Raw genomic sequence first — 54930 nt, forward strand, 5'->3', positions numbered from 1 at the left:
CGCGCCCTGCGGGCCGGCGGAGAGACACGCACCCTGGATCAGCTTCGTGCCGATGTCGCCCTCGATCTCTTGCTGGGCGGCCAGGGCGGGAAGAGCGAACGATCCGAAGTGTTCCTCTACATGGACCTGCACACCTACCTCGGACTGAACGACGACCCCGCCGAGATGGCCGGACACGGCCACATCCCGGCGTCACTGGCCCGGGAGATCGCTGGCGGACCGAACACCGTACTGCGGCGGATCATCACCGACCCACTCTCCGGACAAGTCCTCGACCTCGGACGCGACCGCTACCGGCCCACCGCCGGACTCGACGAATTCGTCCGGGTCCGGGACCGGGAATGCCGAAGACCCGGCTGCCACCGCGTCGCCCAAGCCTGCGACCTCGACCACTCACTGCCCTGGCAATTCGGCGGCCACACCGCGGATACCGAGCTGATCGATCTGTGCCGCCGCGACCATCGGTTGAAGGACGAGCCCGGGTGGAACTACCGCCTAGCGTCCGACGGAACCCTCACGATCACCACACCTACTGGGCAGAGCTACGACAGTTCGCCTCCACCACTGCACGAGCCCCGCGACGAGGAACCACCACCGTTCTGACCCGTCGCCGGAAAACGGCAACGGCTCGATCCCGGTCCTCTCCACAATTGCCGTACGACGCCCGTCCCTGCCCGAGCCCCAGTGGCCCTCGTCGTCGAAAAACGACCACAGTGCCGCGAACCCGGCCCCATCCCTCCAAGCCGTCGCCGAAAAACGACCAAAATGCCCACACCGCCACACTGCAGCCCCAGCCACCGCCGCCAAACCCCGTCAGTCGCCGTTGCCGAAAACCGGCAACCTCCACATCAAGGCCCACCAACACGGCAACACCCGAGAACCAAACCTCAGGCCCGCGGCGCCCCCCGCATAACCCCGTCGACCACCTTCCGCGCCAGCACGATGAACAGCACGATCACCGGCACCACCCCGATAGTCGCCGCGGTCAGCATCAGCGAGTAATCCGTGAAGTACCCACTGGCCAGCCGCGACAGCGCCACCTGGACGGTCGGGTGGGCGTTGGGGTCGAGCACGATCAGAGGCCAGAAGAAGTCGTTCCACGCGGTCATGAACGTCAGCATCCCGAGCACGGCGGCCTGCGGGCGGATGGCGGGCATCGCGACGTTCCAGAACAACCGCGCCGTCGAGCAGCCGTCGACGCGTCCGGCGTCCAGCAGTTCGCCCGGGATCGCCTCCTCGCACGCCTGCCGCATCCAGAACACGCTGAACGCACCGACCAGTCCCGGCACGATCACCGCCTCCAGCCGCCCGTACCAGCCGAGTTCGCCGACCACCAGGTACAGCGGGATGACACCGAGCTGAGCGGGCACCATGGCGGTGCCGATGACGACCAGGAACAGCGAGTCGCGGCCGGGGAACCGCAGCCGCGCGAAGGCGAATCCGGCCATGCTGGAGAGCAGCACGTTCGAGACGGTCACCGTGCCGGCGACGATCAGCGAGTTCTGCATCGCCAGCCAAAAATCGACGGTCCCGAAGACCCGCTCGACGTTCTCGATCAGGTTGCCGCCGGGCACCAGCGGCGGTGTCGTCTCCCCGAGGGCTGAATTGTCCTTCGAGGACACCACGAACGACCAGTAAAGCGGGAAGATCGACGCGACGACGACCGCGAGCAGCAGCCCGTAGACGACGAACCCGGTCCGTTCTCTCGCCGCCACGGTCACTCACCGCCCCGCATCCGGCGCACGAGCGAGAAATTGACCAGCGCGAACACCGCCGAGAGCAGGAACAGCAACCACGCGATGGCCGCCGCGTACCCGGCGTCGAACTCGCCGAATCCCTTTTCGTACAAGTACATGGCCAGCGTCTGGAACTGGCGGTCGGCGCCACCGGTGCCGTTGACGCCGGTTTCGTCGAGCAGCTGCGGCTCGGCGAACAACTGCAGCCCGCCGATGGTCGAGACGACGACGGTGAAGGCGATGGTCGGGCGGATCGCGGGCACCGTGATCGACCAGAAACTCCGCCAGCGCGAGGCGCCGTCGAGCATCGCGGCGTCGTAACGCTCCTGCGGCACGGACTGCATGGCCGCGAGGTAGAGCAGCGCGTTGTAGCCGGTCCAGCGCCACATCACCATCGCGCTCACCGCGACGTGCGACGCGAACCGGTCCGACCGCCAGTCCACCGGATCGATCCCCACCAGGCCCAGCACCCAGTTCACGACGCCGTAGTCCTCGGCGAACAGCTGGCTGAACACCAGCGCCACCGCGACCACCGAGACGACGTTGGGCAGCAGCACGCTGGCCCGCCACAGCGTCCGCGCCCGCAAGGGACGGTCGAGCAGCGCGGCGAGCCCGAGCGCGGCGAGCAGTTGCGGGACGGTCGAAAGGACGAAGATGCTGACCGTGTTGAAGAGCGCGTTGTAGAAATGCGGATCCTGGAGCAGGACGGCGAAGTTGCCGAGCCCGGCGAACCCGGTGTCACCGTTGACCAGATGCCAGTGATGCAGCGCCACCCATGCGGTGTAGAGCAGCGGGAAAAGACCGAACACGCCGAAGAGGACGTAGAACGGCGCTGTCATCAGGTATCCGGCGAGGCGCTCGCCCGTACGTTTCAAACGATGATCACCTTGACGCCCGTCCGGCCGATCTCGTCGAGCTCCCGTGGTTCGGCGCCGCGGTCGGTGATCAGGGTGTCGACATCGCAGAGGTCCCCGAACCGGGCGAAGTGGTCGTTGCCGATCTTGGTGTGATCGGCGAGCAACACCGTCCGCCGCGCGGACGCGATGGCCGCGCGCTTCACCATCGCCTCGGCGGTGTCCGGGGTGGTGAGCCCCCGCTCGACGGAAAGGCCGCTGGTACTGAGGAAAGCGACGTCGACGTAGGTGTCCTTGAGCGCGTCGAGCGCCCAGCCGTCGACCGACGCCATGGTGTGGCCGCGCAGCCTTCCGCCGACCAGCATCAGCGTGACGCCGGGCCGGTTCGCGAGCGCGCACGCGTTCGGCAGCGAAGGGGTGACCACGGTCAGTTCACGATCCGAGGGGACGAGGTTCGCCAGCCTGCCCACCGTGGTGCCCGCGTCCAGCAGGATCGCGCCCCCGTCGGGGATCTGCTCCAGGGCCGCGGCGGCGATACGGTCCTTCTCCGCGGACATCACCGCGTCGCGGGCGTCGAGCCCCGGCTCGATACCCTGCCGTTCGACGGGGATCGCGCCGCCGTGCACCCGTCGCACCACGCCGCTGCGTTCCAGCGCCGTCAGATCACGGCGGACGGTCTCGCTGGTGATCTCGAAGGCCGCCGCGAGCGTCGCCACGTCGACACGGCCGTTCCGCCTGGCCTGCTTGAGGATGGCGCGCTGCCGCTCTTCGGCGTACAACGGTCACCTCCTGCTATGGCGGACGAGCGGTCATGGCGACAATAGTTGGTTTGCCGCCGGTACGACAACGGAACCCCCTCCGTCCATTGAGGACAGAGCGTTGCCCGAAACTACGACAGGACTGCCCGTTTGGCCCGCAGGAAAGCCCGTTCGGTGTCGTTGGTGGCCAAGGCGATCGCCTCGTCGTAGGCGGCGACGGCTTCCGCGGTCCGGCCCAGCCGGGACAGCAGATTCGCCCGCGTGGCGGGCAGATGGTGATACCCGGGCAGGTCCAGTTCCTCGATATCGGCCAGCGCCGCGGCCGTGCCGTGCACCTCGGCGACGGCGACCGCGCGGTTGAGCGCCACGACCGGCGACGGGGCGAGCCGCCACAGCTGATCGTAGAGCGCCAGCACCTGCGTCCAATCGGTCGCTTCGCCGTCCGTGTGCACGGCGTTGATCGCGGCCTGCACCTGATACGGACCAGGCCGGCCGAGACGCAGGCATCGCCGCACCAGTTCGTGCCCTTCGGCGATCAGTTCCCGGTTCCACAACGACCGGTCCTGCTCCGCCAGCACCACCAGCTCACCGGAAGGCCCCACCCGCGCCGGCCGCCGCGCTTCGGTGAGCAGGAGCAACGCCAGCAGCCCGGTCACCTCCGGCTCACCGGGCATCAGCTCGGCGAGCGCCCTCGCGAGCCGGATCGCCTCCAGGCAGAGATCCGTCCGCAGCAGCTCACCCGAGGTGGAGGTGTACCCCTCGTTGAACACGAGATAGAGCACGGTGAGGACGGAGTCCAGCCGCTCGGGAAGTTCACCCTCCCCCGGCACCCGATACGGGATGCCCGCGTCGCGGATCTTCTTCTTCGCGCGGACGATCCGCTGGGAGACGGTCGTTTCCGGGACGAGGTACGCCCGCGCGATCTCCCCCACCTCCAGCCCGCCGAGCAGGCGCAGGGTGAGCGCCGCCCGCGCGGGCGGAGAGAGCGCCGGATGGCAGCAGGTGAAGATCATGCGGAGCTGGTCGTCGCGAACCGGCCCCACGTCGTGCGGCTCGTCCGGCGCGTGCAGGAGCAACGCCTGGGCGTGCCGTGCCTCGCGGGTGGATTCCCGGCGCAGGCGGTCGATCGCGCGGTTGCGGGCGGTGGTCACGATCCATCCGCCCGGATTGGGCGGAGTCTTGTCCCACTTCTCGACCGCGGTCGCGAACGCGTCCTGAACCGCCTCCTCGGCGAGTGTGATGTCGCCGAGGAGGCGCGTCAGGGTGGCCACGCACCGGCCGTACTCCGCCCGGTAGATCCCGTCGAAGTCCGTCACTGCCGGAGCGACGGGTCGCCGAACGGCCGCACCTCGATCGGCTGCCCGCAGGCCAGCGCGCACTTCCTTGCCCACGCGAGCGCCTGGTCGAGGTCCTCGACCTGGATCACCCAGAATCCGCCGAGCTGTTCCTTCGTCTCGGCGAACGGGCCGTCGGTGATCGTGGTCGTGCCGCCGGCGGGCCGGACGACCGTGGAGACGTCCGAATGCTCGAGTCCGCCGACGAAGACCCACGACCCGGCGGCCTTCATCTCGTCGGTGACCTTGCCCGTCCGGGCCAGCATGGCCCGGACCTCGTCCTCGGGCGCGTCCCGCTCGCTTTCGTCGAGCTGGACGGCGAGCAGGTACTGCCTCATCGCGGACTCCCTCGATCGCTGAGGGCGGAAATCATTCCACGGTGACGGACTTCGCCAGGTTCCGGGGCTTGTCGATGTCGTGGCCGAGGAGCAGCGCCGCGTGGTAGGCCAGCAGCTGCAGCGGGATCGTGAGCAGGATCGGGTCGAGCTCCGGCTCCGAACGCGGCACCACGAACCGCGGCACGTCGAGGTCGCCGAAGTCCACGTCGTCGTGCGTGATCGCCAGGACCTGGCCCTTGCGCGCCTTGATCTGCTGCATCGCGGCCAAGTTGCGGTCGGCGAGGTCGTCGGACGGCACGATCGCGACCGTCGGCAGCTCCTCGTCGATCAGCGCGAGCGGGCCGTGCTTGAGTTCCGAGGTCTGGTAGGCCTCCGCATGCCGGTACGAGATCTCCTTGAACTTCTGCGCGCCCTCCCGCGCCACCGGGAAGCCCCGGACCCGGCCGATGAAGAACAGGCTGCGCGCGTCGGCGCAGATCTTGGCGTGCTCGGCGATCTGCGCTTCGTTCTCGACGATGGCCGCGACCTGCTTCGGCAGCGCCCGCAGGGCCGCGACGATGCGCTGCCCGTCCGCGTTGGACAGGTCGCGGACGCGGCCGAGGGCCAGCGCGATCATCGCGAAGCCGACGGCCATGTTGGTGAGCGCCTTGGTCGAAGCGACCGCGATCTCCGGGCCGGCGTGCAGGTACAGGCCGCCGTCGCAGGCCCGCGCGATCGTCGAACCGACGACGTTCACCAGGCCGACCACCCGGCCGCCCTTGCGCTTGACCTCTTCGACGGCGAACGCGGTGTCCGCGGTCTCGCCGGACTGGCTGACCGCGATGTAGAGGGTGTCCGCTTCGATGATGGGGTTGCGGTAGCGGAACTCGGACGCCGCTTCCGCGTCGGCCGGTACCCGCGCAAGGTCCTCGATCATGGTGGCGCCGATCTGGCCCGCGTAGTACGCCGAGCCGCAGCCGAGGATCTTCACCCGCGCGAAACCGCGCAGATCACGGGGAGTCAGGTTCAGACCGTCCAAACGGGACACACCGAACCGGTCGTCGAGACGGCCCCGGATCATGCGCTCCAGGCATTCCGGCTGCTCCTGGATCTCCTTGTACATGTAGTGCTGGTGGCCGCCGAGGTCGAGGTCGTCGGCCTGGATGTCGATCGCGGTCGCGGCCTTGCCGGTGTCGCTCTCGTCGACGGTGAAGGTGCGGTAGCCGGTGGCCGAGACGCTGGCGAACTCGCCGTCGTCGAGGTGCACCACCTGCGAGGTGTGCCGGACCAGCGCGGACAGGTCGCTGGCGACGAACATCTCCCGGTCGCCGACGCCGATGATCAGCGGCGAGCCGTTCCGCGCGACCACGACGCGGTCGGGGTGCTCGGTGTCGGTCACGGCGATCGCGTAGGTGCCGGTGACGCGCGAGACGGCCTCGACGACCGCGTCTTCCAGCGTCTTCGCGCCCGAGCGTGCGATCAGGTGGGCGAGCACCTCGGTGTCGGTCTCCGACGACAGCGTCACCCCCGCCTGGGTGAGCTGCTCCCGCAGCGCGTCGGCGTTGTCGATGATCCCGTTGTGCACCACGGAGATCCGGCCGTCTTCGGAGACGTGCGGATGGGCGTTCGCCTCGGTCGCCGGACCGTGCGTCGCCCACCTCGTGTGCCCGATGCCGACCTTGCCCGCGAGCCGCTTGGGCAGCGCGGCCGTCAGGTTCCGCACTCGCCCCACGATCCGGTGCACCTGGGCGCCCTTACCGCCGAGGACCGAGATCCCGGCCGAGTCGTAGCCGCGGTACTCCAGCCGCGTCAGCCCCTCGATCAGGATCGGAGCGGCGTTCTGGCCGCCGATGTAGCCGACGATTCCGCACATGACGAGTCAACCTCACAAAAGAAAACGGACGGGCGTGGTCCGTCAGCCGTAGACGATGCGGCGCAGTTGCCGCTCGGACAGGTCGGGAGGCGCGACGAGACGGCGGCTCAGTTCGCCGGCGATCAGGGGGAAGATCTCGGGGTTCTTCCGGCCCTCCGCCTGCAACTGGGCATGCCGCGACCGGACGTACTGCTCGGCGGGCTGCCGGTAGAACGCCAGGACGTCCTCGACGACACGGGCGGCGATGGCCGTCGACAAACCTGTCGACAAGGCCACCTGCTCGACGATGTCCGCGTCCTCCACGGAGCTCATCATGCACATCCGGCTTCCGAAACGCCAGTTCTTGCCCGAAATCGGGCAAGAACTGGCTCACGGGTCGATCAGAAGCCTCGAATCGTCTTCACCAGGCCGGTGACCAGCCCCGCCCGTTCCACCATCGACTCGACCAGCAGGTATTCGTGATCGGCGTGGGCGCCCCCGCCGACGGCGCCGAGCCCGTCGAGGGTCGGGACGCCGATCGCGGCCGTGAGGTTGCCGTCACTCCCGCCGCCGACGGCCACCCCGGCGACGCCGGGCAGTAGCCGCTCGGCGACGGCGAAGAGGTCCGCGGCGGCCGACTCGGGCATCGGTGGCCGGTGGATCCCGCCCCGCACCACGACTTTCCCGATCGAGCGCGGCGATCGCCAGCACCTGATGCGCGGCCTCGGTCAGCGCGTTTACGCCCGACTCGGGTTCGAGACCGGCGTGCGACGCCCGGCCGGTGATGACGACCTCGAAGGTTCCGCAGCCCTTGTGGCCGATCTTGAGACCGCCGCCGTCGGCCGCGCCTTCGAAGACGAGGACCGCGCCGCACGCGCGGGCGCGGTCCTCGATGAGCGCGCGGGCCTCCCACCTGGCCCGGTCACGCGGCCGCCGCCGACCGCGAACGGGCGGCGCGCCAGGGTGCCGACGGGGAACACGGTGTCGTGGTGGCCCAGGATCAGCACACGGGGTTCACCACCGCCAAACCAGCGGACATGCGGTCACACGGAGACTGACCTCGATCATCGCGTCGACAGTCATACGGACACCTTCTCAGGCGGCTCCTCGCTCAACCGTTCCGTCTTGGTCCAGCTGTTGCGGCGCGCGACCACCCGGAACAGCGCCCGCCAGGTCGCGACGACACCGAGCACCAGGAAGCCCGGATAGAGCAGGCCCGCGAGCAGACAGCGGTGCAGCGGTTCCTCACCGAGCCGCAGCCGGTGCACGATCGCCCACACCACCCCCGGCACCAGCAACACGGCCACACCGATCAAGGCGGCACCGGGCAACGCCGAGGGCGGTGCGATCAGGCCGCCCAGCGTGACCCCCGACCAGGAAGCGACGAGCGTGCCCACGAACAACAAGGAAACGGCCAACGACAACGGCACGGTCAACCACGGGGTCACGAGATAGGCGAGGAAATCCAGGAGACCGATACTGCCCACATGCCGTGAAGCCAGCAATTCCCGCAAATGTCTCGCACATTGCAAATTGCCTTGTGCCCATCGCGTGCGTTGCCGGAGCAACCGGCGCAGATCGACCAGACCCTGTTGCGTGACCCACGCCGATTTCACGTAACGCATCCGGATACCGGCGACGTGCAGCCGCAGCCCGAGTTCGAGATCCTCGACCAGGCAGTCGGACCACGGGGCCGGGTCGAAGCGGCGCAGCACGCCGAGTCTCGTGAATTGCCCGTTTCCGCCCATTCCGACACTGCCCGCGAGATCGCGCAGGCTTTGGGACGCGTCGGCGACCGCACCGAACTCCAGATCCTGCAGCAGGGCGAGCACACTGCGCCGATTGTGGATCCGCACCCGGCATTGCACGGCGCCGACGCCGCGGTCGCCGAACACGTCGGCCACCTCACGCAGCATTCCCGGGCTGCCCCGCCCGTCGCCGTCGATGATGCCGACGATCGTGCGCACCACACTCCCCTCGGCTTCGCACAGCCGGAGGATGTAGCGGTAGCCGGCGTTCAACGCCTCGCCTTTACCCTTCCGCGCATGCGGGAGCTCACGGCGCAGGACGTGCAGACGCGGGTCGCTCACCTCGCGGAGGACGGCGGGCGTTCCGTCGTCCGAGCCGTCGTCGATCACCAGGACCCGTACCGGATTCCGTTCCGTGCCAAGCGAAAGCGCGTTCCGGACGGTGTTGCCGACCACGCGTTCCTCGTTGAGCGCCGGGATGACGATCCAGAACTCCAGCCCCTCACCGCGCGCCGCGACCGACCGGCGCGGACGCCCGGTGCGCCAGGCGAACGCCGCGAGCAGGAGATTGTGCGCCGGCCACCACAGGAGCAACAGCATCATGGTCGCGGCGAAGGCCGGGTTCGCCATCAGTCCTTCAGGCGAAGATGCAGCGAACGCGCCATGAGGAGCACCGCGACCACCCCGATCACGAGCGCGAGCACGGTGCTCACCGTCGCACCCGCCATGGTCGCGCCGATTCCGAGCGCGGAAACCTTGACCGGGCCCATCGGCACCATCGACATGTCTTTTCCTCCGGGCGGCGGGCACCACAAACATCTACTCACAGTTTTCAAACGGCGAGTCGAGGGTCACCCTGGTAAGCGATATTCAGCCTTTCGAGTGGGTACGTTACCCCGTCTGTGTTAACGTTCGGGAGCGACGGATCCCCCATAAAGGTGACCATCAGTTAGTGATCCTCGCCTCACCCACCACTCTCTCGTGACTTCACCGACGAATTCACGCCGTACCAAAGCGCGACCCCGGAAGAAGGACCAGGTGCGTAACGCACAGAACGAGACCGACGTCATGCCCGAAATCTGGCTCGTCGTGGGAACCCGGCCGGAGGCCGTGAAGCTGGCTCCGGTGGCCAGGGCATTGGCTTCCGGCGGGCGGATGCGGCCCGTACTCATCGCCACCGGGCAGCATCCGGAAATGGTCGGCCAGGCCTTGGCGACCTTCAGATTGACGGCCGATGAAAATCTGACCTTGAATCGGCGAACGGGTTCCCAGCCGGAACTCCTTTCCGGGCTTCTCACCGGTTTGGAAGAAGTGGCCGATCGGCGGCCGCCCGCCGCCGTGATCGTCCAGGGCGACACGACGACCACCTTGGCCGGGGCGCTCATCGCGTTCTGGCGCCGCGTCCCCGTGGTGCATCTGGAAGCCGGCCTCCGCTCGTTCGACCTCGGTGCCCCGTTCCCCGAGGAGCTCAACCGGAAACTGGTGACCCAGGCGGCCGCGCTCCACCTCGCCCCGACTCCCGACGCGGCCGCGAACCTGCTGGCCGAAGGGGTACCCGAGGAGAACGTGCTCGTCGCCGGGAACACCGTCGTCGACGCGATCCTCACGGTGACGGACGGTTCCACCACCGTGCACGATCCGGAATTGGCGACACTGCTGGAAAACGCGACCCGCGGCGCGGTCAAACTGATGCTGGTCACCCTCCACCGCCGCGAATCCTGGGGCGAGCCGATGCGCCGGGTCCTGCGCGCGGTGGCCCACTTGACGGCCGTGGATCCGGAACTGCGGGTGGTGCTTCCCGCGCATCCGAACCCGGAGGTGCGCGATCTCGTCCGTGCGGAACTGGCGGACACGCCGGGCGCGCTGATCACCGGTTCGCTGCCGTATCCCGAACTGGCGGCGACCTTGGCCGCCAGCACCCTCGTGCTCTCGGATTCCGGCGGCATCCAGGAAGAGGCCCCGACCTTCGGCGTCCCGGTGCTGGTGCTGCGCGACGTCACAGAGCGCATGGAGGCCGTGAATGCGGGCTGCGCCCTGCTCGTCGGCACGGATTACGACAAGATCGTCTCGACCGCGAAGCATCTGCTGAACGACCCGGCGGCGCGCACGCGGATGATGAGCAGTGGCAACCCGTTCGGTGACGGCGCCGCCGCCGAACGGACGGAGCAGGCGCTCGCGCATCGCCTCGGTCTGGCCGCCGATCCGCCCGCCCCCTTCCGGCCCGCCGCCAAGAACGAACCGGCCGAGGTCTGACCCGATGACGAAGGACAACGGCGGGCAGCGCTTTCGCCTGCCCGCTTGGTTCCGGCTGGCCGTCGTCGCGGTCGTCGTGGTCACGGTCACCGTGGTCGTCCTGGTGCACGTCACGAAGGCGGACCCGGTCACGGCGTCGCCTGCCGCGCCTCCGGTGTCCCTCGCCGATCGCCTTCCCGGGGCGGGAAAGGCGGGGCTGCCCGGCCCCGGCGGGGATCCGGCCAGGAAGACCCTCGTGCTCTACGACGACGGGCGTAAGAAGGACGGGAGCGTGTCCCCGCCCGATGAGGTCCGGACGGCCGAGGCGTACGCGATGTTCACGGCGAACCTGGTTTCCCGTGGCACCGCTTGGGAATTGCGGCCCGCCGCCGACTACCGGCCGCGGCAGGCGGACACCTTCCAGGCGGTCGTGTACGTCGGTTCGGTCTCCGACGCGGCGCTGCCGAAGGCGCTCCTGAACGACGTCGCGGCCGCGCGTGTCCCCGTGGTCTGGATCGGTGCCAACATCTGGCAGCTGCGCGCCGACGCGGGCTGGCGTGCGGAGGGCTACCGCGACGACAACCCCACCACCGTCACCTACAAAGGCACTCCGCTGCGCCGCGATCCCCGTTCCGGCACCGGGGTCGTCGCGATCGACGTCCGTGATCGGACACGGGTCCAGATCCTGGCCGAGGCGAGCACTCCAGTCGGTAAGCCGTCGCCCTGGGCTGTCCAATCTGGACAGTTGACATACGTGGCCGAAGTGCCGTACGCCTACGCCGGAGCGCAGGACCGTTACCTCGCCGCGGCCGACATCCTGCTCGGCGCGCTGTCGCCCCAAGCGCCGGACCGGCACCGCGCGCTGATCCGGCTCGAAGACGTCGGCCCCCGGACGAAACCGGAAGAGCTGCGCCGGGTCACGGATTTCCTCGTCCAGGAGAAGATCCCGTTCTCGCTCGCGGTGTATCCGTACTACTCGGATCCCCAGGGCCGGGCCAACGACGGTGTCCCGACGTCCGCGCGGCTGGTGGACTCGCCGGAGCTCGTCGCCGTGCTCAAGGAGGCCGTCCAGTCGGGCGCGACGCTCGTCATGCACGGCTATAGCCACCAGAGTGACAGCGGCCCGAACCCGTACGACGGGGTCAGCGCGAGCGATTTCGAGTTCTACAAGTCCAGTGTGGACGGTGCCGGGGCGGTACGGCTGGACGGCCCGATGCCCGAGGATTCCGCTCAGTGGTTCGACGACCGCGTCGCGACCGGGCTCGGCGAGTTCCGGCGCGTGGGCCTCCCGGAGCCGACGCTGTTCGAGTTCCCGCACTACGGCGGTTCGGCCGTGGACTATCAACGGGTCACCGAGATCTTCCAGGCACGTTACGATCGCGGCAGTTACTACACGGGCTTCTGCCCCGGCGGGCGATGCGGTTCGACGGCCACCGCCACCACGGAACAGGTGTACGGCCAGTTCTTCCCGTACCCGGTGCGCGACGTCTACGGCGCGAACGTGGTCCCCGAGAACATCGGCAACGTGGCGCCCGTCGCGTTCAACCAGCACGACTCCCGTACCGCCGTCGACATGCTCGCCGACGCGCAGAGCGCGCTCGTCGTCCGCGACAACGTCGCGAGCTTCTTCTACCACCCGTTCCTGGGCGAGGGTGGCCTGCGGGATCTGGTGAACTCGTTGCGGGCGCTGGGGTACCGCTTCGCGAAACCCACGGAGATCCTCGACGGCTGAGCATAGGATCGGCTCATGCTCGAGAACCTGCTGACGCCGGAGACCAGGACCGATCCGTACCCGTTCTACCGTCAGGTCTTCGACCGCGGGCCGGTCTTCGCGGCCGCCGGCGGGTTCTTCGTGGTCAGCGGGTTCGAAGAGGCGGCCGCCCTGCTCAAGAACCCCGCGTTCGGCCATGGGGAGCCGGAGGTTCTGCCCGATCCGCACGAGAACGAGCCGGTGGACGAGCAGGGCCGGGTGGTCCGGTCGTTCCTCGCGCTCGACCCGCCCGATCACACGCGGCTGCGGCGGCTGGTCTCCAAGGCGTTCACGCCGAGGATGATCGAGCAGCTCGCCCCGAGGATCGAAGAACTGGCGAAGGAACTCGTGGCGAAAGCGCTCGAAATGGGCGAATTCGACCTGATGACCGAGGTCGCGAAGCCGCTGCCGGTCGTCGTCATCAGCGAGATGCTCGGCGTGCCCCTCGCCGACCGCGAGCGTTTCGAGGGGTGGTCGCACGCCATGGGACGCGCACTCGACCCGTCCTTCCTGATCGCGAAAGAGACCGTCGCGGCGGCCGTCGCGGCCCGGCGCGAGTTCGTCGCCTACTTCCGTGAGCTGGCGAAGGAACGACGGAAGCGGCCGACCGGCGACCTGTTCTCCGATCTGGTGTCGGTCTCCGACGAGGGCGACAGGCTCAGCGAAGGCGAACTGGTGATCACCGCGATGCTCCTGCTGGTCGCCGGGCACGAGACGACGACCAACCTGATCGGCAACGGGATCCTCGCGCTGCTGAACCATCCGGAGCAGCACCGGAAACTGACCGAGGACCGCTCGAAGATCCCGAACGCGGTCGAGGAGATGCTCCGGTACGACTCCCCCGTCCAGCTGACGACCCGGCTCGCCCTGCGAGACACGATGATCGGTGACGAGTCCGTCGGCGAAGGCGCCCAGGCGGTCGTCCTGCTGGGAGCGGCCAACCGCGACCCGCGCACGCACGGGAACCCGGACCGCTTCGACGTGGATCGCCCCTCGCCGAGGCATCTCGCGCTGGGACAGGGCATCCACTTCTGTCTCGGCGCCCCGCTCGCGCGGATGGAGGGCCGGATCCTGTTCGAGGCGCTACTCGGCGCCGGCCGCGCCTTCGGCCGGACCGCCGATCCGGTCTGGGTGAAGCAGGTGACGCTGCGCGGCCTCGAAAGCCTGCGGCTCGGATTCGCCTGACGGGTCAGGACCGGGGTGTAGCGAGCGTGGTGGGCCGGGACCGGCCCCGCAAGGTGACGTCCTCCGTCGCCTTCCACTGCGCGGCCTCGGCTTCCGCGGCCGACTCGATCGCCGTCCACGAAGCGAGCAGCCGGGCTTCGACGTTCTTCGCCAGCTCGGTGAGCCGGGCCGCTTCGTTCACCGGATCGCCGATCACCGTGTACTCGAACCGCCGCGGGTCGCCGACGTTCCCGGCGACCACCTCACCCGTCGCCACGCCGATCCCGGCCGGGCATTCCGGCACCTCCGCGGCCAGCCTGCGCGCGATCGCCCGGCCGGCGGAAAGCGCGAGGGTCGCGTGGTCCTCCAGCCGCACCGGCGCGCCGAAGATGGCGAGCGCGGCATCGCCGACGAACTTGTTGACCAGCCCGTGGTTGCGGTCGACCTCGTCGACCACCACCGCGAAGAACCGGTTCAGCAGGCCGACGACCTCCTCGGGCGGACGGCTCGCGGCCAGCGCGGTCGAGCCGATGAGGTCGACGAACAGCACCGACACCGTCCGCACCGTGCCACCGAGTTCGGCCGAGGTGCGCATCGCCTCGCTCGCGACGTCCTCGCCGACATGCCTGCCGAACAGGTCCCGCAAACGTTCGCGTTCGGCGAGACCGGCGGCCATCCCGTTGAAACCCGCTTGCAGCAGACCGAGTTCGGTGCCGTCGTAGACCGGGATCTCCACGGTGAAGTCACCGGCACGGACCCGGCCCAGCGCGTGCTGCACCGACCGGATCGGGTTCACCACGGCGCGCGCGGTGAACACCGTCACCAGCAGCCCGAAGACCAGCACCACCAGCCCGAGGGCGATCACCGAGATGGCGAGCTTCGTCGTCGACACGTCGCCGCGCGCCCACGCCAGCACCGCCGTGACCACCAGTCCCGCCACCGGCACCCCTGTGCCGAGGCACCAGAACAGCAGCATCCGCAGGTTCACGCCGCCGCTGAGCGGCCGCGACGGCAAGGTGCCGGACAACGCCAGCGCCGCGTACGGCCGCAGGATGAGTTCCCCCGCCAGGTAGGCGATCGCGCAGACGACCACCCCCGCGAACGCGACGACGAGCAGTTCGGTGAGCACGACCCGCGGCTGCACCAGCGCGGCCAGCACGCCGAACACCACGGTCGCGATTCCCCACAACACCGCCTGGACCAGCGTCAGGCGCAACGGCACCCGGAGGCTCGACACACGCTCTTCGTCGGTCGGCGTCCGGCCCTCGGCCGCCCACCGCAACGTCCGCAGCGCGCCGCGGGTGCCCCACAGCGCACCCACCACCACGGCGGAGACCACGTAGACCGGTACCGCGATCGCGGTCACCCGGATGAGATCACCGGACATACCGGGAGCGGGCATGAGCAGGGCCGCCAGCCCGACCACGACCAGCGCACCGATGACGTTGGTCGCGATCAGCGTCCCGGTGAGCAGCCCCTGGACGCGACGGCGCAACACGGCCGGGTCCTGGTCGAGCGGGCCGAGCAGCCAGGAGCCGAACGGCCCCTGCCCGCGGCCCCGAACAGAGGAGTCGTTGTCTGATCGCACCCGTGTCCCGCCGTTCACCCCGGTTGAGTGAACGACTGTACACCGAAAGGGCCGTGGCCGTCAGCGGACGGTGCCGGAGCCGATCAGCGTGGTGGCGTCGAGTTCGGTCACCCCTTCGGCGCGCAAGGACTCGAGATAGCGCTCGCGCACCCGCTTGACGACGTCGGGCTCCAGGCCGTCGAGTAGTCCCCGGAACCCGGAGCCGATGACGACCAGCCAGGCGATCTCCGGCGTCATGGTCAGCCGCAGTTCGTTGACCACGACGTCCACATCGGACAGATTCCGCTCGGAAAGCCAATCGGCATAAGGGCCGGCCTGATCGATGCGATCGATCAGGCTCGGGTCGCGCTCCGACGGCGGCCCGGATTCGGTCACCGCCGCGACCGCGCGGCCGAGATGACGGCCCGCGGCCACCATGGACCCGCCGCGCCAGATCGTGAACACGGCCCGGCCGCCGGAGCGGGCCCTGGCGATCAGCCGCTCGGTCCCGTCCGTCATGTCGGGGAAGAAGAAGATGCCGAGGGCGGACTGCACGACGTCGTAGCCGTCGGTGTCCCACGCCGTCGCGTCGGCTTCGTGCGCGCGCAACTGCGGCAAGCCGGCCGAAAGACGGCGCAACTCGCCGATCATCGGACCGGAGAGGTCGATGGCGTCCACCACCCCCTCGGCACCGACCGCGTGCGCCGCCGGAATCGCCGAAGCCCCGGTGCCGCAGCAGGCGTCGAGGACACGGTCTCCCTCGGCGAGCCCGGCGGCGGCCACCGTGGCCGCACCGATCGGCTCCCACAGGTACCGCCCGAGCGCGGCGAAATCGGCGGCGGCCGCGTCGAAGGCGCGCTGGGTTCCCACTTTGCGAGAAGACATGCCGCGACGATATCCATTTCACGGATCGAGCTCGCGCCGAGACCGATCCGGCGCGCCCGCGGCTCCGAATACCGGATATGGATCAAGGAGACCTCGTCCCGGACTTCACCCTGCCCGACGACACCGGCCGGGACCGCACGCTGTCGGAGTTCCTGGCCACCGGCCCGGTCGTGCTGTTCTTCTACCCCGCCGCGATGACCGGGGGCTGCACCGCCGAGAGCTGCCACTTCCGCGATCTGGCCGGGGAGTTCCGCGAGGTCGGCGCCCACCGCGTCGGGATCAGCCCGGACGGGATCACCAAGCAGCGGGAATTCTCCACCTTGCACGGCTTCGACTACCCCCTCCTGTCCGATGTGGAGGGAGAAGTGGCCAGACTCTTCGGTGTCTGGCGCCGGTTCAGCCCGCTGCACGCCAAGCGGCGCACCTTCGTGATCGACACCGATCGCCGGATCCTCGCGGTGATCAAGAGCGAGCTGAAATTCGACGTCCACGCTGACAAGGCGCTCACGACCCTGCGGGAGCGGACTCCCCGCGCCTGACTCCGGTCACGAGCCGGGAAAGCGCGGCCGTGCCGTCGAAAAGCGCCCGCGAGCGGGCCGTGATCCCGGCGTCCCTGGCGGAAAGGGCGGAAGCGACATCCTCCAGCCGCCGGGATCGCCGCAGTTCCGGCATCAGCGCGCGCAGGGGCGCGACGCGGTAGCCGGCCAGCCGCAGCTGATGCACGATCCGCGCGTCCCGCACCTGGGACGGCGTGTAGCGCCGCGTTCCCCGTTGGTCGCGGCCGGGCACGACGAGCCGTTCCGTATCCCAGTGCCGCAGGGTCGACGGGCGCACGCCGAGCGCCGACGCGATTTCGGAGACGCTCATCGAGTCCGAGCCTCGCACGTCTTCGATCGGTTCCCCGGAGATCACCCGGACGGCTTCCCTGGCGTCCCGGAGATCCGCGCGTTCGGCGTCGAGCCCGGCGTGGGCCGCGTCGAGGCGCGCGAGGACCTCGGGGAACGGAGCCCGGTGCACGGCGCGGACGATCTTCTTGGCCTCGACCGGCCCCACCGCGGCGGCGAGCGCGCGGTAGGCCAGCGCGGACCGGAGGTGGATCTCGCCGTAGCTCCGGTAGCCCGAAGCCGTCCTCGACGCCGCCGGGAGCACGCCGTCGCGTTCGAGGTTGCGCACCTGCTGGACGGAGTACCCCGCCAGGCGGGCGACCTCCGCCGTACGCATCGATTTGAGACTTGACACCTTCGCTCCGTCGAAAACGCGCTCGAACCCTCCATAAGCACTTTAATGCCACGCTTGAGCACATGACCATCGAAGAGATCATCGGCCTCGTCTCGGGCCTCGACGGCGTCCTGACCCTCACCCCGGGGCCGGGTGACGACTGGCCGGAGCTCAGCTGGGGCGACGCGTTCTTCTACTACTCCCCCGACGGCGTCGTCCCGACCAACGTCCAGCCCTTCGCGACCATCGTGACCAAGAACTACCCCGGCGACGAGACCTCGCGGCTGGACCGCCCGGACACGTTCCGCGTGAACATCCACGCCGGCAAGAAAGAGTTCGCCCGCGGTCTCGGCCAGAACCCCGACGACACCGACACCCTGATCGCCCACCCCGTGTACGGGAACGCGGGCTGGCTGGCGGTCGTGAACCCGGCGTCGAACACCGAAACGGCCACCCGCGAGCTGCTCGAGACGGCTTATCGGCTGGCTCGCGCCCGTTACGAGCGGCGGGCGGAGTCCTCGCGCGACCGGTAGACCGAATATCGTGGGGCGGTGGGCCGGAACCTTCGAACCCGTGAGCGGCTCAGGCCGGTCGACCTCGCGCGCGAGCACGGCCTGTCCGCTCAGGCGGTCCGCAATTACGAGGCGGACGGCATCCTCCCCACCGCCGAACGCGGCCCGCAGGGCTATCGCACGTACACGTCAGTGCACGCGCAAGCCCTGCGCGCGTTCCTCGCCCTCGTGCCGGGGCACGGCCACGCGACGGCGGCCTCGATCATGCGGGCCGTCAATCAGAACCAGGTCGAGGAGGCGCTCCGGCTCGTCGACGAAAGCCACGCGCAACTGCTCGACGACCGCCGCACCCTCCAGGCCGTCACGGCCGCGCTCCGCGATCTCGAACCCGTGCCGCAGGAGCGGGGCGACCTGTTCATCGGCCCGCTGTCCCGGAAACTCGGCGTCCGGCCCGCCACCCTGCGCGAGTGGGAGCGCGCGGGCCTTCTCCGCCCCGAACGCGATCCGAGGACGGGTTACCGCGTCTACAACGCGGCCGACGTACGCGACGCGAAGCTGACCCATCAGCTCAGGCGGGGCGGCTACCTCCTGGAGCGGATCGCGCCGGTGCTCGACCAGGTCCGCTCGGCGGGCGGCGTCGTTCCGCTCGAGTCGACGCTGCGCGACTGGCACGCCCGGCTCGCGGCGAGAGGACGCGCCCTGCTCTCCGGTGCCGCCGCGCTGGACGCCTACCTCGCTGACACTTTTGGGACAATGACACTCCCGCGCAATTGAATACGCAGGCAATTCGCGTTTTCCGCATACGAAAGTAGGTCCGTGATCACGGATCCTACTTTCGGCGCTACGACATGCCGTGCGGGCGCTCGTACTGTGCGTCACGTCGAGATGAACCGCCCGGTCCCCTGCGCTTTCCGAACATATTCCGGCGGTTCGTCGTTCCCTCCTTATCGAAGGAAATTCGCATGCGAATTCGCGGACCCGTCATGCTCACCCTGTTCAGCGTCTGCGCCGGAATCGGCGCGCTCGCCGTCCCGGCGACCGCCGCGCCGGTCACCGCCTACGACCAGACGATGCTCGAGACGCTCGCCGCCCAGCTCAAGGTCAGCCCGCTTCAGGCCGCCCAGAAGCTGGACCAAGAGAAGAACCTGATCGCGTCGCTGGACAGCGTCAGAAATCGTGGCCTCCACACCGACGGCGCGTACTTCGACAACGCGGGCGCCCTCGTGGTGAACGCCGACGCCGGTTCCGCGAAGGAGCTTCGTTCGGCCGGGCTGACCCCGCGTACCGGCGCCCGCGGCGAGAACGCGCTGAACGCCCTGTCCGCCAAGGTCGGCACGGTGATCGGCAAGGACGTCACCCAGGTCCAGTCCTGGGGTCCGGAACTCGCGGCCGACCAGGTCGTCGTCACCGTGCAGCCGGGTGCCGACAGCGCCCTCGTCCGCCGGCTCACCGCCATCCCGGGTGTCGCGGTCCAGACCGGTGTCGCCAACGGGAACACCACGCAGGCCGACGTCATCCCCGGCCAGATCATGGACCTCGTTCCCGGCACCAACTGCTCGCTCGGCTTCCCCGGCACCACCAGCAGCGGCAACAACGTGATGCTCACCGCCGGACACTGCGTCGAAGGCAACCCGGACATCCTGAACCGCAGCGGCGTCCACATCGGCCGCGGCGTGGCCACCCAGTTCCCGTCGGCCGACATGGGCCTGATGGACATCGACGCCGAGGACACCGGCCGCGGCTACGTGGACACCCGCATGGGCACCACGGTGCGGATCACCGGCAGCTCGAAGGCGCCGGTCGGCACCACGCTGTGCAAGGCGGGCAACACCACCGGCTGGACCTGCGGCAAGATCACCGCGTACAACCAGACCGTGCGCTACAGCGGCGAAAGCGTCGCCACCACCGGGCTCGCGAAGTCGACCGTCTGCACCGAGGGCGGTGACAGCGGCGGCGCCTACATCGCGGGCAACACCGCGCAGGGCATGACCTCCGGCGGCCCCGCCGACGGCCACGACTGCGGCTGGAACCAGGGTGCCAACGCCACCGGTTCGTACTCGTACTACCAGCCCGTCGTGGACGCGGCGAACAAGTACGGCGTCACGCTGACCCGTTCCTGACGAACGAAACGACGATGCCGGGGAGCCACCGCTCCCCGGCATCGTCGTTCGCTAGGAACTCAGGATCTGCTCCCGCAGGATGTCCGCGTGGCCGCCGTGCTGAGCGAGCTCACGCAGCATGTGCAGGTACACCCAGCGCAGCGGGAGCGGGCCGCGCCGGTTCCCGTGGAGCAGGTCGTCCAGATCGAGGGCGGCCGCCGCCTTGCGGGACACCTCGCAGGCTTCGCGGTACGCCTGCCGCACGGAGGCGATCGTGTCCTCCTCGGTGAGGATGAACGATTCGTCGGGCGTCTCGGGGAGGCCGAGCTCGGTCCGCGGGCGGCACGTGATGCCTTCGACGAACCACACCTTTTCCACGAAGGTCGCGTGCTTCACCAGGCCGAGCAGGGTCGTGCGGGACGGGACGAGCGAGCGGCGGGCCTGCTCCTCGGTCAACCCTTCCAAGGACTCGTCGAGAACACGGCGGTGCTCGTCGAGGAAGACCTCGAACTGCTCGCGGAACGGATGGTTGAGGACCTCGAGGGTGGACATGCGCGAAGCATCGCAAAGGTTCTCGATCTCGGGCAAACTACTTCAGGAAACCGATCAGCTCGGCGCTCACGAACGCCGGATTCTCCTCGGCGAGCCAATGTCCCGCCTTCGGCACCTCGACCGCGCGGGCCAGGTTCGCGACGCGGGGCGCCAAAGTGGCCTTCTGCGGTTCGAGCAGCCCCTCGGCGGTCATCAGCAAAGTCGGGGTGGTGATGGGTTTCGCGCCGGCGTTCGCGGTCGCGCGTCCTGTCCGAGCGTCCGGTAGAGCTCGAAGCCGCCGTGCAGGACCTCCGGCCTGGTGTAGGTGCGGGCGTACTCGTCGATCTCGGCGTCGTCGAACGGCGACGGCGCGCCGGGGCCGCCGAAGGCCGTCCCCGCGTAGGCGACCTGGGGATAGAACAGGGACAGGTACTCGCGCACGTCGTCGCCCACGACGGCTTCGGGAACCGTCTTCTGCGAGTGGAACGCGATGTGCCAGCTCAGGTTCCGGTAGGCCGTCGCGTCGAGCGCGGGCCCCGGCAGCGGCAGATCGAGATAGGCGAGTTTGGTGAGATCGCCGGGGAATTGCGCGGCGTACTGGAAGGCGACGGCGGCGCCAAGGTCGTGACCGGCGATCCGCGCGTCGCGCAGGCCCAGCCGTCCGGCGACGAGGCCGTGCACGTAACGCGCGAGGGTCGCCTTGTCGTAGCTGGGCGGCGAGCCGTCGCTGTCGCCGAGACCGGGCAGGTCGAGGGCGTACACCGTGAAGTGTTCGGCCAGCGCGGGCATGACCCGGTGCCAGCCGTACCAGGTCTGCGGCCAGCCGTGCAGCAGCACGAGCGGGGCGCCCTTGCCGCCGGTGACGTAATGCATCTTCACCCCGTCGACGTCGGCGAACTCGTGCCGGAATCCAGGGGGCGGCGCGGCGACGGCCGGGGGTGAACCGCAGGCCGTCAGCAGGACGAGGGCCGCGACGAACGCGGCGGCTCGGTGGAACATGGGGATCTCCGTTTCAGCGCCCGGTGGCGCCATCGATCAGTTCGCGCAGAATGTCGGCATGTCCCGCGTGCCGCGCGGTCTCCTCGATCAGGTGGGTCAGGGTCCAGCGCCGGGATGCCCGGCGGGGTCCCGGCACGGCGAGGTCGTCCCAGGAGGCGATCTCGTCGTTCACCTCGGCGACGGTTTCCCGGTAGGCGGCCAGAATCGACGCCGTCGTGTCGTCAGGGCCCGGGTGGAACGTCGCCTTCCAATCGGCGACGCGGTGGCCGAGTAGCCAATGCCGTTCCACCTGGGTCAGGTGGTTGACCAGGCCCAGCAGGTTCGTGCCGGACGGCACCCCGGGCATGCGGGCGCGATCCTCCGGCACGCCTTCGGCCTTGGCCATCACGGCGGCGCGGAGATAGTCGAGGAACCCGGTGAGCACGTCTTTTTCCCCGGGGCCGGTCGACGGCGGTCCGGTGTCGCGTTTCCGGCTCATCGCCCGGCCCGCCGGAGGATCAGGATGTGGTCGACGACCGTCGCGGTCCGGCCCGCCGGACCGGTGGCCAGGCGTTCGGCCGCCTCCGCGCGCTCGATCGACCAGACCGCCGGGTCGAGGTCCAGTCCGGCCGCCACCTCGCCGGGGGTGGCGAATTCGGCGTCCTGATCCCAGGACCACGGCGCGGCGGAACCGTGGTCGACGACGACCAGCCGCCCGCCGGGATTCACCGAGCCCGCGGCGGTGCGCAGCACCCGCGCCCGGTCCAGTTCGAAGGGCGTGTGGAAGTACTGCGCGGACACCAGGTCGAAGGTGCCCTCGGGGAAGTCTTCGGCGAGGTCGACGCGGAGCGCCGTGATCGGCTCGCCGCGTGCTTGGAGCGAGCGCACGGCCGCGCCGGAGATGTCGACCGCGGTCACCCGCCAGCCTCGGGCGGCAAGCCACAGCGCGTCTCCCCCGGCCCCGCAGCCGAGGTCGAGCGCGGTGCCCGAAGTCAGCGGGCCCGCGATCTCGGCCAGTCTCGCGTTCACCTCCGGCGTCCCGGCGGCCCGCCGTTCGTGGAGTTCGTCCCAGAATTTCGTAGCGCTCATGATCGCCACCTTCGCCGCCCGGCCGCCGGTTTGGCACGAAAACTTGCCGACCTGGCAAGATCGAGGGCATGGACGAGACGGACGAGGTGCTCGACGCGGTCGGCCCCCGGCTGCGCGCGCTGCGCAAACACCGCGGCCTGACCCTCGCCGAGCTGTCGGCGGCGACCGGGATCTCCGAAAGCACCTTGTCACGGCTGGAAAGCGGCGGGCGGCGGCCGACGCTCGAACTGCTGCTCCCGCTCGCCCGGGTACACGGCGTACCGCTCGACGATCTCGTCGGCGCTCCCCGGACCGGTGATCCGAGGATCCATCTCCAGCCGATCCACCGCCACGGTATGACGTTCCTGCCGCTCACCCGGCGCGCGGGCGGGGTGCAGGCGTTCAAGATGCTCATCCCGGGCCGGGACACGCCGGCGGAGCCCACGCCGCAGACCCACGGCGGCTACGAATGGGTTTATGTCCTCAATGGACGGTTGCGGCTGGTGGTCGGCGACCGTGACCTGATCCTCCCGCCCGGCGAGGCCGCCGAATTCGACACCGCGCTGCCGCATTGGCTCGGCTCGGCCGACGGGCACGCCGTCGAAACCCTCGTCCTGTTCGGGCCGCAAGGCGAACGCGCGCACGTGCGGGCGCGTTAAAGCCAGTCGTGTTCGCGGGCGTACCTGGCGGCCTCGTGCCGGGTCTGCGTCTGGGTCTTCTGCATGGCGTTCGAGAGATAGTTGCGCACGGTGCCCTGCGCGAGGTGGAGCCGTCCGGCGATCTCGGCGACCGAATAGCCCTCGCCGGTCACCCGCAACACCTCCAGCTCCCGCTCGGTGAGCGGACAGTCGTCGACGACGGCGAGCGCGGAGACGTCCGGATCGATCCAGCGTTTGCCCTGGTGCAGCGTGTCGATGACGAACGTGATGTGCGACGGGTCGGCGGCCTTGCTGACGAAGCCCTGGACGCCGAGCTTGAGGGCCTTGCGTAGCACACCCGGTTTCGCGTGCCGGGTCAGCATGAGGATGACCTGGTCCGGCCGGGTGCGCCGGATCTCCGCGACCGCCCCGAGCCCGTCCACGCCGGGCATTTCGAGGTCGATGACGAGGACGTCGGGCTCGTGCCGCAAGGTGGCCTCGACGGCTTCTTCGCCGTTCTCCGCCTCGGCCAGGACGGTGATCTCGCCTTCGAGCGGGAGCAACGCGGCCATCGCCTTGCGCAGCAGGGCTTCGTCGTCGGCGAGCACCACCGTGGTCATCGTTCCTCCAGGGCCGGGAAGGACGCCGCAGTCACGAACCGGCCGTCTTCCTGTTCCACCGTCAGTTCACCGCCGTCGGCGACGACGCGTTGTCCGAGCGCGGCCAGCCCGCGGAGTTCGGGCAGCGGCGTTCGCTGGGCGCCGTCGTTGACGATACTGATGCTCCATTCCGACAGGGTGATCCGCACGCGGGTCGCCTGCGCGTGGCGCAGGATGTTGGTCGTGGTCTCGCGCAGGACCTGGCCGAGCAGCCTGCCCGCCGCCGGATCGACGTCCGCCTCCCGGTCGACGCGCACGCGGATCCCCGCTGCCTCGAAGAGGTTCCTCGCGTTCTCCAGTTCGGCGGAGAGGTTGAGCCGGCGCTGGGCGTAGGCGAGTTCCTTCGTCTGGGTGATCGTGTCGGCCACGAGCGCGTGGATCTCCCCCAGCTCCTGTTTGGCCCGCTCGGCGTCGATGTCCACCAGCTTCCTGGCCAGCGCGGTCTTGAGCTTCACCACGTGCAGCGTGTGGCCCTGGATGTCGTGCAGATCGCTCGCGAACCGGACGCGTTCCCTGATCACCGCCAGCTCCGCTTCCCGCTCGCGCGACTCCTCGAGTTCCTTGACGACGTCGTAGAACCGCTTGTTGGGGAACATCAGCCCGAGCACGACGGCGGTGATCGCGGCGGGCACGAACACGAAAGTGACCAGCTCACCGGACACATCCTCATGCGAGACCAGCAGTCTCGACGCGCCCACCGCGGCGATGTAGACGACGAGCGCGACTGCCGCCGCGATCCGATGCCGTGGCAATTGCGGGACGACCAGCGAGCCGACGAGGAAGACACCGAAGAACGCCGAACTGCCGCCGACGAGCAGCACCGAAAACGGCCACACGGCCGCCGTGATCACCAGGCACGGGATCGCGACACGCAGGACCTCGCCCGCAGCCCAGCGCACGAAGGCGACCAAGGCCGCCAGCACCCCCACGCTCAGGACCACCGCGTGCCACCAGGTCCGCGAGTCCGAGGCGACCACGATCACCCCGCCGACGACGAGCAGCGGGACGAACATCGTGAGGTTCAGCTTGCGCAGCTGCCCCTTCGCCGGCTCGGTGTCCACATCAGACATGAGTCCAGTATCGGCGCTCCGGCGACGGGACGACAGTGACACCACGTCATGGTTTCCTCGTGACGTGGCCGCACTGGCCGGGACGCGTCCTGGCGGCTGGGATCGAGATATGACAGCGATCGACGTTGACCGTCTGAACGTGAAATACGGCGACTTCCACGCCGTGAAGGATCTGTCCTTCCAGGTCCGGCAAGGCGAGTTCTACGCCCTGCTGGGCACGAACGGGGCCGGGAAGACCTCGACCTTGGAAACCCTGGAAGGACACCGGGATCCGACGTCGGGCACCGTCCGGGTGCTCGGGAAGAGCCCGCGGGACCGCGCCGCCGTCCGCCCCGAGATGGGGGTCATGTTGCAGGAGAGCGGTTTCTCACCGGATCTGACGGTGAAGGAATCGATTCGCCTGATCGGGGCCCTGACCCGGCGCACGGACCGGCTCGAACGCGTGCTCGGCATCGTGGACCTGACCCGCAAAGCGGACACGAAGGTGTCGCAGCTTTCCGGTGGCGAGAAGCGGCGGCTCGATTTCGCGACCGCGGTGTACGGCTCGCCGCGGCTGGTGTTCCTGGACGAGCCCACCACCGGCCTGGACATCCAGTCGCGGGACGCGCTCTGGGACGCGGTCGACAACCTGCGTGAGGACGGCTCGACGATCGTGCTCACCACGCACTACCTGGAAGAGGCACAGCAGCGCGCCGACCGCATCGGCCTGATGCACCGGGGGACGTTCCACCGGGAGGGCACGGTCGCCGAACTGACGCGGACGCTGCCGTCGGTGATCCGGTTCTCGCTTCCGCCGTCGGCCCCGGCGCTGCCGGTGCAGGGCAAGCGCGAGCACGACGGGAAGTTCGTCATCGAGACCTTCGGGCTGCAGAAGGACCTGCACACCCTGCTCCGGTGGGCCCAGGATCACGCGATCGAGCTACCTGACCTCGAAGCCGGACCGACCCGGCTCGACGACGTCTTCCGCGCCATCGAAAACGACTGAAGGACTGAGTTGTCATGCTCTCGATAGCCCGCAGCGAATTGATCCAGATCTTCCGGAACCGGTCGGTCCTGATCACCAGTTTCGTGATGCCCCTCGCGATCTCCGCGTTCTTCGTCTACCAGCACGAGGTCTTCGCCGAGATCGGCAGTCTCGGCTACATCGCGGCGATCGTGATGTTCACCGTCTGCGCGTTCGGTCTCTACACCAGCGCGGTGACCACGCTGGCCTCGCGACGGCAGAACCTGTTCTTGAAGCGACTGCGCTCCACCGCGGCCGGTGACGCGTCCATCCTGGCCGGGCTGGTGCTGCCGGTCACCGTCATCTCCCTCGTCCAGGTGGCCGTGATCATGACCGTGCTGGGCGCGGTCACGGACACGCCCGCCAACGTCGGCCTGCTGGTGGCGGCGGTGCTGGCCAGCGTCGCCATGATGATCGGCCTCGGCCTGGCCACCGCGGGTCTGACCAACTCCCCCGAACACGCGCAGGTGACCACCCTGCCGGTCAGCCTCGGCGTGATCGCCGTGGCCAGCTGGGTCGGCATCTCCGGCACCGACGAGTTGACGCTGCTCAAGCGGCTGCTGCCCGGCGGCTCGGCCACCGAACTCGCCGTCAACGCCTGGAACGGCGGTGTGGCTCTCACCGATTCGCTGCTCCTGCTCGCCCCGACCCTCGCTTGGGTCGTCGTCGCCGTGGTCCTCGCGACGCGGCTCTTCCGGTGGGAGCCGCGCCGATGACCGTCCGAAGTGGAGCGAAACTCGGTCTCGTTCTCGTCGCCGCTCTGGTGACCACGGCGACCCCGGCGCTCGCGTCGGCGGCACCGCCGCCGAAATGGGGACCGTGCCCCGAAGAGGCGGCCGGCCTCGGTCTGGAATGCGGCACCGTCCAGGTCCCGCTGGACTACCGGAATCCGGACGGGAAGACCATCGAGATCGCGATCTCGCGCCTGGCGAGCACGCGGCCGGATAAGCGCCGCGGTGTGTTGCTGACCAATACGGGTGGCCCCGGCGGCGAAGGGCTCGCTTATCCCGCCACCCTCAAGAAGCTGAACATCCCGCAGGAGGTGCTGGACGGTTACGACGTCATCGGGATGGACCCGCGAGGTGTCCACAACAGCACTCCGGTGACCTGCGGACTGTCCCCCGCCGAGCATCCGACCAACATCCCGAGGTACGCCCGGGACTCGGCCGACGTCACGACCGAGGCCCAGCGGGTCGCCGCCGTCGCCGCGAAATGCGGTTCCTCCGCCACCGCGCCGCTCCTTCCGTACATGACCACCGCCAACACCGCCCGCGACATGGACCGCGTGCGCGAGGCGCTCGGCGAGCGGAAGGTGAACTACTTCGGCATCTCGTACGGCACCTACCTCGGCTCGGTGTACACGTCGCTGTTCCCCGAGCGCAGTGACCGGTTCCTGATCGACAGCGCGACCGGCCCCGGCGGCTGGGACGCGTCCTTCTCGCGGCTGTTCGGGCGAGGCGTCGAAGACCGCTTCCCGGATTTCGCCAAGTTCGCCGCTTCGAAGCCCGAGTACGGCTTGGGCAGGACCCCGGCACAGGTGAGGGCGAAGTACTTCGAGCTGGCCGCGCGGCTGGACAGGACACCGAGCCCGGACGGCTACAACGGCCAGGTGTTCCGTCACGTCACGTTCGCCGATCTCTACTACGACAAGAGCCTGCCGCATCTGGCCGAGACGTGGCGCGCGCTCGACACCGGGAAACCCGTGCCGACTTCGGCCGTCGCGGGCTATCCGTCGGACAACTACATCGCGAGCCAGCTGCACGTGATCTGCAACGACTCCGACTGGCCGGAGGACGTCGGCACTTATCGGCGCAACGTCGCGATCGACCGGTTCCGGCACCCGCTGTTCGGCGCGGCCGCCGCGAACGTCACGCCGTGCGCTTTCTGGCCGTCCGAGCCGATCGAGCCGCCGGTGAAAATCACCGATCGTGGCCCGTCGAACGTGCTGATCGTGCAGAACCTCCGCGACCCGGCGACACCGCTGGCGGGGGCACGGAAGCTGCGTGAGGCGTTCGGCGAGCGCGCCAGGATGGTCACCGTCGACCAAGGCGGTCATCTGGCGTACCTGTTCAAGGACAACAAATGTGCGAACGACCTCGCGACGGAGTTCCTGGTGCGCGGGACGCGGCACGATTTCGCCTGCTGATCCGGTGTCACGGGCGGCAGATCCGGTCGGCGGGGAGCCGTCCGCTCAGCAGGTAGTCCCGCACCGCCGCGTCGACACACGCGTCACCCTTCAAGAAGACGGAATGGCGGTAGGCGCCTTCCACCGTCACCAGGCTCGATCCGGCGAGCGCTCTGCGCATGGCGAGCTGTCCCGCGTAGGGCGTCGCCGGGTCGCCGGTCGAGCCGAGGAGCAGCGCCGGCGCGGTGTTGTGGATCCGGGTGGCGGGTTCGGCGGGAGCCACGGGCCAGAACGCGCACGGGGTGATGTTGCGGGCCAGCGGGCCGAAGAGGGGCTCGGCGGCGCGATGCTCCTGGATGTCCCGGTAGTAGGTCATCGGATCGCGGTCGGCCGCGCGATCGGCGCAGACGACCGGTGTCCCGGCCCGGTCGGTCGCGGAACCGGACCCCGTCGTCAGGCCGTCGAGAAGCGTGCTCAACGCGGGCGACGGAGTGGCGGGCAGACCGGCCGCGGCGGCACGGAGAGTCCGCACGGTGGCGGTGAACTCAGCCTGCGAAGCGGGCCTGTCGTCATAGAGGTGCGCGAAGAACAGATACGGCACCGTGTGACCGTCCACTGTGTACTTCCCGACCGCCAACGGCCTCCGCTCGGCCGAGCGCGCGATGTCCCGCACGGTCGCCAGGACCTGGTCGGCTGTCTCTCCCAGCCCCTGGGCGGTCCGTGCCCAGTTCCGCAGCGCGGCGTCGAGCGACGGCGCGGTCGGGCGGAGCAGGCCGGGCCCGTACGCCTCGGGATCCACCGCCGAGTCGAGCACGAACCGGTCGGCCCGCGAGCCGAACATCTGGAGGTACACCGCGCCGAGGTACGTCCCGTAGGAGGCGCCGATGTAGGAGATCTTCCGCTCGCCGAGTGCCTCGCGGACCAGGTCCATGTCCCGTGCGGTGTTGCGGGTCGATGCTGCCCTCAACAACGCGGGGTCGTTGCCCGCACAACCGCGCGCCAGCTCTTTCGCGAGGGCCACGCTCTCACCGAACGTCTTCAGGTCGGGCCCGGCCGAGCGGGTGAACGTGTCGGTTTTCCAGTCGCACCGCAGCGGCGAACTGCGTCCGACGAACCGCGGATCCATGCCGACGAGGTCGTACCGCGCGGCGATCTCCGGCATCAGCGTGCCCGCCAGGGCCAGTTCCCTCGCCGGACCACCCGGCCCTCCGGGGTTGAGCAACACCACGCCGCGGCGGCGCGCGGGATCGGTGGCCTTCATCCGCGCCAGCGCGAGGGTGATCCGGCGCCCGTGCGGACGGCGGTAGTCGACCGGCACCGCGACGTCGGTGCACTGCGCGCCCGCCTTGTCCAGCTCGACGCCCACACTGTCACCGGGGCCGCTCGCGCAACCGTGCCAGGTGATCGACGGGGCCGCGGCGGCGGTCGCCGGTGTCAACGCGGCGGTGACGAGCAGTGCCACCAGGACGGCTGTTCTCCTTGGCAACGCGAACTCCCTTGTGTCGAAGGAAACTTCTGAGTGCAGGTTAGGGAGCCGGGTTGTGCGGGGGCGTCCGTCTGCGGTTGGAGGTGGCTAGCCCGCTGGGGGGCTTTTTTCTTGCGGCAGGTCCTGACGTTACGGTCACCGGGCATGCCGAGGGGCCCGTCGCCTGGGTGGCTGGCGGGCTCCTCGGTGTTCAGACGTGATGCAGGGTGTTGCGCCGGGGTTGTCGGAGCGGATCCGTGTACTGGGGTGGGATGAACTCCGGTAACCCATCGGCGGCCATCCGTACTGCCCAATCACCGTGATGAATCAACCGATGATGAAAACCACAGAGCAGCACGAGATTCCGGAGATCTGTCGGTCCGCCCTCTGCCCAGTGCTCAATATGATGAGCGTGGCAGTTCTTGGGCTTCCGATGACATCCCGGGAACGCGCAGCCACCGTCACGGATGTTCAGTGCTCGGCGTTGGCCGGGTGTGACGAACCGTCTCAGGCGACCCATATCGAGGGGTTCACCTGAGGTGCCCATGACGACCGGCAGCATGAGGCAGTCGCAGGCGGCGAGTCGGGCTTCGCGGGCGGTCATCGTGCCGACGAAGTCGAGGCAGGCGGTGCCGAGGCCGGATTTGAGTTCCTCGAGTCCGATGGTGACGTGCACCAAGGTCCGGTAGCCGCTGGTTCCCGGCTGGTCGGGGCAGGCGATGGCCATGTCCAGGAGCTCGGCCCAGGCGTCTCCCATGCGTTCGCACTTCATCCGTAGATCCGCCTGGCCGAACTCATCGACGGGGCGGGGCTGCGCATGTGCCTCCAAAGCGGCGGCGGTGCGGGCGCCGGTCTCGTCGTCGAGGAGGCCGGTGAGTTTCCAGAAGCCGTCTTTGCGGCGTTCCAGTGTGATTTCCCGGCGTGGTTCTTTGGGCTCGGGGTCCTTCGGCTCGTTGCCGTCGGGGTTGAGCCAGCCCATCAGTTTCGTCTCGGCCTTGGAGAGTTGCCGGGGTCCGGCGTTCGGGGCCAGCTCGGCCAGGATCTTCTCCGCGCTCGCCCGATCCTCAGCAGACGTGTCGGCGGGGAGGTTTTTCAGGATCTCCAGGATCTGATCGATCCGCTCGTCACTGACCAGTCCCTGGGCGGCGACCGCGGCAGTGGCGGGCGCGACAGGCGGAACTTCGGTGCCGTCCAGAGCGCGGGTGGGGTTCAGGGCGATCGCCCGTTTCACCACCGCGCCCGCTTCGCCGCGCGACAGCCCGGCCATCTCCGCGAACCAGCTCGCCGTACTTCCATGCCCGTATAAGTCTTTGATGCCCCGATTCTCGATCTCCGCCAGAAACTGCCCCAACCCAGCAGTGGCCATGCGAATCACCTGCAAGAACTGCTGCACGCCATGCGCAAGCTCCAGCTTGCCAGCGCGCCACAGCTCCTGCGGCAGTTCGGGGAGGAAGGTCTCGGACACGACTCCATAATACCGCAATTCGTCGAACACGTGTTCGTAATTTTAAGCAACAAGCCAAACTGCACGAACAACACCGAAGGGTGAAACAGTCGCCAACGCCGAATCACCCTTAGCGACTCACATTTAGTCGACTAAACGCGAAGCCCCTCCGCAATTAGCCGACTAAATGCGACCCTAAAGACCAAGCGCCCCGGACCGAGGAAAACCCGGCCCGGGGCGACCCCCAGTATCACCCCAAGATCAGCGGTCGCGTTCCTTGGCGAACAAGGACTTCGACCACACATACCCGACCACCGAGAGCAGAACGCACCAGCCGATCGCGAGCCAGCCGCTACTGCCGATCGGAGTCCCGAGCAGCAGGCCGCGAATGGTCTCGATGACCGGAGTGAACGGCTGGTAGTCGGCGAACCAGCGCAGCCAAGCGGGCATCGAATCCGTGGGCACGAAGCCGCTGCCGAGGAACGGCAGCAACATGAAGATCATGGGCGTGTTGCTCGCCGTTTCCACGCTCTTGGCCGCCAGGCCCAGCGCCACCGAAAGCCAGGTGAGCGCGATGGTCAGCAGCAACAGCACGCCGACGACGGCGAACCATTCGCCGACGCCCGCCGTCGGGGAGAAGCCGATGAGCAGCGTGACCCCGAAGACCACGGCGAGCGCGAACGCCGTTTGGATGAGCGCGCCGACGACGTGCCCGGTCAGCACCGAGGCCTTGCTGATCGCCATCGTGCGGAACCGCGCGATGATGCCCTCGGTCATGTCCGTCGCCACCGAGATCGCGGTGCCGAGAGCGGCGCTGCACACGGTGACGAGCAGGATGGCGGGCGTGACGTAGCCGACGTACTCGGCTCTGCCGCCTCCGCCGCCGAGACCGTTCCCTAGCGTGCCGCCGAAAACGTAGACGAACAGCAGCAGGAACACGATCGGCTGGCCGATCAGCATGATGGTGAGCGACGGATACCGTTGCATATGCCGGATGTTGCGGCGCAGCATGGTCGTCGAGTCGCGCACCGAAAGGGAAAGGGTGCTCATCGGGCCATCTCCTTGGTCGCTTCGGTCCGGTGACCGGTGAGGCTGAGGAACACGTCGTCGAGGTCCGGCGTGTGCACGGTCAGGCTGTCGACGGCGACGGCCTCGTCGTCGAGCCGGTCCAGGACGGCGCGCAGGGCGGCGACGGTGCCGTCGGTCGGCACGCGGAGCGCCAGAGCTTCGTCGTCCGAAGTGGACACTCGAAGCACACGGGTCGCGTCACGCAACGAGACCGCGTCGGGGAACTTCAGTTGCATGTGCCCGCCGGGCACGCGCCGCTTCAGTTCGTCGGGCGTGCCGAGTGCGACGATCCGGCCGCCGTCGAGTACGGCGACCCGGTCGGCGAGCTGATCCGCCTCCTCCAGGTACTGCGTGGTGAGGAAGATCGTCACACCGCCGTCGACGAGGTCGCGGATGATCTGCCACATCGTGCGGCGGCTGCGCGGGTCGAGGCCGGTGGTCGGTTCGTCGAGGAAGATGACCTTGGGGTCGCCGATCAGGGTCATCGCCAGGTCGAGTTTGCGGCGCATACCGCCCGAGAAGGTGGACGGCGTCTTCTTCGCGGCGTCGGTCAGCTCGAAGCGTTCCAGGAGTTCGGCGGCGCGCCTGCGGCCCTCGCGGCGCGGCAGATGGTGCAGATCCGCCATCAGGAACAGGTTCTCCTCACCGGTGAGCAGATTGTCCACCGCGGAGAACTGCCCGGTGAGCCCGATCGAGGCACGGACACCGTCCGGGTCGGTGGCCAGATCGGCTCCGGCGATGGTCGCGCCGCCGGCGTCCGGAGTGACCAAAGTGGACAGGATGTTGACCGTGGTGGTCTTGCCCGCGCCGTTGGGGCCGAGCAACGAGAAGACCGTGCCCGCCGGGACATGCAGGTCGATACCGTCCAGGACGACCTTGTCGCCGTAGGACTTGCGCAGTCCGGTCGCGGAAATGGCCGGGTTTCGCATGAGGATTCCCTTCAGGAACGGTGGACGAGGATGTCGCCGACGGAGGTACCGGCGTGGACTTCGACCTTGTCGGTCGTTTCGCCGGGCGCGGTGGCGGCGGTCATGTCGTTGACGACGCGGCCGAAGCCGGTGTTCACGTCGAGCCAGGCGGCGCTGCCCTCGCGGATGCCGATCTCGACGTCCCCCAGCGACGTTTCGAGCGTGAGCGTGCCCCTGGCCGCGTCGAGCACGCGGACGGAACCGTTGGCGGTCTTGGCTTCGACGCCGCTTTCGGCCTTGTCGACGGTGATGTCGCCGTTGGCCGAGCGGAGGCGGATCGAGCCGGTGGCGGCCCCGATGGTGGTGGGCCCGTTGGAGTTCTTGACCACCGCGGTGCCCTCGATCGCGCCGACGTGCACGCGGCCGGAGCTCGTGATGATGTCGGCGTTGCCGTCGGCGTGCTCGACGACGATGTTCCCGGACGCGGTGTGCAGTTTCAGCTCACCGGCCCGGTCCAGCCGGATGTGCCCGGTGCCGGATTTGTAGCGGCAGGCGCCGATCCGCCCGGTCGCGGTCAGGTCGCCGAGCCCGGTGCTCCCCTGCACCCGGGAGCCGGCGGGCAATTCGATGGTCACGTCGATCGACCTCGTCCGCCTGGAGAAGTCGAGCAGCCGCATCTTCGGCGCGCGGACGGTCAAGGTGCCGCCGGAGAATTCGACGACGGTGCGCTTCGCGGCGTCGACGTCGGAGTCGTTGTCCTTGTCGAGCGGGGCGACCTCGACGACCGTGTCGGTGCGGTCTCCGGCGATGATCCGGACGTTGCCGACGACCGGATCGAGGTCCGCGAGAATGGGTTCCGGGGTGGCGAAAGAAGGCATGGTTGTCCCCTCAGAGGTGGTGTGTTCGGTGTTTGTGCTGGTCTAGGAGATCTAGCTGACCCAGCCGGTGTAGCGCTGGACGCCGCGGTGGCCGCCCGTCGGCGCGGGCGGCGTGGCCCGCTCCGCCGGATGCAACGCCGCGGACGCGGCTCGCACGAGCCAAGCGTTGACCGAACGGCCTTGCGCGGCCGCGGCTTCCTCCACGCGGGTCTTGAGGTTTTCCGGGAGCCGGAAGTTGATCCGGGCCGTGGCACCTTCCTCGTCTGGCACCGGCGGCTCCGGTGCGGCAGGCGGGGCGGGCGCCGCGGGGGCGGCCTGGTCGACCGCGGGAAGCGTGACGGCGAAGCTGGCTTCCCCGGCACGCAGCCGGACCTCGACCGAACCCGGCGCGAGGTCACGGGTGATCTCGTCCGACGCGGCGGACAACGCGTCCAGCAGCGCGAGACGAATGGCCGACGCGAGCGGCGCGGTCAGGCGTTCGGCGAGCGCGCTCGCCTCGGCTCCCCCCGCCTCGGCGGCGACGGCGAGTTCCCGGCGAACGTTGTCCACAAAGGGCGTCAAATCCATGATGCCATCATGGCACCATGGTGGCGCCAGCGCAAGGCCAAGTTGGCACCAAGTGGCGCCAAAGTGGCGTCAACGCAGGTCAAGGCCGGTTTTGCCCCTTCGTCCAGTCTCGGCTGGCGGGGAAAGCAGGACACGGCGGAACGCGTTGCCGGGGTTGTTCACGGCGGGCGAGAATCGCCACGAGCCGCGCGGAAAGGAAGCGGCCCGCCGTCGAGTGTGGGGGTCACCCGAGGCGGGCCGCTACCCGGTTCCCACCGTACAAGAGGTCCGCTCGCGTATGCGGGCAACGCTTTTTGTCCTTGCGGCCCTTGACAAATCGAAGATCCACAGTGGACGGAAGACGGACACATGCGAGCAGTTCGGGTGAGTGTCTGCGCCCTGGACCCCATCACGAAGGCCGGCCTGGTCGATCTCCTCGGGACACGCGCGTCCGTGGTGGTGGCCGACGGCCGGGCACGGGCCGAAACCGATGTCGTCGTCGCCGCTTTCGACCGGCTTTCGGCCGACGCGGTGACCGCGTTGCGTGCCGTCGCCGCCGAACTCGGCAAGCCGATCGTGCTGGTGACCGACCGGATCGAGGAGGGCGGCCTCACGGCGGCGGTGATGTGCAAGGTGGTCGCGATCCTGCCAAGGTCGGCGATGACCGACTCCCGGGTGGCCGACAGCGTCCGTGCCGCCGCGTCGCGCGCCGTGGATCCACCGCGGGATCTCCTCGGCAGGCTGGCCGACCACGCCGAGCGGCTCCACCGGGAGATGCTCGCGCCGAACGGTCCGGCGGGCGCCGCGCTCTCCTCGCGGGAGATCGACGTCCTCCGCCTGATGGCCGACGGGTTCGACACCCAGGAGATCGCGGCCGAACTCGCCTATTCGGAACGAACGGTGAAGAACGTCATCTACGCGGTCACCGACCGGCTGAGGCTGCGGAACCGATCGCACGCGGTGGCCTACGCGATCCGGGAAGGGGTCATCTGAAAGCGCTCAAATGAGACCTTCGCGGAGCGCGTACGCCACGACGTGGGTGCGGTTGCGCAGATTGAACCGGCTGAGCAGGCCGTGCAGGATGTTCTTCACCGTCCGGTCGGAGTAGGCCACCCGCCGGGCGATCTCGCCGGTGTCGAATCCCTCCGCCAGCAAGCGGAGCACCTCGGTCTCGCGGGGCGACAGACCGCTGAGCGTGAGCTCGCGCGGCTTGAGGACTTCCTTGTGCAGCCGCGAAATCCCGTGCAGGAGACTGCCGAGCTGATCGGCGGGCAGATCGCCCCGGCCGGCGTGGGCATCGGCGACCGCGCGCAGCAACCGGCCCGGCGTCGCCTCGGAACGCGCGACGACGACGGCGAGCCCGCGCTCCACCGCGGCCCACAGCTCGGCCTGGTTGGGGTGATCGGCCACCAGCACCAGCCGCGCCGATCCGGCCGGGATGCGCCGCGGGGCGTCGCCCGCGACCGCGACGAGGACGTCGGCCTTCGCCGGGTCGTCGCGCAAGGTGATGCCGGGGCCGCCGCCGAGCGCGCTGCGCAACCCCGCCAGGACGAGCGGATCACCGGCGTGCACGGCGACCCGGATCTCCCGCCGCTCCCCGCCCCGGACGACCGGGCGGACGGGCGTCGTCATGATCGTCGACATGCCTTCCAGGTAACCGGGCCCGGAGAAGGCGGGACAAGCGGAAGCAGGGGGCAGCTTTCCGTCAGCGCAAGCCTGCCGGTTGAATGGACCGCGGTGGAGGCGAACGAGACGCGGTCGGTGTTCGGCAAGCTCCTGCTCGAACACCGGCGGGCCGCGGGATGGACACAGGGGCGGCTGGCCGAGGCCTCCGGGATCAGTGTCCGCGCCCTGCGCGAACTGGAGCGCGGCCGCGCGCGGGCCGCCCAGCAACGCTCCGCCGAGGTGCTGGCCGACGCGCTCGGCCTGACCGGCGGTGACCGTGAATTCTTCCTGACCGTCGCGAAACAGGGGCGGCGCCGCAATCCGGCGCTGGCCGCCCAGGCTGCGGCGAGCTGCGCGCTGCCCGCGCCCACTGCGGACCTGTCCGGCCGCGAAAGCGAGCTGGAACAGCTTTCCGCGAAGGTCGCCGAGGGCGGTGGCGTGGTCGCGATCGTCGGGCAGGCCGGGGTCGGGAAGACCGCGCTCGCCGTGACCGCGGCGGATCTGTGGCGCGCGGAGTTCCCGGATGGGGGCTACGCGGTGGATCTGCGCGGGATGGACGAGGAACCGTTGAGCGCCCGGGCCGCGCTCGACCGGCTGCTGCGCGCGCTGGACGTCGCGCCGGGACAGGTGCCCGCCTCCGAAGCCGAACGGTCGGCGTTGCTGCGGATGCTGCTCGACGGACGGAAGGTCCTGCTGCTGCTCGACAACGCCGCGGACGAGGCGCAGATCCGCCCGCTGCTGGTCGCCGGGCCCGGCTCGCTCACCCTGATCACCTGCCGCCGCACGCTCGCCGGGCTGGAGGGCGCCCGTTGGCTGGGCCTCGAACCGCTGTCGGACGACGGCGCGACCGGCCTGCTCGCCAGGATCATCGGCACCGACCGGATCGACGCGGAGCCCGCCGCGGCCCGCGAGCTCGTCGAACTGTGCGGGTACCTGGCGCTCGCGGTCCGGATCGCGGGCAACCGGCTCGCCACCCGGCCGCGGTGGTCCCTCGCCCAGCTCGCCGACCGGCTGCGCGACGAAAGCACCCGGCTGCGGGCGCTCGCGGCGGGCGATCTGCAACTGCGCTCGGCCTTCGACCTGTCGTATCGCGCGGTCTCGGCCGAGGCACGACGGCTGTTCCGCCTGCTGGCGACCGTCCCCGGCGCCGACTTCGGCCTGGAGCTGGCGATCGTCGTCTCCGGTGCGGCCCCCGCCGACGTCCGCGATCATCTGGACGAACTCGTCGACGCCAGCCTCCTTCAGACGACGGCGGAGCCGGAGCGCCATCAGTTCCACGACCTGATCCGCCTGTTCGCGGAGGAACGGTTCGAGGCGGAGGAGGACCCCGCCGCGCGCGACATCGTGCTCGCCCATCTGCTCGGCAAGGCGGCCGAAGCGGCCAGGTTGTTCTATCCCAAGGCATCCGAGACCGGCCGGTTCGGCTCGCGGGACGAGGCCGCCCGCTGGCTGGACGTCGAAGGCGGGAACTGGGTCGCCGCGCACCGGCTGGGGGCGCGGCGGGGGCGGCATCAGGAGGTCCGCGACCTCGCGATCGCGCTGCACTGGTACTCAGACGGTCGGAGCGCCCAGCAGCCGTGGTGGGAGATCTTCTCGCTCGGCGCGGCCGCGGCGAGCGAGCTCGGCGACGCCGCGGCCGAGGTGAAACTGCTCAACTTCGTCGGCTGGGCCGCCAGTATCTGTCTCGGTGACGACAAGGAGGCCGTGGCGCGGCATCGCCGCGCGCTGGACATCGCCGTCCGGATCGGCGACCAGGTCGAGCAGACCTGGGCGTGCATCTACCTCGGCCAGGTGCTGCGCCTGACCGGGCAGGGCGACGAAGCGTTCGAGTTCGCGAAGCGCGGGTACGAGCTGGCGTACGAACTGCCGTTCTGGGACGGGCAGACCACCGCGCGGAACATGTACGGGCGCGCGCTGCTCAACGCCGGGCGGCATACCGAGGCGCTCGCCGTGCACCGGGCCGTGCTCTCCGACGCCGAACGGCTGGCGGGCGACACGTACCCCGATTTCCATCGGCTGCTGAAGACCCTGACCGTGCGCGCCATCGGCGACGTCGTCGGCGATCTCGCCGAATGGCGGGAGGCGGCGATCCAGTACCGCGCCAGCCGGTGGCTCGCGTGGGAAGGCGGTTTCGGTGGCCTGGAAGTGGTCAGCGCGATCCGGGAAGGACACGCCTGGCGGGAGGCAGGCGCCTTCGACGAGGCGAGGGAATGCCTGACGCTGGCCGTGGAACTCTCCCCCGGACCGTCGTTCGCCGCGTGGCGGGAACAGGCTTCGGCCGAATTGGCGCTGCTACCCTTCGGGCCGACGGAGCGGGAGGGCCGATGACCAACGCGGACGGGCAGAGCCCGCGGGAGCGCTATCGCGACCAGGTGCGCGCGGAGATCAAGCAGCACGCGTGGGAGCAGATCGCCACCGCCGGGGTGCCCGCGCTGTCGCTCAACGCGATCGCCAAACAGGTGGGGATGAGCGGTCCCGCCCTGTACCGGTATTTCGCCAGCCGCGACGACCTCGTCACCGCGCTCATCCGCGACGCGTACCGGAGCCTCGCCGACACCGTCCGGGCGGCGTTCGACGGCGGTGCCGATCTGGCCGGGCTCGCCGTCACCATCCGGGACTGGGCCCGGAGCGACCCGCAACGCTACTTCCTCATCTACGGCACGCCCGTCCCCGGCTACCACGCGCCCGACGACACCACCGCCATTTCGAGCGAGGTCATGGCCGTGCTGCTGGAAGCGTGCCGCGCGATCCCCGTGGAGGGCCCGGAAACCCCGTTCGACGAACATCTGGACAGTCACCGCGACTGGGCGGGCGACGATCCGGCCCCGTCCGCGACCCTCCGTCGCGCGCTCGCCTTCTGGACCCGTCTGCACGGCGTGCTCTCGCTCGAACTCGCCGGCCATTTCACCGGCATGAAATTCGACCCCGATCTGTTGATCTCGGACGAACTGGACGACCTCACGAACCGGTGACCGGCCGATCGCCGTCGCGGTGAACCTTTCCCGCCTCTCGGGCGTCTTGCCCAGTGACGTTGCCACGATTGACATGCAACGTTGTAACGTTATAGCTTCTAAGTACCGCAAGAGCTACTAACATCGTTATCCGGGCGCTTCGGGGGGACTTCGATCATGATTCACGGGGAGAAGATCAACAGGAGGACCGAGCGCGTCAGAGTCGCCGTGCACGCCCCGGATCTGCTGGCCGGGCTGGGCACGACGAGCATCCTCGGCGCCGACGAGCGGCTGGACGTGCTGCCCGACACCGACCTCGGGGCCGCCGAGGTCGTCGTGACCGTCGGCGACTCGATCGGCGACGGGGTTTTCGCCTTCCTGCGCCAGGTTCGCGCCGCGTCGACCCTCCCGGCACCACCGAGATGCGTGATCGTCACCGACCACTTCCCGGTCCAGGTCCTGATGACGGCCATCGAATGCGGCATGGCCGCCCTGCTGCCGCGACGCGACCTCGACAGCGAACATCTCGTGCGGACGATCCTCGCGGTCAGCCAGGGCGCGGGCGCGTTGCCGCCGCGGCTGCAGGGCAGTCTGCTCTCCCAGCTCGAACGGATACAGGAGGACCTGCTGGTCCCCAACGGCCTCGCGTTGTCCGGGCTGTCCGACCGGGAACGTGAGGTGCTCCGCCTGCTGGCCGACGGCCATGGCACGGAGGAGATCGCGGCGAAACTCGCCTATTCGGAGAGCACGGTGAAAAACGTCCTCCACCGGGTGATGTCGCGATACGGCCTGCACAACCGCACGCATGCCGTCGCCTTCGCGTTGCGTACCGGCTCGATCTGACGAAGCGTCCGAAGTGGACGCATTTTCCCGCCCCCTTCAACTTATAGCGGACATGGGGGCTTGCGGCAAGGCCCCGGTCATCCCCCAGAATTGCCCGCCGAAGGCCGGAAACAGCGGGAAAAGGGGAGTCGCGAAATGCGTTTTTTGCTTACGTCATGGGGGTCGCGCGGGGATGTCGAACCCTTGCTGGGGCTCGCGATCGCCTTGCGGGAACTCGGCGAGGAGGCGACGGTGTGCGCGCCCCCGGACGAGGAATTCGTGAAACTGCTGGAACAGGTCGATGTTCCTTGGGTGCCGCTCGGCCCGACGGTGCACTCGGTGGTCGCCGGACCGAAACCGCCGACGGGGGAAGACGCGCTGAAGCTCGCCCCGGCGCTGGTGGCCGCCCGGTTCGAAACGCTTTCCGCCGCGGCGGAAGGAGGGTGCGACGCGATCCTCGCGACCGGCCTGCTGCCCGCCGGCGCGCGGGACGTCGCCGAGAAACTCGGGATTCCCTACGTGTACGCGTGTTTTCACACCTTCGGGCTGCCGTCGCGGCATTTCGCCCCGGGGGTGCGGCCGGGCACGCCGTCGCCGGAGGGCGAGACCGACAACCGGGTGCTGTGGCGGCAGGACGCCGAACGTGTCAACGCCCTGTACGGCGGGGCGCTCAACCGTCACCGGGCGGCGATCGGGCTGCCGCCGGTGGACAACGTCCGCGATCATGTCTTCACCGGCTCGCCGTGGCTGGCGGCGGACCCGGTGCTGTGCCCGTCGGAGGGGATGACGGATCTCGATCTCGTCCCGACGGGAGCGTGGATCCGGCGCGACGACCGGCCGCTCCCGGCCGAACTCGAGGAATTCCTCGAGTTCGGTGAGCCGCCGGTGTACGTGGGCTTCGGCAGCATGGCCGCGTACGCGCCGAAGGACATCGCCCGGGTGGCCATCGAGTCCGCTCGCGCCTTGGGCCGTCGGATCCTGCTCGCCCGTGGCTGGGCGGGTCTGTCGTCGATCGACGACGCCGACGACTGTTTCGTCGTCGGCGAGGTCAACCAGCAGGCGCTCTTCCGCCGGGTGGCCGCCGTCGTGCACCACGGTGGCGCGGGCACCACGACGACGGCCTCCCGGGCGGGCGCGCCCCAGGTGGTCGTCCCCCGGATCGCGGACCAGCCGTTCTGGGCCGGACGGGTGGCGGAGCTGGGAATCGGTGTGGCACACCAGGATCCGCTGCCGACCGTCGAATCCCTGACCGCCGCGCTCACCACGGCCCTCTCCCCCGGGACCGGCGCGCGGGCGAAGGCCGTGGCGGACACGATCCGGACCGACGGGGCGACGGTGGCCGCGAAACTGCTCGTGAGTGTCAAGAACGGTTAGAACCGTCTTTACCGCTCACGAGGCTTTGAAGCACTCCTCGCACCACTGACGGAAGGTGGTCGGCGTGGTGGCCTCCGGGGTCCGCGGCTCGGCGTTGTCGATACCCGCCTCCTTCGCGGCCATCATGTCGACCATGCCCTGGGCCATCGCCTCGGACCAGCCGTGTTCGAGCTGCGTCGCGCGGAAGGCGTCCATGGAGACCCGCTGATAGCGGACCGGCCGTCCGAGAACTTCCGACATGATCTCCGCGAGATCGTTCTGGGACAGGTCTTCCGGGCCCAGGACCGGAACGTCGGCGACACCCTGCCACGACCGGTCGAGCAGCCATTTCGCCGCCACGTCGGCGATGTCGCGGGTGGCGCAGGTCGGCGCCTTGAGGTCGCCGGGAAGCGGACCGAAGAAGACACCGTCTCCGCCGATCGATCCGGCCTGCCAGCGGGCCGCCCCGACCCCCGGCTGCGGCTGGCGCTCAAGGCCGACCACGACGCCGGCTTGCTGCCGAAGATCATCGAGGCCTACGAGGCCGAAGAAGGTGCCCTGCCGATCGAACTGGTCCTCGGCGGCCGGGGCGAACAACCGTCGCAACTGCGTGACGGGCGGGCGGACGTGGCGCTCGTGCCGTCCCCGTTCGACGCGCACCGGCTGGACTTCGAGCCGCTGCTGACCGAACCCCGGCTCGTGGCGCTGGCGGCGAACGATCCGCTGGCGGCCAGGTCGCGGCTGAGCCTGGCGGATCTCGAAGGCCGGCTCCTCCCCGACGGCGCGCCCGCCGGCCAGGGTCCTTCGGCCGGTCCGCCCGCCACCGCGGCACCCCACGGTCCCGTCTCGGATCTGACGCAGATCTTCAAACTGGTCGAACTCGGGGTCATCGTCTGCTTCTTGCCGGTCTCGGTGGCGGATCGCTACCGCCGGGCGGGCATCACGTACCTGCCCGTCGACGATCTGGAGCCCACGACCCTCGCCGTGCTGTGGCCGCGGGACTCCCGCTCACCGGCCGTCGCCGCCTTCGTCCGCGCGGCCACCACGGTGGCGACGACCGCGTACGCCCTCGGTCACCGCAGCTGAACGCGGCCCAGCAACCGATCGACCAGTTCGGGCAGCGGCTGCTCCTCGGGGCCTTCCAGCCACAACACGTTCCCCGTCCGGAGCGTGGCGAGGAAGGTCGCCGCGGTGAGCCTGGCCAGCTCCTGATCGAGGCCGTGCCCCCTGGCGAGCAGCACCGCGATGAGATCGCGTTCGAGGGCGAACTGGTCGCCCGCCTGCCGCGCGAGCAGCGACGGATGCCGCCGCAGCAACCGCAGCTGCGCCACCCACTCGCGGTCGGGGACGGGATGCGCCCGGTACAGCTCACGGCACGCCGCGCGCAGCGCCTGCCAGGGCTTTTCGCCGGGCGGCCTGCCTTCGACCAGCGACACCAGCAGCCCGGTGCGCTCGCGGTCGGCGTGCAGGATCGCGTCCTCTTTGTTCGCGAAGTAGTTCGAGAAGGTCCGGCGGGACACGCCCACCGCGTCGGCGATGTCCTCGACGGTCACACCGTCGAGACCGTGCTCCATCGCCAGCCGGAGCGCGGCCTCGTGCAGTGATTGCCGCGTCGCCGCCTTCTTGCGGGTGCGGAGCGTGTCGAGGGTGTCCACCAGGACAGCGTAGCGACGGGAATAAAGTTCCCACTGTGCAAGTTTGCACAATGAGCAACAAAGTCGCTCGAAAGGATGCCATGAAGACCGAGGCACCGTCAGAGGCGATGGGACACCGCCAGGTGCTCGAATCGCTGTCCGGTCTGCTGCTCGCGCTGCTCGTGGCGATGATCAGCTCGACGGTCGTGTCGACCGCCCTGCCCTTGATCATCGGTTCGCTGAACGGCACGCAGACGCAGTACACGTGGGTGGTCACCGCCACCCTGCTGGCGGCGACGGCCACCACGCCGATCTGGGGCAAACTCGCCGACCTGTTCAACAAGAAGACGCTGGTGCAGATCGCGATCGTGATCTTCGTGATCGGCTCGACGATCAGCGGGTTCAGCCAGAACACCGGACAGCTGATCGCCGCCCGCGCGTTCCAGGGCATCGGCGTCGGCGGCCTGCAGGCCTTGGTCCAGGTCGTGATCGCGGCGATCATCCCGCCGCGTGAACGCGGCCGCTACAACGGTTACCTCGGCGCGGTCATGGCGGTCGCCACGGTCGGCGGACCGCTGCTCGGCGGCCTGATCGTGGACGTGCCGTGGCTCGGCTGGCGCTGGTGCTTCTTCGTCGGTGTGCCGATCGCGGTGGCGGCGTTCATCGTGCTGCAGCGGACCCTGAAGCTGGAGACCGTGCGCCGCGAGAACGTCCAGGTCGACTACCTCGGCGCCGGGCTCATCGCCGCGGGCGTGAGTGTGCTGCTGATCTGGGTCTCGTTCGTGGGCAACGGCTTCGGCTGGCTGTCCTGGCAGACGGCCGTCATGGTGGCGGGCGGCGTCGTGCTCCTCGTCCTCGCCGTGCTGGTGGAACGGAAGGTCCGCGAACCCGTCGTCCCGCTGCACATCATCACCCAGCGCACCCCGGCGCTGGCGATCGTCGCGAGCCTCGCGGTCGGGATGGCGATGTTCGGCGGCGCGGTGTTCCTCGGCCAGTACTTCCAGGTCGGCCGCGGCTACTCCCCCACCGAAGCCGGTCTGCTGACCATTCCGCTGATGGGCGGTGTGCTCGTCTCCTCGACCGTGTCCGGACGCCTGATCAGCCGCACCGGACGGATGAAGCCGTACATCGTGGCCGGCACGATCACCCTGGTGATCGGCTTCCTCGGGCTGGGCACCGTCGACCACGCCTCACCGTTGTGGCTGGTGGGCATCGCGATGGCGGTGGTCGGCGTCGGTGTCGGCATGACGATGCAGAACCTCGTCCTCGCCGTGCAGAACACCGTGCCGCTGCGGGATCTGGGCGCGGCGAGCGCGTCGGTGACCTTCTTCCGGTCGCTCGGCGGCACCATCGGCGTCTCGGTGCTGGGCGCGGTGCTCGCGAACCGGGTCACCGCCGATCTGTCCGCCGCGCTGCACGTGCCGGCGGGTCAGGCGTCGACCGGCGGCGTCAGCGCGCTGAACCTCAAGGCGCTGCCGCCGGAGGTCCAGACGATCGTGCACACCGTGTACGGCGACGCGACCGCGCACATCTTCCTGATCTCCGCGGCGGTGGGCGTCGTCGGGGTGATCGCGGCACTGCTGCTCAAGCCGCTCACCCTGCGCACCACGCTCGACGTGGAGACGGAGCCGGAAGTCCCGGTCGCGCGATGAACGGGGCCTTCGAGTCCACTGTGGAGCGTTTCGGCCCGCCCCGGCACCACGCGGGGCGGGCCATCCTGGCCGGCGTCGACGGCTCCGACACGGCGATGCGGGCGGCCGCCTTCGCCTTCGGCATGGCCCGGCGCGAGGGCGGCAGGCTGATCGTCGCCTTCGTCTGCCGTCCGTCGCTCGGTCCCGCTGTCGCGGCGACGGTGGAACTCGACACCGCGGCGCGGCTCTACGAAGAGCTCCGCGAGCAGATCCGCGCGGCGGCCGAAGAGCTGGAAGTGCCGGTCAGTTTCCTGAAGACGTTCGGCGATCCGTACACCGCGCTCCGCGACACCGCCGACCGCAGCCAGGTCGACACCGTCGTGGTCGGCGCCTCACAGCAGGCCGGCCACCGGTTCGCGGGGTCGGTCGCGACCAAGCTCATCAGGACCGGGCACTGGCCGGTGCTGGTCGTTCCCTGACGACCGGCCGCCCAGGAAAGTCCGCCCACGCTCGCCGCGGCACGGTCGAGCGTGGAGGATTTGGGACGTCAGATGTCCCGAATCCTCCACACTCGAATCGCCTGGCCCGGGTGGGCCGATCAGCCGCGGCCGCAGAGCGCGTGGTCGATCACCGGCTCGATCGGATGCACCTCCGGCAGCGGGGCACCGGGGTTGTACGGCGTGAGCGTGTTCAGCGAGACCATCACGCTGCGCTTGCCGTCCTCGGTCACGCCGTTCCCCGTCAGATAGCCGGGCAGCGCGCCGCCGTGGCCCCAGTAAGCGCCGCAGGAGCTGGTCGTCTTCTGGAGGCCGAGCCCGTATTCGCCGAGCCCCGGCGCGGGCACGGTCTTCTTCATTTCGGCCAGCAGCGCGGGTTTGAGCACCTTGCCGCCCAGCAGCGCCCGCAGGAACTTGTTGCCGTCCTCGGTGGTGCTGTTGATCGAGCCGTCCGCTCCCCCGCCGATCGACGGATTCATCAGCGTCACGTCCACCCGCCGTCCGAGCTGCGGCGGGTTCGAGCCCTCGACGACGAACCGGTCGTAGCCCCGCGCGTGCGGCGCCGGGATGAACGGCGACGTGTGGGGCAAGGTGGTCTCGCGCAGGTCCAGCGGACGGACGATCCGGTCGATGATCGCCTGCCGCCAGTCCCGGCCGGTGACCTTCTCGGTCACCAGACCGGCGAGCACGTAGTTGGTGTTGGAGTAGCCCCAGCTCGTCCCCGGCGCGAACTCCGGCGGCTTGCCGACCGCCAGTTTCACCGCCTCGGACGCGCTGAGCTCGTCGAACCGGTGACGCAGGAAGCCCTTCTCGGTGAAGAGGTCGAGTTCCGCCATGTAGTCGTGCAGGCCGCTGGTGTGCTGCAGCAGCTGCCGGATGGTGATGGCCTTGCCGTCGTTGCCGTTCCCGCTCACCATCCCGGGCAGCCACCGGTCCACGGTGTCCTCCAGGGAAAGCCGTCCCTCACCGACGAGCTGGAGCATCGTCGCGGACAGGAAGGTCTTGCTGAAACTGGCGATCCGGAAGTGGCCGTTCCACGGCATCGGGGTCCTGGTCCGCAGATCGCCGTGACCGCTGCGCACCTTGACGCTTCCCTTGTCCGTGCTCACTTCCACCAGCGCACCCGGCGAACCGTTCGCCACCAGCGTGTCGGCGTCGCGTTGCAGGGTCCGGTGCAGCGGTGGCGCCGCGGACGCGACGGCCGGGGAAACGAGCGTTGCCGCGCAGAGTACGGCGATGACCACTGAAGTTCGTTTCATACCGGCAAAACTACGAAGCCGCGGGCGCACCGGGCATCGGCTTGGAGGACGATGTCGCCTCCCTCCCTGGTACTAATGGAGCACAGGGGATCCTCAGGGTTTGAGGTCCATCCGGAGGAAAACGGCGAGGCGGAGGAACTTCGGCGGCCTGGTCACGCCGTCGGGGAATTCGTCCGCCCCGACGAGCCTGGGGCCGACGAGATCCACTTCCCGCCCGTCGATCCGGAGCCGCGCTTCGCCCGCGGCCATGATGTTGCGCACCCAGTCCACCTCCGGGCCGTACACCGGCACGAACAGGTAGCCGCCGTCGACGGGATGCGCGTCGAGCGGCGTGTGGCGGGTCTTTCCCGAGGTGCGGCCGGTGTGGATCAGCACCGGGTACTTCCCGCCGGCGATCGCGCGGGGGTTGAAGACCCGTTTGTTGACGTGTCCCCACCATCTCGGCATCGGCATCGTGCTCTCCTTTCGGTGGCCTTACACCCGTAAGGCTGGCTTACAGCTGTAAGGTTGTCAACGTGCCGCCTCGCCGATCACTGACCAGGGAACGTGTGCTGGAAGCCGCGATCGAAGTCGCCGATCGCGGCGGCGTGGAGGCGATGACGATGCGCCGCGTCGCGCAGCACCTCGGCGTCGAGGCCATGTCGCTGTATCACCACGTGCCGAACAAGGACGCGATCCTCGACGGCGTCGTCGACGCGGTGTTCGCGGCGATCGAGCTGCCGGACACCGGATCCGGCGACTGGCGTGAGGCGATCCGCGTACGCGCTTCGTCCGCACGCGCGGTGCTGTCGCGGCACAGCTGGGCACTCGGTCTCGTGGACTCCCGCCGGAATCCCGGCCCGGCGACGTTGCGCCACCACGATGCCGTCTTGGGCGTGCTTCGGCGGGCCGGCTTCACGCTCCCGATGGCGGTGCACGCGGTCTCGCTCATCGACAGCTACATCGGCGGTTTCGTGTTGCAGGAGGCGAATCTCCCGGCGAGCGAGGAGGTCGCGGAGGTGGCGGACGACATCCTGGAGCACCTGCCGCCGGACGAATTCCCTTATCTGGCCGAGGTGATCACCGGCCACGCTCAGCAACCGGGCTACGACCACGCGAGCGAATTCGACTACGGCCTCGACCTCATCCTGGAAGGCCTCGAAGCCCGCCGGAAATGACTCAGCGGGTCAAGCCCGGCATCACGAGGGCCAGCCGCGCCACCGGCGGCAGCGGTGACGGCTCGGGCACGGCCCGGAAGGCCTGGATCGCGAGCGCGGCGAACCGCCGGGACGCCGCGACCTGCGCGGCGGCCGAAGCGGCCTGGATCCCGTTGTTGGCCATGAGCATGAGGATCAGATCGTCGAGGACGAAGTCGGGACGCAGTTTCCCGGTGTCCTTGGCCCGGCCCGCCAGCTCGGCGATCGCCTTGAGCGCGTAGTCGCGGTCCGCGGTGAAGTCCACCGCCTTCGGAAAGGCCGAGACGAAGGCGGCCGTGAAACCACGGTCGCGCGAGTGAAGCTCGCAGATCTTCTCGATCACGGAACAGAAGCCATGCCACGGATCGGGGTCGGCGAGCCCGTCGTCGACGACGGCGTGACAGGCGCGCATCTGATCGGCGAAGGCCTCCGTCGCCAGGATCTCCTTGGTCGGGAAATGGCGATACAGCGTGGCGGGGCCGACTCCGGCGCGGCGCGCGACTTCCCGCAGCGGCACGTTCAGCCCTTCGGTGGCGAACAGCGCGCGAGCCGCTTCGAGGATGCGTTCGCGGTTGTCCAGGGCGTCGGAGCGCGGGATCCGAGGCAAACGATCGGTCACCACTCTCACTTTAGCCAAAACGGACGGGGGCGTCCGTTAACGTCCGCCGCATCAGTGATCGACGACCAGGAGACGAAAATGCGCGCAGTCGAGATCCGGACGTTCGGCGCCCCCGAGGGCCTCGCCGTGATCGATCTCCCCTCCCCCGTCCCCGCCGAAGGAGAAGTGCTGATCGGCGTGGAGGCGATCGGCGTCGGCGGCGTCGACACCGTGATCCGGAGCGGCGCCCTCGCCGGTTTCGGTTTCCAGAAGGGGCACATCCCCGGCAACGAGGTCGCGGGCACCGTCACCGCGGTCGGCGGCGGCGTCGATCCGGCCTGGATCGGGCGGCGCGTCTGGGCGTTCACCGGCGAGGGCGGCGGCTACGTCGAACAGGTCGCCATCCCGGCCGGGAAGGTGCTGCCCCTCCCCGAAAACCTGCCCGCGGCCGACGCGGTGGCGCTCGGGACCTCGGGCATGGTGGCACGTTTCGCGCTCGCCCACGCCCAGTTCGCGGCGGGTGAATCGGTGCTGGTGCGCGGGGCGGCGGGCAGTATCGGGATCATGGCCGTGCAGCTCGCCGCGAGCGGTGGCGCGAGCGCCGTGGCGGTGACGACGTCGTCGGCCGGACGCGGCGACCGCCTGCGCGAACTGGGCGCGACCCACGTCCTCGACCGTTCCGGCGCGGGCGACGGCCCGGCGGGCTACGACGTGATCATCGACATCGTGTCCGGTGTGGACATGCCGTCCTTCTTCGAGCGGCTGAACCCGAACGGCCGCCTGGTCGTCGTCGGCGTGGTCGCGGGAATGCCGCCGTCGGACTTCGGCGCGAAGCTCATGGCGTCGTTCCGGAAGTCCCCGTCGTTCGCCGCCTTCAGCGCGGACTCGATCCCCGAGCCGGATCGGCTGGCGGCGAGTGCGGACCAGTTCGCCGCGGCGGCGCGCGGTGAACTGCGTTCCGTGGTGCACGAGCTGCTGCCATTGGAGAAAGCCGTTCTGGCGCACCGGAAGATGGACGACGGCGAGGTGTTCGGCAGGATAGTGCTGACCCCGTAGACAGGTCCATTGTGGAGCGCCCTGTCACCCGGTCAGTGCAAGTTTCCCCATCGCGTGCGCACTCGCACTAGGCTGCCCACTCGTGCCCGATCCGATGCCAGAGGGACCCGGCTTCACGGCGGTCGACCTGCGGCCGCTCTCCGAAGGCGAGGGCACCGGCGCCTACTGCGTGAACGACGCGGGGACGATCGTGGGCGAGTCGGGTTCGCGCCCGGTGTGGTGGGACGGTGACGGCGCGCCCACTCCCCTTCCCGTCCTCGACGGCTGTTCCGGCGGCCGCGCGGTCAGCGTCAACGCCGCGGGGCTCGCCGTCGGCTCGCTCTACGTCGGCGAGCTTCTCCGGCCGGTGTGCTGGCTGCCCGACGGCGGGGTGCGCGCGCTCGAACTCCCCGACGGCGCGATCTCCGGCACGGCCTGCCGGGTGAACGCTCGCGGATCGGTGCTGGGCAACGTGATGTGGCCGGGCTACCGCTGGCGGGCGCTGCGCTGGGGACCCGGCGGCGAGGCCGTCGAACTCGGCGCCCTTCCCGGCGACGGCGAGACGCAAGGGCACGACCTGAACGGCCTGGACGAGGTCGTCGGATCGGCGAAGAACGGCACGGGCACCCGGACGGCGGTGCGCTGGACGGCCGCCGGGAAGATCGGCAAACTGCCGCCTCCGCGCCGCGCGATGGCGTGCGGGATCACCGACTCCGGCGCCATTCTCGGCGACGGCGTGGTGTGGAACCGCGACGGCGGAACAGTCCTGCTGACCGGTGAACCGGAATTCTCCGCGGGACAGCTCGTCCGGATCAGCGGGCGCGGTGTCGCGATCGGCTGGGGCGTGACCCCGGACCGGCGGAGCACCTGCGCGCGCTGGGATCCCGGCGGACACCCCACCGTGCTCCGGCCCTTGCCCTCGGACGACGCCAGCACGTGTTTCGACATCGACGACGCCGGGACGGTCGTCGGCGAATCCGCCGGACAGGGCACGGTGCGCCCGGTCCGCTGGGAAGCGGACGCGACGCCGCGCCCGCTTCCGTCACCTCGCGGGCTCACGGCGATCGTGGCCCAGCACATCAACGCCGGCGGCACCGTCATCGCCGGCTACGGCTTCGCCGCGGACAGTTCCACTTATCGGGGGATCGCCTGGCACCGCTCGTGAACAGCCGAAGGGATTGAATCCGCGCGTCCGGGGTATGCCCTGATCATGGAAGTCGACGCCGTCGTGGTCGGGTCGGGGCCGAACGGCCTGGTCGCGGCCAACCTGCTGGCCGACGCGGGCTGGGAAACGCTGGTCATCGAGGCGACGCCGAAGCCCGGCGGCGCGGTCCGCACCGAAGAACTCACCGCGCCGGGCTTCCGGAACGACGTCTACAGCGCCTTCTACCCGCTCGGAGCGGCGTCACGGGTGCTCACCCGGCTGGGCCTCGAAGACCACGGCCTGCGCTGGCGGCACGCCCCGGCGGTGCTGGCGCATGTGCTGCCCGACGACCGGTACGTCCTGCAGTCTCGTGATCTCGAACGCACCGCGCGCTCCGTCGCGGAGTTCGACGAGCGTGACGCGGACAACCTGCGGGCCGAGCACGCGAGCTGGCAGCGTCTCCGCGAGCCGCTGCTGGACGCGATCGTGCGCCCCTTTCCGCCGGTGCGGCCGGGGGCGCGGCTGCTCAAGACGCTCGGCACCGCGGAGTCGCTCCGGCTGGCGAGGATGCTGACGCTGACCGCCCGCGGCCTCGGCAAGGAGAGATTCGCCGGTGCGGGCGCGCGGGTGCTGCTCGCGGGCAACGCCATGCACACCGACCTCGGCCCGGACCAGGCCGGGAGCGGCGTGTTCGGCTGGTTGCTGACCATGCTCGGCCAGGACGTCGGGTTCCCGGTCCCCGAAGGCGGGGCGGGGCGGCTGACCGACGCGCTGGTGAACCGTCTGACCGCCAAGGGCGGCGAGATCGTCTGCGGCACGCCGGTCACCGAAGTGACACTCTCGGGCGGCCGCGCGGTGGGTGTCCGAGACGCGGACGGACGACGGGTCCGCGCCCGCCGGGCCGTGCTCGCCGACGTCCCCGCTCCGGTGCTGTACCGGGACCTCGTCGGCGCCGAGCACCTGCCCGCGCGGCTGGTGTCGGATCTGGACCGGTTCGTCTGGGACGACGCCACGATCAAGGTGGACTGGGCGTTGTCCTCACCCATTCCTTGGAACGCGAGCGAAGTCGGGCAGGCGGGGACCGTCCACATCGGAGCGGACCTCGACGGGCTCGCCGGAATCGCGAACGATCTCGCCTGCGGGCGGGTACCCGGTGATCCCTTCCTGCTGCTCGGGCAGATGACCACCGCCGACCCGACCCGCTCCCCCGCCGGTACCGAATCGGCCTGGGCCTACACCCACGTGCCGAGGGGCGAATCCTGGCCGGACTCCCGGTTGCGGCGTCACGCCGACCGGATGGAAGAGGTCATCGAGAGGCACGCGCCCGGCTTCCGCAGCCTGATCGTGGGCCGCGCGATCGCCGGACCCGTCCAGTTGCAGGAAGGGAACCACAGCCTGGTGGAAGGCTCGATCAACGCCGGAACCGCGGCGATCCAGCAGCAGCTCTTCTTCCGGCCCGTCCCCGGTCTCGGCCGGGCCGACACCCCGATCGACCGGCTCTTCCTGGCCTCCGCGTCGGCGCATCCCGGCGGGGCGGTGCACGGCGCGCCCGGGTCGAACGCCGCCAAGGCCGCCCTCGCCAGGGACGGCTGGGCCGGTTCCGTCTACCGGGCGACGGTGCGTGCCGCGCACCGCGCCGTCTACCGATGAGGACGCAGCGGATGAAGATCGTCGTCACCGGCGCGAGCGGGAACATCGGGACCGCCTTGCTCCGGGTTCTGAGCGGTGAAGGCCACGACGTGATCGGGGTGGCACGCCACCGGCCCGATACGACCACCGCGCCCTATTCGTCGGCCCGCTGGGTCCAGCAGGACGTCGGCGCGAACGACGCCTGGGAGGAGCTGACCGGGATCTTCCGCGGGGCGGACGCGGTGGTGCACCTCGCCTGGGCGATCCATCCACGCGCGGACGATCCGGCCATGCGCCGCACCAACATGGCGGGCAGCGCGAACGTCCTGCGCGCGGCGGCCGACGCCGGCGTGGACCACATCGTGTGCGCGTCTTCGGTCGCCGCCTACACCCCGGCCGACCGCTGGCAGGAGGTCGACGAGGACTGGCCCTGCGGCGGGCTCGCCGAAAGTGCCTACAGCATGGGAAAAGCGGCCTTCGAGATGCAGCTGGACGAGTTCTGCCGTCGTTTCCCGGACATCAGGGTGGCACGGATCCGCCCCTGCGGCGTCGTGCAGCCGGACGCGGCGGCCGAGTTCTCCGGCTGGCTGCTCAGCCCGCTGGCGCCGCCGTTGCCGCTCGGCGGCGACTGGCTCCCGGTGCCCTTGTGGCCGGGACTGCGGATGCAGGTGGTGCACGCCGACGATGTGGCGCGAGCGATCCGGGCGATCCTCGACCGCCGCGCGACCGGGGCGTTCAACCTCGCCGGGGAGCCGGTGCTGAAAAGCCGCGACCTCGCACGGCTGACCGGCGGGATCAGGATCCCGGTACCGCTGAAACTGCTGACCGGACTGGCCTGGCCGAGCTGGCGGCTGGGGCTGCAACCGCTGCATCCGTCCTGGTTGCGCCTGGCCGATCGAGCGTCCCTTGTGGACACTCGGCGCGCGCGGGAGGAGCTCGGCTGGCGGCCGCGGCACGATCCGGCGGCCACCGTCACCGATCTCCTCGCCGCCATCCGCGCCGGGCGCCGCGGCGGCAGCCGTCCCCTCGACCCGCCACGGGACCGGATCCGGCTCGGGCGGCCGAGCCACCAGGACCAGTCGGCCGGTCAGTGAGGGAAAGGCAAAGGTGGTGTGTTGCGAAAGCCACTTTCGCAACGTTAGAAGTTGGGAAAGTGGCTTTCGCAACGGGAGCTGAAATGGTCGCCCGCTCCGACGCAGGCTCGATGCGCCCCCCATATGGCCACACGTCGCGAAAGCCACTTTCGGGACGTGTGATGTCCCGAAAGTGGCTTTCGCGACACGATCTCAGACCGCCGCGCGCCCCTTCGCGAGATCCGCGAGCCGCCGCAAGGATTCCCGGTTCCGAGGCACCAGGAAGAGCGCCTGCGCCGCCTCCGGCAGCACCCGGCCCGGCCCGCGGGTCGCGTGCTCGGACATCAGGATCTCCGTGGTCCCCGGCTCGGCTTCCCGCAGTTCCAACCGGATCCGGGCGGTGCCGAACGGCCAAGCCCGAGCCTCGAGTTCGAGCAGGCGTGGCGGATCGACGACGAGCACCTTTGTGACGTCGTCGAGCAGTACGGGCCAGGACCCGACGCAGTGATGGATGCGCGTTCCCCGCGCGGGCCAGCCCTCGTCCACGTCACGGATATGGGAGGCGCCCACCACCCAGGCGGCGTAGGTCCACCCGTCGGCGAGCACCTCGAACACGCGCTCGGGAGAAGTGTCTACCGTCATCTTCACGTCGACCATGAACCATCCCGCCCTGCATCCGGCCAGCCTCGCCTCACCCGAGCCGGATACCCTGCGGTGGCAAGGGCAAACCCGGACGCGCTCAGCCCACCCGGTCCAGCACCGCCCGCGTGTACCCGGCGGTGTCGGCCGTCCCGCCGAGGTCGGCGGTGCTGATGCCGTCGGCCAGCGCGCCGAAAGCGGCGGCCAGCAGTTCCCCACTCGCTTCGGGGTGTCCCAGATGGTCGAGCATCATGGCCGCGGACCACAAGGCACCCAGCGGGTTCGCCTTGCCCTGTCCGGCGATGTCGGGGGCGGAGCCGTGCACCGGTTCGAACATCGACGGGAACTCCCGCTCCGGGTTGAGGTTCGCCGCCGGGGCGACCCCGATACTCCCGGCCACCGCGGCCGCGAGGTCGCTCAGGATGTCGCCGAAGAGGTTGGAACCGACGATCACGTCGAACCGTTCCGGCGCCAGGACGAGTTTCGCGGCGAGCGCGTCGATGTGTTCCTTCCCGGTACGCACGTCCTGATGCCGCCCCGCCACCTCCTCCACCAATTCGTCCCAGAACGGCATCGTGTGGACGATCCCGTTGCTCTTGGTCGCCGAAGTCACGTGGTTCCGGCGGGTCTTGGCCAGTTCGTAGGCGTACTCGACGACGCGCGTGACCCCCTTGCGGGTGAACACCGCCTCCTGCACGGCCAGTTCGTCTTCGGTGCCCCGGCCGAGCCGGCCGCCGATCTCTGAATACTCGCCCTCGACGTTCTCGCGGACCACGACGAGATCGACGTCCCCGGCGCCGCGCAGCGGGCTCGGCACCCCGTCGAGCACCTTGACCGGCCGCAGGTTGACGTACTGCCGGAAACCGCGCCGGATGGGGATCAGCAGCCCCCACAGCGACACGTGGTCCGGCACCCCCGGCCAGCCGACCGCGCCCAGCAGGATGGCGTCGTGCCGCCGGATCCGGTCGAGCCCGTCGGACGGCATCATCGCGCCCTCGGCGAGGTAGCGCTCGCAGGACCAGTCGAAGGAGTCGTAACGGAATTCGATCCCGTGCCGTTCGCCGACGGCGGTGAGCACCGCCTGGGCGGGCGGCAGCACCTCGGCGCCAATGCCGTCGCCGGGGATGAGCGCGATGCGATAACTGGTCATGGGTCCAGTTGACGGTGAAGCGGGCCGCGCGTCCAAGACCCAGTTGCTGCCGGGTTGAAAGGCTGCGCCTATCGGCCGACCGCCAGATCGCGGAAGGCCGCCGCCGCAGGACTCAGCCGCCCCGGCCGATGCACCAGCGACACCGCCAGCGAATCGGGGCAATCGAGCGCTCGGACGGACGCGCCCGCCGCTTTCGCCAGCGCACGCCAGGAATCGCTGACCACCGCGATGCCGACCCCGGCGAGGACGAGCGGCAGCACGGCTTCCC

The 54930-nt window shown here is 69.7% G+C and carries 59 protein-coding genes and 1 pseudogene (2 of these 60 only partly in view); 25 read left to right on the plus strand and 35 right to left on the minus strand.

Annotated features, from left to right (window positions below; genetic code table 11):
• On the plus strand, nt 1-603 hold the 3' end of the coding sequence (locus DMC61_RS10300; RefSeq protein WP_233594750.1) for an HNH endonuclease signature motif containing protein. It extends 636 nt beyond the left edge of the window; 603 of the gene's 1239 nt are visible here — the last part of the coding sequence; the start codon falls outside the window, past its left edge; it ends in the stop codon at nt 601-603.
• Between the two features lie 284 nt (nt 604-887).
• On the opposite strand, the gene DMC61_RS10305 is transcribed toward DMC61_RS10300, so the two are convergent.
• The 11 genes from DMC61_RS10305 to DMC61_RS41390 all read right to left on the minus strand — a co-directional run bounded on the left by DMC61_RS10305 (nt 888) and on the right by DMC61_RS41390 (nt 9384).
• Nucleotides 888-1715, minus strand: coding sequence for a carbohydrate ABC transporter permease (locus DMC61_RS10305; RefSeq protein ID WP_199749951.1), 828 nt, complete (start codon nt 1713-1715; stop codon nt 888-890).
• A gap of 2 nt (nt 1716-1717) precedes the next feature.
• Nucleotides 1718-2611, minus strand: coding sequence for a carbohydrate ABC transporter permease (locus DMC61_RS10310; RefSeq protein ID WP_125688751.1), 894 nt, complete (start codon nt 2609-2611; stop codon nt 1718-1720).
• A complete protein-coding gene (locus tag DMC61_RS10315) occupies nt 2608-3369 on the minus strand; it encodes a DeoR/GlpR family DNA-binding transcription regulator (RefSeq protein WP_125688753.1) in 762 nt (253 codons plus the stop codon). Before DMC61_RS10315 ends, DMC61_RS10310 begins: the two co-directional genes overlap by 4 nt.
• Nucleotides 3370-3479: 110 nt before the next feature.
• Nucleotides 3480-4664, minus strand: coding sequence for an RNA polymerase sigma factor (locus DMC61_RS10320; protein WP_125688755.1), 1185 nt, complete (start codon nt 4662-4664; stop codon nt 3480-3482).
• Nucleotides 4661-5020: a YciI family protein gene (locus tag DMC61_RS10325; protein ID WP_073848915.1), complete on the minus strand. Its 360-nt coding sequence runs from the start codon at nt 5018-5020 to the stop codon at nt 4661-4663. The genes DMC61_RS10320 and DMC61_RS10325 overlap by 4 nt, the downstream gene beginning before the upstream one ends.
• A 31-nt stretch (nt 5021-5051) precedes the next feature.
• Nucleotides 5052-6872 (minus strand): glutamine--fructose-6-phosphate transaminase (isomerizing), encoded by a 1821-nt coding sequence (gene glmS, locus DMC61_RS10330; protein WP_016333426.1) that lies wholly within the window; start codon nt 6870-6872, stop codon nt 5052-5054.
• A gap of 42 nt (nt 6873-6914) precedes the next feature.
• Nucleotides 6915-7187: a hypothetical protein gene (locus DMC61_RS10335; protein ID WP_038522954.1), complete on the minus strand. Its 273-nt coding sequence runs from the start codon at nt 7185-7187 to the stop codon at nt 6915-6917.
• 65 nt (nt 7188-7252) lie between these two features.
• The gene (locus DMC61_RS41590; RefSeq protein ID WP_233594751.1) at nt 7253-7498 is read right to left on the minus strand and encodes a hypothetical protein; all 246 of its coding nucleotides are present in this window, start codon (nt 7496-7498) and stop codon (nt 7253-7255) included.
• Nucleotides 7410-7745 (minus strand): peptidase dimerization domain-containing protein, encoded by a 336-nt coding sequence (locus tag DMC61_RS41595; protein WP_370456399.1) that lies wholly within the window; start codon nt 7743-7745, stop codon nt 7410-7412. The genes DMC61_RS41590 and DMC61_RS41595 overlap by 89 nt, the downstream gene beginning before the upstream one ends.
• Nucleotides 7746-7930: 185 nt before the next feature.
• Nucleotides 7931-9229: a glycosyltransferase family 2 protein gene (locus DMC61_RS10345; RefSeq protein WP_125688757.1), complete on the minus strand. Its 1299-nt coding sequence runs from the start codon at nt 9227-9229 to the stop codon at nt 7931-7933.
• Nucleotides 9229-9384: a hypothetical protein gene (locus DMC61_RS41390; protein ID WP_199749952.1), complete on the minus strand. Its 156-nt coding sequence runs from the start codon at nt 9382-9384 to the stop codon at nt 9229-9231. Before DMC61_RS41390 ends, DMC61_RS10345 begins: the two co-directional genes overlap by 1 nt.
• A 253-nt stretch (nt 9385-9637) precedes the next feature.
• Here DMC61_RS41390 and wecB point away from each other — a divergent pair, with 253 nt between their 5' ends.
• The 3 genes from wecB to DMC61_RS10360 are packed head-to-tail and all read left to right on the plus strand — an operon-like array spanning nt 9638 to nt 13766.
• Nucleotides 9638-10852 carry a non-hydrolyzing UDP-N-acetylglucosamine 2-epimerase gene (gene wecB, locus DMC61_RS10350; RefSeq protein ID WP_125688759.1) on the plus strand — a complete coding sequence of 405 codons (1215 nt, stop codon included), beginning with the start codon at nt 9638-9640 and terminating at the stop codon, nt 10850-10852.
• Between the two features lie 4 nt (nt 10853-10856).
• Nucleotides 10857-12563 carry a DUF2334 domain-containing protein gene (locus DMC61_RS10355; RefSeq protein ID WP_125688761.1) on the plus strand — a complete coding sequence of 569 codons (1707 nt, stop codon included), beginning with the start codon at nt 10857-10859 and terminating at the stop codon, nt 12561-12563.
• Nucleotides 12564-12578: 15 nt separating this feature from the next.
• Entirely contained in the window at nt 12579-13766 is a 1188-nt protein-coding gene (locus tag DMC61_RS10360; RefSeq protein WP_125688763.1) for a cytochrome P450, read from the plus strand.
• 4 nt (nt 13767-13770) lie between these two features.
• On the opposite strand, the gene DMC61_RS10365 is transcribed toward DMC61_RS10360, so the two are convergent.
• Nucleotides 13771-15333, minus strand: coding sequence for an adenylate/guanylate cyclase domain-containing protein (locus tag DMC61_RS10365; protein ID WP_125688765.1), 1563 nt, complete (start codon nt 15331-15333; stop codon nt 13771-13773).
• 60 nt (nt 15334-15393) lie between these two features.
• Entirely contained in the window at nt 15394-16197 is an 804-nt protein-coding gene (locus DMC61_RS10370; RefSeq protein WP_125688767.1) for a trans-aconitate 2-methyltransferase, read from the minus strand.
• A gap of 77 nt (nt 16198-16274) precedes the next feature.
• Between DMC61_RS10370 and DMC61_RS10375 the strand changes: the two genes are divergently transcribed.
• Nucleotides 16275-16736, plus strand: a complete 462-nt coding sequence (locus DMC61_RS10375; RefSeq protein WP_125688769.1) for a peroxiredoxin — start codon at nt 16275-16277, stop codon at nt 16734-16736.
• Here DMC61_RS10375 and DMC61_RS10380 read toward each other — a convergent pair.
• Entirely contained in the window at nt 16702-17418 is a 717-nt protein-coding gene (locus tag DMC61_RS10380; RefSeq protein WP_125688771.1) for a MerR family transcriptional regulator, read from the minus strand. The genes DMC61_RS10375 and DMC61_RS10380 overlap by 35 nt on opposite strands.
• Nucleotides 17419-17498: 80 nt before the next feature.
• Here DMC61_RS10380 and DMC61_RS10385 point away from each other — a divergent pair, with 80 nt between their 5' ends.
• The 3 genes from DMC61_RS10385 to DMC61_RS10395 all read left to right on the plus strand — a co-directional run bounded on the left by DMC61_RS10385 (nt 17499) and on the right by DMC61_RS10395 (nt 20047).
• Nucleotides 17499-17948 (plus strand): DUF6194 family protein, encoded by a 450-nt coding sequence (locus tag DMC61_RS10385; protein WP_125688773.1) that lies wholly within the window; start codon nt 17499-17501, stop codon nt 17946-17948.
• A gap of 18 nt (nt 17949-17966) precedes the next feature.
• Nucleotides 17967-18701, plus strand: a complete 735-nt coding sequence (locus DMC61_RS10390) for a TioE family transcriptional regulator (RefSeq protein WP_125688775.1) — start codon at nt 17967-17969, stop codon at nt 18699-18701.
• Between the two features lie 188 nt (nt 18702-18889).
• Nucleotides 18890-20047, plus strand: coding sequence for a S1 family peptidase (locus tag DMC61_RS10395; RefSeq protein ID WP_125688777.1), 1158 nt, complete (start codon nt 18890-18892; stop codon nt 20045-20047).
• Nucleotides 20048-20098: 51 nt separating this feature from the next.
• Here the strand turns inward: DMC61_RS10395 and DMC61_RS10400 are convergent, their stop codons facing one another.
• The 4 genes and pseudogenes from DMC61_RS10400 to DMC61_RS10415 all read right to left on the minus strand — a co-directional run bounded on the left by DMC61_RS10400 (nt 20099) and on the right by DMC61_RS10415 (nt 22624).
• Nucleotides 20099-20578 carry a DinB family protein gene (locus DMC61_RS10400; protein WP_125688779.1) on the minus strand — a complete coding sequence of 160 codons (480 nt, stop codon included), beginning with the start codon at nt 20576-20578 and terminating at the stop codon, nt 20099-20101.
• Between the two features lie 37 nt (nt 20579-20615).
• Nucleotides 20616-21556: pseudogene (locus tag DMC61_RS10405) on the minus strand (alpha/beta fold hydrolase).
• Nucleotides 21557-21569: 13 nt separating this feature from the next.
• Nucleotides 21570-22034 (minus strand): DinB family protein, encoded by a 465-nt coding sequence (locus DMC61_RS10410; RefSeq protein WP_125688781.1) that lies wholly within the window; start codon nt 22032-22034, stop codon nt 21570-21572.
• Nucleotides 22031-22624 (minus strand): bifunctional 2-polyprenyl-6-hydroxyphenol methylase/3-demethylubiquinol 3-O-methyltransferase UbiG, encoded by a 594-nt coding sequence (locus DMC61_RS10415; protein WP_125688783.1) that lies wholly within the window; start codon nt 22622-22624, stop codon nt 22031-22033. Before DMC61_RS10415 ends, DMC61_RS10410 begins: the two co-directional genes overlap by 4 nt.
• Nucleotides 22625-22692: 68 nt before the next feature.
• Here DMC61_RS10415 and DMC61_RS10420 point away from each other — a divergent pair, with 68 nt between their 5' ends.
• Nucleotides 22693-23262: a helix-turn-helix domain-containing protein gene (locus DMC61_RS10420; protein ID WP_125688785.1), complete on the plus strand. Its 570-nt coding sequence runs from the start codon at nt 22693-22695 to the stop codon at nt 23260-23262.
• On the opposite strand, the gene DMC61_RS10425 is transcribed toward DMC61_RS10420, so the two are convergent.
• Both DMC61_RS10425 and DMC61_RS10430 read right to left on the minus strand, forming a co-directional pair.
• Nucleotides 23259-23861, minus strand: a complete 603-nt coding sequence (locus tag DMC61_RS10425; RefSeq protein WP_125688787.1) for a response regulator transcription factor — start codon at nt 23859-23861, stop codon at nt 23259-23261. The genes DMC61_RS10420 and DMC61_RS10425 overlap by 4 nt on opposite strands.
• Entirely contained in the window at nt 23858-24961 is a 1104-nt protein-coding gene (locus tag DMC61_RS10430) for a sensor histidine kinase (protein ID WP_125689405.1), read from the minus strand. Before DMC61_RS10430 ends, DMC61_RS10425 begins: the two co-directional genes overlap by 4 nt.
• 118 nt (nt 24962-25079) lie before the next feature.
• Between DMC61_RS10430 and DMC61_RS10435 the strand changes: the two genes are divergently transcribed.
• The 3 genes from DMC61_RS10435 to DMC61_RS10445 are packed head-to-tail and all read left to right on the plus strand — an operon-like array spanning nt 25080 to nt 28119.
• Nucleotides 25080-25955: an ABC transporter ATP-binding protein gene (locus tag DMC61_RS10435; RefSeq protein WP_125688789.1), complete on the plus strand. Its 876-nt coding sequence runs from the start codon at nt 25080-25082 to the stop codon at nt 25953-25955.
• 14 nt (nt 25956-25969) lie between these two features.
• Nucleotides 25970-26689 carry an ABC transporter permease gene (locus tag DMC61_RS10440; protein WP_125688791.1) on the plus strand — a complete coding sequence of 240 codons (720 nt, stop codon included), beginning with the start codon at nt 25970-25972 and terminating at the stop codon, nt 26687-26689.
• On the plus strand, nt 26686-28119 hold the full coding sequence (locus DMC61_RS10445; RefSeq protein WP_125688793.1) for an alpha/beta hydrolase: 1434 nt from the start codon (nt 26686-26688) through the stop codon (nt 28117-28119). The genes DMC61_RS10440 and DMC61_RS10445 overlap by 4 nt, the downstream gene beginning before the upstream one ends.
• 7 nt (nt 28120-28126) lie before the next feature.
• On the opposite strand, the gene DMC61_RS10450 is transcribed toward DMC61_RS10445, so the two are convergent.
• The 6 genes from DMC61_RS10450 to DMC61_RS10475 form a co-directional block, all read right to left on the minus strand.
• A complete protein-coding gene (locus DMC61_RS10450) occupies nt 28127-29584 on the minus strand; it encodes an alpha/beta hydrolase (RefSeq protein WP_233594752.1) in 1458 nt (485 codons plus the stop codon).
• 190 nt (nt 29585-29774) lie between these two features.
• On the minus strand, nt 29775-31028 hold the full coding sequence (locus DMC61_RS10455) for an HNH endonuclease signature motif containing protein (RefSeq protein ID WP_125688795.1): 1254 nt from the start codon (nt 31026-31028) through the stop codon (nt 29775-29777).
• A 240-nt stretch (nt 31029-31268) separates the two neighbouring features.
• Nucleotides 31269-32057, minus strand: coding sequence for an ABC transporter permease (locus DMC61_RS10460; protein WP_125688797.1), 789 nt, complete (start codon nt 32055-32057; stop codon nt 31269-31271).
• On the minus strand, nt 32054-33004 hold the full coding sequence (locus DMC61_RS10465; protein WP_125688799.1) for an ATP-binding cassette domain-containing protein: 951 nt from the start codon (nt 33002-33004) through the stop codon (nt 32054-32056). The genes DMC61_RS10460 and DMC61_RS10465 overlap by 4 nt, the downstream gene beginning before the upstream one ends.
• An 11-nt stretch (nt 33005-33015) precedes the next feature.
• The gene (locus tag DMC61_RS10470) at nt 33016-33861 is read right to left on the minus strand and encodes a DUF4097 family beta strand repeat-containing protein (protein ID WP_125688801.1); all 846 of its coding nucleotides are present in this window, start codon (nt 33859-33861) and stop codon (nt 33016-33018) included.
• A 51-nt stretch (nt 33862-33912) separates the two neighbouring features.
• Nucleotides 33913-34428 (minus strand): toxin-antitoxin system HicB family antitoxin, encoded by a 516-nt coding sequence (locus DMC61_RS10475; protein ID WP_233594753.1) that lies wholly within the window; start codon nt 34426-34428, stop codon nt 33913-33915.
• Nucleotides 34429-34830: 402 nt separating this feature from the next.
• Here DMC61_RS10475 and DMC61_RS10480 point away from each other — a divergent pair, with 402 nt between their 5' ends.
• Nucleotides 34831-35400: a LuxR C-terminal-related transcriptional regulator gene (locus tag DMC61_RS10480; protein ID WP_125689408.1), complete on the plus strand. Its 570-nt coding sequence runs from the start codon at nt 34831-34833 to the stop codon at nt 35398-35400.
• A gap of 6 nt (nt 35401-35406) precedes the next feature.
• Here DMC61_RS10480 and DMC61_RS10485 read toward each other — a convergent pair whose 3' ends face one another.
• The gene (locus DMC61_RS10485; RefSeq protein WP_125688803.1) at nt 35407-36051 is read right to left on the minus strand and encodes a LuxR C-terminal-related transcriptional regulator; all 645 of its coding nucleotides are present in this window, start codon (nt 36049-36051) and stop codon (nt 35407-35409) included.
• A gap of 93 nt (nt 36052-36144) precedes the next feature.
• Between DMC61_RS10485 and DMC61_RS10490 the strand changes: the two genes are divergently transcribed.
• The 4 genes from DMC61_RS10490 (at nt 36145) to DMC61_RS10505 (ending at nt 41219) form a co-directional block, all read left to right on the plus strand.
• Nucleotides 36145-38400 carry a helix-turn-helix domain-containing protein gene (locus DMC61_RS10490; protein ID WP_125688805.1) on the plus strand — a complete coding sequence of 752 codons (2256 nt, stop codon included), beginning with the start codon at nt 36145-36147 and terminating at the stop codon, nt 38398-38400.
• A complete protein-coding gene (locus DMC61_RS10495) occupies nt 38397-39044 on the plus strand; it encodes a TetR/AcrR family transcriptional regulator (RefSeq protein WP_125688807.1) in 648 nt (215 codons plus the stop codon). The genes DMC61_RS10490 and DMC61_RS10495 overlap by 4 nt, the downstream gene beginning before the upstream one ends.
• A 156-nt stretch (nt 39045-39200) precedes the next feature.
• The gene (locus tag DMC61_RS10500; RefSeq protein WP_125688809.1) at nt 39201-39866 is read left to right on the plus strand and encodes a response regulator transcription factor; all 666 of its coding nucleotides are present in this window, start codon (nt 39201-39203) and stop codon (nt 39864-39866) included.
• Nucleotides 39867-40001: 135 nt separating this feature from the next.
• Nucleotides 40002-41219, plus strand: coding sequence for a glycosyltransferase (locus tag DMC61_RS10505; RefSeq protein ID WP_125688811.1), 1218 nt, complete (start codon nt 40002-40004; stop codon nt 41217-41219).
• A 15-nt stretch (nt 41220-41234) separates the two neighbouring features.
• Here the strand turns inward: DMC61_RS10505 and DMC61_RS10510 are convergent, their stop codons facing one another.
• On the minus strand, nt 41235-41702 hold the full coding sequence (locus DMC61_RS10510) for a hypothetical protein (protein WP_233594754.1): 468 nt from the start codon (nt 41700-41702) through the stop codon (nt 41235-41237).
• Between the two features lie 9 nt (nt 41703-41711).
• Between DMC61_RS10510 and DMC61_RS10515 the strand changes: the two genes are divergently transcribed.
• Nucleotides 41712-42284 (plus strand): LysR family substrate-binding domain-containing protein, encoded by a 573-nt coding sequence (locus DMC61_RS10515; protein ID WP_233594755.1) that lies wholly within the window; start codon nt 41712-41714, stop codon nt 42282-42284.
• On the opposite strand, the gene DMC61_RS10520 is transcribed toward DMC61_RS10515, so the two are convergent.
• Nucleotides 42272-42853, minus strand: coding sequence for a TetR/AcrR family transcriptional regulator (locus DMC61_RS10520; RefSeq protein WP_072026315.1), 582 nt, complete (start codon nt 42851-42853; stop codon nt 42272-42274). The two genes, DMC61_RS10515 and DMC61_RS10520, sit on opposite strands and share 13 nt — an antisense overlap.
• Before the next feature lie 80 nt (nt 42854-42933).
• Between DMC61_RS10520 and DMC61_RS10525 the strand changes: the two genes are divergently transcribed.
• Together DMC61_RS10525 and DMC61_RS10530 are read left to right on the plus strand one after the other, a co-directional pair.
• Nucleotides 42934-44484 carry an MDR family MFS transporter gene (locus DMC61_RS10525; RefSeq protein WP_125688813.1) on the plus strand — a complete coding sequence of 517 codons (1551 nt, stop codon included), beginning with the start codon at nt 42934-42936 and terminating at the stop codon, nt 44482-44484.
• A complete protein-coding gene (locus DMC61_RS10530) occupies nt 44481-44942 on the plus strand; it encodes a universal stress protein (protein WP_125688815.1) in 462 nt (153 codons plus the stop codon). Before DMC61_RS10525 ends, DMC61_RS10530 begins: the two co-directional genes overlap by 4 nt.
• A 119-nt stretch (nt 44943-45061) precedes the next feature.
• Here DMC61_RS10530 and DMC61_RS10535 read toward each other — a convergent pair whose 3' ends face one another.
• Nucleotides 45062-46219 carry a serine hydrolase gene (locus DMC61_RS10535; protein ID WP_233594756.1) on the minus strand — a complete coding sequence of 386 codons (1158 nt, stop codon included), beginning with the start codon at nt 46217-46219 and terminating at the stop codon, nt 45062-45064.
• Between the two features lie 93 nt (nt 46220-46312).
• A complete protein-coding gene (locus DMC61_RS10540; protein ID WP_125688817.1) occupies nt 46313-46672 on the minus strand; it encodes a nitroreductase family deazaflavin-dependent oxidoreductase in 360 nt (119 codons plus the stop codon).
• A gap of 62 nt (nt 46673-46734) precedes the next feature.
• On the opposite strand from DMC61_RS10540, the gene DMC61_RS10545 reads away from it, so the two are divergent.
• A complete protein-coding gene (locus tag DMC61_RS10545) occupies nt 46735-47376 on the plus strand; it encodes a TetR/AcrR family transcriptional regulator (RefSeq protein WP_233594757.1) in 642 nt (213 codons plus the stop codon).
• A 1-nt stretch (nt 47377) separates the two neighbouring features.
• On the opposite strand, the gene DMC61_RS10550 is transcribed toward DMC61_RS10545, so the two are convergent.
• Entirely contained in the window at nt 47378-48013 is a 636-nt protein-coding gene (locus DMC61_RS10550; RefSeq protein WP_016333381.1) for a TetR/AcrR family transcriptional regulator, read from the minus strand.
• 78 nt (nt 48014-48091) lie between these two features.
• Here DMC61_RS10550 and DMC61_RS10555 point away from each other — a divergent pair, with 78 nt between their 5' ends.
• From DMC61_RS10555 to DMC61_RS10570, 4 genes are all read left to right on the plus strand, one after another.
• Nucleotides 48092-49048 carry a zinc-binding dehydrogenase gene (locus tag DMC61_RS10555; protein WP_125688819.1) on the plus strand — a complete coding sequence of 319 codons (957 nt, stop codon included), beginning with the start codon at nt 48092-48094 and terminating at the stop codon, nt 49046-49048.
• Nucleotides 49049-49130: 82 nt separating this feature from the next.
• Nucleotides 49131-50192 carry a hypothetical protein gene (locus DMC61_RS10560; protein WP_125688821.1) on the plus strand — a complete coding sequence of 354 codons (1062 nt, stop codon included), beginning with the start codon at nt 49131-49133 and terminating at the stop codon, nt 50190-50192.
• A 45-nt stretch (nt 50193-50237) separates the two neighbouring features.
• The gene (locus DMC61_RS10565) at nt 50238-51821 is read left to right on the plus strand and encodes an NAD(P)/FAD-dependent oxidoreductase (protein WP_125688823.1); all 1584 of its coding nucleotides are present in this window, start codon (nt 50238-50240) and stop codon (nt 51819-51821) included.
• Between the two features lie 11 nt (nt 51822-51832).
• Complete coding sequence (locus DMC61_RS10570) at nt 51833-52894, plus strand: NAD-dependent epimerase/dehydratase family protein (protein WP_125688825.1); 1062 nt, start codon at nt 51833-51835, stop codon at nt 52892-52894.
• Nucleotides 52895-53086: 192 nt separating this feature from the next.
• Here DMC61_RS10570 and DMC61_RS10575 read toward each other — a convergent pair whose 3' ends face one another.
• The 3 genes from DMC61_RS10575 to DMC61_RS10585 form a co-directional block, all read right to left on the minus strand.
• Nucleotides 53087-53530 carry an SRPBCC family protein gene (locus DMC61_RS10575; protein ID WP_125688827.1) on the minus strand — a complete coding sequence of 148 codons (444 nt, stop codon included), beginning with the start codon at nt 53528-53530 and terminating at the stop codon, nt 53087-53089.
• Nucleotides 53531-53612: 82 nt separating this feature from the next.
• Nucleotides 53613-54662 (minus strand): tartrate dehydrogenase, encoded by a 1050-nt coding sequence (locus DMC61_RS10580; RefSeq protein WP_125688829.1) that lies wholly within the window; start codon nt 54660-54662, stop codon nt 53613-53615.
• 68 nt (nt 54663-54730) lie between these two features.
• A protein-coding gene (locus tag DMC61_RS10585) for a LysR family transcriptional regulator (protein WP_125688831.1) crosses the window boundary here: on the minus strand, nt 54731-54930 show its 3' end. The gene runs 679 nt beyond the window's last position; only the last 200 of its 879 coding nucleotides appear in the window; the start codon falls outside the window, past its right edge — the gene reads right to left on this strand; it ends in the stop codon at nt 54731-54733.

The sequence above is a fragment of the Amycolatopsis sp. WAC 04169 genome, assembly GCF_003947535.1.
In the GTDB taxonomy this organism is placed as follows: domain Bacteria; phylum Actinomycetota; class Actinomycetes; order Mycobacteriales; family Pseudonocardiaceae; genus Amycolatopsis; species Amycolatopsis keratiniphila.

What these genes read in the sequence shown, in the direction of transcription:
- DMC61_RS10325 (WP_073848915.1), bottom strand. Translation starts at nt 5,020, where the DNA reads ATGAGGCAGTACCTGCTCGCCGTCCAGCTCGACGAAAGCGAGCGGGAC.
- glmS (WP_016333426.1), bottom strand. Translation starts at nt 6,872, where the DNA reads ATGTGCGGAATCGTCGGCTACATCGGCGGCCAGAACGCCGCTCCGATC.
- DMC61_RS10335 (WP_038522954.1), bottom strand. Translation starts at nt 7,187, where the DNA reads ATGATGAGCTCCGTGGAGGACGCGGACATCGTCGAGCAGGTGGCCTTG.
- DMC61_RS41590 (WP_233594751.1), bottom strand. Translation starts at nt 7,498, where the DNA reads ATGCCCGAGTCGGCCGCCGCGGACCTCTTCGCCGTCGCCGAGCGGCTA.
- DMC61_RS10345 (WP_125688757.1), bottom strand. Translation starts at nt 9,229, where the DNA reads ATGGCGAACCCGGCCTTCGCCGCGACCATGATGCTGTTGCTCCTGTGG.
- DMC61_RS41390 (WP_199749952.1), bottom strand. Translation starts at nt 9,384, where the DNA reads ATGTCGATGGTGCCGATGGGCCCGGTCAAGGTTTCCGCGCTCGGAATC.
- DMC61_RS10355 (WP_125688761.1), top strand. Translation starts at nt 10,857, where the DNA reads ATGACGAAGGACAACGGCGGGCAGCGCTTTCGCCTGCCCGCTTGGTTC.
- DMC61_RS10360 (WP_125688763.1), top strand. Translation starts at nt 12,579, where the DNA reads ATGCTCGAGAACCTGCTGACGCCGGAGACCAGGACCGATCCGTACCCG.
- DMC61_RS10370 (WP_125688767.1), bottom strand. Translation starts at nt 16,197, where the DNA reads ATGTCTTCTCGCAAAGTGGGAACCCAGCGCGCCTTCGACGCGGCCGCC.
- DMC61_RS10375 (WP_125688769.1), top strand. Translation starts at nt 16,275, where the DNA reads ATGGATCAAGGAGACCTCGTCCCGGACTTCACCCTGCCCGACGACACC.
- DMC61_RS10380 (WP_125688771.1), bottom strand. Translation starts at nt 17,418, where the DNA reads ATGCGTACGGCGGAGGTCGCCCGCCTGGCGGGGTACTCCGTCCAGCAG.
- DMC61_RS10385 (WP_125688773.1), top strand. Translation starts at nt 17,499, where the DNA reads ATGACCATCGAAGAGATCATCGGCCTCGTCTCGGGCCTCGACGGCGTC.
- DMC61_RS10395 (WP_125688777.1), top strand. Translation starts at nt 18,890, where the DNA reads ATGCGAATTCGCGGACCCGTCATGCTCACCCTGTTCAGCGTCTGCGCC.
- DMC61_RS10400 (WP_125688779.1), bottom strand. Translation starts at nt 20,578, where the DNA reads ATGTCCACCCTCGAGGTCCTCAACCATCCGTTCCGCGAGCAGTTCGAG.
- DMC61_RS10410 (WP_125688781.1), bottom strand. Translation starts at nt 22,034, where the DNA reads ATGAGCCGGAAACGCGACACCGGACCGCCGTCGACCGGCCCCGGGGAA.
- DMC61_RS10415 (WP_125688783.1), bottom strand. Translation starts at nt 22,624, where the DNA reads ATGAGCGCTACGAAATTCTGGGACGAACTCCACGAACGGCGGGCCGCC.
- DMC61_RS10420 (WP_125688785.1), top strand. Translation starts at nt 22,693, where the DNA reads ATGGACGAGACGGACGAGGTGCTCGACGCGGTCGGCCCCCGGCTGCGC.
- DMC61_RS10425 (WP_125688787.1), bottom strand. Translation starts at nt 23,861, where the DNA reads ATGACCACGGTGGTGCTCGCCGACGACGAAGCCCTGCTGCGCAAGGCG.
- DMC61_RS10435 (WP_125688789.1), top strand. Translation starts at nt 25,080, where the DNA reads ATGACAGCGATCGACGTTGACCGTCTGAACGTGAAATACGGCGACTTC.
- DMC61_RS10440 (WP_125688791.1), top strand. Translation starts at nt 25,970, where the DNA reads ATGCTCTCGATAGCCCGCAGCGAATTGATCCAGATCTTCCGGAACCGG.
- DMC61_RS10445 (WP_125688793.1), top strand. Translation starts at nt 26,686, where the DNA reads ATGACCGTCCGAAGTGGAGCGAAACTCGGTCTCGTTCTCGTCGCCGCT.
- DMC61_RS10460 (WP_125688797.1), bottom strand. Translation starts at nt 32,057, where the DNA reads ATGAGCACCCTTTCCCTTTCGGTGCGCGACTCGACGACCATGCTGCGC.
- DMC61_RS10465 (WP_125688799.1), bottom strand. Translation starts at nt 33,004, where the DNA reads ATGCGAAACCCGGCCATTTCCGCGACCGGACTGCGCAAGTCCTACGGC.
- DMC61_RS10470 (WP_125688801.1), bottom strand. Translation starts at nt 33,861, where the DNA reads ATGCCTTCTTTCGCCACCCCGGAACCCATTCTCGCGGACCTCGATCCG.
- DMC61_RS10475 (WP_233594753.1), bottom strand. Translation starts at nt 34,428, where the DNA reads ATGGATTTGACGCCCTTTGTGGACAACGTTCGCCGGGAACTCGCCGTC.
- DMC61_RS10485 (WP_125688803.1), bottom strand. Translation starts at nt 36,051, where the DNA reads ATGTCGACGATCATGACGACGCCCGTCCGCCCGGTCGTCCGGGGCGGG.
- DMC61_RS10495 (WP_125688807.1), top strand. Translation starts at nt 38,397, where the DNA reads ATGACCAACGCGGACGGGCAGAGCCCGCGGGAGCGCTATCGCGACCAG.
- DMC61_RS10500 (WP_125688809.1), top strand. Translation starts at nt 39,201, where the DNA reads ATGATTCACGGGGAGAAGATCAACAGGAGGACCGAGCGCGTCAGAGTC.
- DMC61_RS10505 (WP_125688811.1), top strand. Translation starts at nt 40,002, where the DNA reads ATGCGTTTTTTGCTTACGTCATGGGGGTCGCGCGGGGATGTCGAACCC.
- DMC61_RS10525 (WP_125688813.1), top strand. Translation starts at nt 42,934, where the DNA reads ATGAAGACCGAGGCACCGTCAGAGGCGATGGGACACCGCCAGGTGCTC.
- DMC61_RS10530 (WP_125688815.1), top strand. Translation starts at nt 44,481, where the DNA reads ATGAACGGGGCCTTCGAGTCCACTGTGGAGCGTTTCGGCCCGCCCCGG.
- DMC61_RS10535 (WP_233594756.1), bottom strand. Translation starts at nt 46,219, where the DNA reads ATGAAACGAACTTCAGTGGTCATCGCCGTACTCTGCGCGGCAACGCTC.
- DMC61_RS10540 (WP_125688817.1), bottom strand. Translation starts at nt 46,672, where the DNA reads ATGCCGATGCCGAGATGGTGGGGACACGTCAACAAACGGGTCTTCAAC.
- DMC61_RS10555 (WP_125688819.1), top strand. Translation starts at nt 48,092, where the DNA reads ATGCGCGCAGTCGAGATCCGGACGTTCGGCGCCCCCGAGGGCCTCGCC.
- DMC61_RS10565 (WP_125688823.1), top strand. Translation starts at nt 50,238, where the DNA reads ATGGAAGTCGACGCCGTCGTGGTCGGGTCGGGGCCGAACGGCCTGGTC.
- DMC61_RS10570 (WP_125688825.1), top strand. Translation starts at nt 51,833, where the DNA reads ATGAAGATCGTCGTCACCGGCGCGAGCGGGAACATCGGGACCGCCTTG.
- DMC61_RS10575 (WP_125688827.1), bottom strand. Translation starts at nt 53,530, where the DNA reads ATGGTCGACGTGAAGATGACGGTAGACACTTCTCCCGAGCGCGTGTTC.
- DMC61_RS10580 (WP_125688829.1), bottom strand. Translation starts at nt 54,662, where the DNA reads ATGACCAGTTATCGCATCGCGCTCATCCCCGGCGACGGCATTGGCGCC.